This window comes from Streptomyces sp. CA-106110, assembly GCF_050936285.1.
Lineage (GTDB): Bacteria > Actinomycetota > Actinomycetes > Streptomycetales > Streptomycetaceae > Streptomyces.
In genome coordinates this window covers 112,086-167,609 of record NZ_JBNJNB010000001.1, presented here as the reverse complement: position 1 = coordinate 167,609, position 55,524 = coordinate 112,086, and the positions used below count along the sequence as shown (strand labels likewise).

Annotated in this window: 51 protein-coding genes and 13 pseudogenes (2 of these 64 running past the window's edge); 30 read left to right on the top strand and 34 right to left on the bottom strand. The window is 68.3% G+C overall.

The window, feature by feature from the left end; all coding sequences use genetic code 11:
- The 3 genes and pseudogenes from ACQEXA_RS00885 to ACQEXA_RS00875 all read right to left on the bottom strand — a co-directional run.
- On the bottom strand, positions 1-628 hold the 5' portion of the coding sequence (locus tag ACQEXA_RS00885; RefSeq protein ID WP_433128148.1) for an IS630 family transposase. The gene continues 410 nt to the left of window position 1, outside the view; 628 of the gene's 1,038 nt are visible here — the first part of the coding sequence; the start codon lies at positions 626-628; the stop codon falls past the left edge of the window.
- A gap of 461 nt (positions 629-1,089) precedes the next feature.
- Positions 1,090-1,559 (bottom strand): annotated as a pseudogene (locus tag ACQEXA_RS00880) (helix-turn-helix transcriptional regulator).
- Between the two features lie 102 nt (positions 1,560-1,661).
- Positions 1,662-2,054 (bottom strand): helix-turn-helix transcriptional regulator, encoded by a 393-nt coding sequence (locus ACQEXA_RS00875; RefSeq protein WP_432938378.1) that lies wholly within the window; start codon positions 2,052-2,054, stop codon positions 1,662-1,664.
- A gap of 204 nt (positions 2,055-2,258) precedes the next feature.
- Between ACQEXA_RS00875 and ACQEXA_RS00870 the strand changes: the two genes are divergently transcribed.
- The 3 genes and pseudogenes from ACQEXA_RS00870 to ACQEXA_RS00860 all read left to right on the top strand — a co-directional run.
- Positions 2,259-3,479, top strand: a complete 1,221-nt coding sequence (locus tag ACQEXA_RS00870) for an RNA-guided endonuclease InsQ/TnpB family protein (RefSeq protein WP_433128146.1) — start codon at positions 2,259-2,261, stop codon at positions 3,477-3,479.
- 106 nt (positions 3,480-3,585) lie between these two features.
- A complete protein-coding gene (locus ACQEXA_RS00865; protein ID WP_432938383.1) occupies positions 3,586-4,074 on the top strand; it encodes a hypothetical protein in 489 nt (162 codons plus the stop codon).
- Between the two features lie 100 nt (positions 4,075-4,174).
- Positions 4,175-4,317: pseudogene (locus ACQEXA_RS00860) on the top strand (IS982 family transposase); the annotation flags it as partial.
- Between the two features lie 62 nt (positions 4,318-4,379).
- Here the strand turns inward: ACQEXA_RS00860 and ACQEXA_RS00855 are convergent.
- Positions 4,380-4,700: pseudogene (locus tag ACQEXA_RS00855) on the bottom strand (IS110 family transposase); the annotation flags it as partial.
- Here ACQEXA_RS00855 and ACQEXA_RS00850 point away from each other — a divergent pair.
- From ACQEXA_RS00850 to ACQEXA_RS00840, 3 genes and pseudogenes are all read left to right on the top strand, one after another.
- Positions 4,659-5,008: pseudogene (locus tag ACQEXA_RS00850) on the top strand (ornithine decarboxylase); the annotation flags it as partial. The pseudogenes ACQEXA_RS00855 and ACQEXA_RS00850 overlap by 42 nt on opposite strands.
- A gap of 111 nt (positions 5,009-5,119) precedes the next feature.
- Complete coding sequence (locus ACQEXA_RS00845; protein ID WP_432938388.1) at positions 5,120-5,428, top strand: hypothetical protein; 309 nt, start codon at positions 5,120-5,122, stop codon at positions 5,426-5,428.
- Positions 5,429-5,477: 49 nt separating this feature from the next.
- Positions 5,478-6,719, top strand: a complete 1,242-nt coding sequence (locus ACQEXA_RS00840; protein ID WP_432938391.1) for a PP2C family protein-serine/threonine phosphatase — start codon at positions 5,478-5,480, stop codon at positions 6,717-6,719.
- A 532-nt stretch (positions 6,720-7,251) separates the two neighbouring features.
- Here ACQEXA_RS00840 and gvpJ read toward each other — a convergent pair.
- Both gvpJ and ACQEXA_RS00830 read right to left on the bottom strand, forming a co-directional pair.
- Positions 7,252-7,662, bottom strand: coding sequence for a gas vesicle protein GvpJ (gene gvpJ, locus ACQEXA_RS00835; RefSeq protein ID WP_432938393.1), 411 nt, complete (start codon positions 7,660-7,662; stop codon positions 7,252-7,254).
- Positions 7,663-8,233: 571 nt separating this feature from the next.
- Positions 8,234-8,497 (bottom strand): hypothetical protein, encoded by a 264-nt coding sequence (locus ACQEXA_RS00830; RefSeq protein WP_433128144.1) that lies wholly within the window; start codon positions 8,495-8,497, stop codon positions 8,234-8,236.
- A 262-nt stretch (positions 8,498-8,759) separates the two neighbouring features.
- Here ACQEXA_RS00830 and ACQEXA_RS00825 point away from each other — a divergent pair, with 262 nt between their 5' ends.
- Positions 8,760-9,146 carry a DUF6221 family protein gene (locus ACQEXA_RS00825; RefSeq protein ID WP_433128142.1) on the top strand — a complete coding sequence of 129 codons (387 nt, stop codon included), beginning with the start codon at positions 8,760-8,762 and terminating at the stop codon, positions 9,144-9,146.
- A 737-nt stretch (positions 9,147-9,883) separates the two neighbouring features.
- On the opposite strand, the gene ACQEXA_RS00820 is transcribed toward ACQEXA_RS00825, so the two are convergent.
- The 4 genes and pseudogenes from ACQEXA_RS00820 to ACQEXA_RS00805 form a co-directional block, all read right to left on the bottom strand.
- Entirely contained in the window at positions 9,884-10,711 is an 828-nt protein-coding gene (locus ACQEXA_RS00820) for an AI-2E family transporter (protein ID WP_433128140.1), read from the bottom strand.
- Between the two features lie 9 nt (positions 10,712-10,720).
- Positions 10,721-10,915 (bottom strand): hypothetical protein, encoded by a 195-nt coding sequence (locus ACQEXA_RS00815; RefSeq protein WP_433128138.1) that lies wholly within the window; start codon positions 10,913-10,915, stop codon positions 10,721-10,723.
- Between the two features lie 293 nt (positions 10,916-11,208).
- A pseudogene (locus tag ACQEXA_RS00810) lies at positions 11,209-11,448 on the bottom strand (GvpL/GvpF family gas vesicle protein); the annotation flags it as partial.
- 3 nt (positions 11,449-11,451) lie between these two features.
- Positions 11,452-11,619, bottom strand: a pseudogene (locus ACQEXA_RS00805) (transposase family protein); the annotation flags it as partial.
- Between the two features lie 124 nt (positions 11,620-11,743).
- Between ACQEXA_RS00805 and ACQEXA_RS00800 the strand changes: the two are divergent.
- Positions 11,744-13,450 carry an ISAzo13 family transposase gene (locus tag ACQEXA_RS00800; protein WP_433128136.1) on the top strand — a complete coding sequence of 569 codons (1,707 nt, stop codon included), beginning with the start codon at positions 11,744-11,746 and terminating at the stop codon, positions 13,448-13,450.
- A 186-nt stretch (positions 13,451-13,636) separates the two neighbouring features.
- Entirely contained in the window at positions 13,637-13,954 is a 318-nt protein-coding gene (locus ACQEXA_RS00795; RefSeq protein ID WP_433128134.1) for a DUF6328 family protein, read from the top strand.
- Here ACQEXA_RS00795 and ACQEXA_RS00790 read toward each other — a convergent pair.
- Positions 13,912-15,155, bottom strand: a protein-coding gene (locus ACQEXA_RS00790) for an IS3 family transposase (RefSeq protein ID WP_432920220.1) whose coding sequence is annotated in 2 segments (ribosomal slippage) — positions 13,912-14,816 and positions 14,816-15,155 — 1,245 coding nt in all. Because the reading frame shifts where the segments join, the coding sequence is not laid out codon by codon here. The two genes, ACQEXA_RS00795 and ACQEXA_RS00790, sit on opposite strands and share 43 nt — an antisense overlap.
- On the opposite strand from ACQEXA_RS00790, the gene ACQEXA_RS00785 reads away from it, so the two are divergent.
- Positions 15,099-15,473 carry a DUF6328 family protein gene (locus ACQEXA_RS00785; RefSeq protein ID WP_433128133.1) on the top strand — a complete coding sequence of 125 codons (375 nt, stop codon included), beginning with the start codon at positions 15,099-15,101 and terminating at the stop codon, positions 15,471-15,473. The genes ACQEXA_RS00790 and ACQEXA_RS00785 overlap by 57 nt on opposite strands.
- A gap of 104 nt (positions 15,474-15,577) precedes the next feature.
- On the opposite strand, the gene ACQEXA_RS00780 is transcribed toward ACQEXA_RS00785, so the two are convergent.
- Positions 15,578-15,856, bottom strand: a complete 279-nt coding sequence (locus tag ACQEXA_RS00780; RefSeq protein WP_432938400.1) for a hypothetical protein — start codon at positions 15,854-15,856, stop codon at positions 15,578-15,580.
- A gap of 683 nt (positions 15,857-16,539) precedes the next feature.
- On the bottom strand, positions 16,540-17,760 hold the full coding sequence (locus tag ACQEXA_RS00775) for an RNA-guided endonuclease InsQ/TnpB family protein (protein ID WP_433128131.1): 1,221 nt from the start codon (positions 17,758-17,760) through the stop codon (positions 16,540-16,542).
- Positions 17,761-17,800: 40 nt separating this feature from the next.
- Between ACQEXA_RS00775 and ACQEXA_RS00770 the strand changes: the two genes are divergently transcribed.
- The 5 genes and pseudogenes from ACQEXA_RS00770 (at position 17,801) to istB (ending at position 21,037) form a co-directional block, all read left to right on the top strand.
- Entirely contained in the window at positions 17,801-18,124 is a 324-nt protein-coding gene (locus ACQEXA_RS00770; protein WP_432938404.1) for a hypothetical protein, read from the top strand.
- 48 nt (positions 18,125-18,172) lie between these two features.
- Complete coding sequence (locus tag ACQEXA_RS00765; RefSeq protein WP_433128129.1) at positions 18,173-18,382, top strand: hypothetical protein; 210 nt, start codon at positions 18,173-18,175, stop codon at positions 18,380-18,382.
- Positions 18,383-18,415: 33 nt separating this feature from the next.
- On the top strand, positions 18,416-19,864 hold the full coding sequence (gene tnpC / locus ACQEXA_RS00760) for an IS66 family transposase (protein WP_432920114.1): 1,449 nt from the start codon (positions 18,416-18,418) through the stop codon (positions 19,862-19,864).
- Positions 19,865-19,944: 80 nt separating this feature from the next.
- On the top strand, positions 19,945-20,175 hold the full coding sequence (locus tag ACQEXA_RS00755; protein ID WP_433128127.1) for a hypothetical protein: 231 nt from the start codon (positions 19,945-19,947) through the stop codon (positions 20,173-20,175).
- Positions 20,176-20,237: 62 nt separating this feature from the next.
- Positions 20,238-21,037 (top strand): annotated as a pseudogene (istB, locus tag ACQEXA_RS00750) (IS21-like element helper ATPase IstB).
- A 42-nt stretch (positions 21,038-21,079) separates the two neighbouring features.
- Here the strand turns inward: istB and ACQEXA_RS00745 are convergent.
- Both ACQEXA_RS00745 and ACQEXA_RS00740 read right to left on the bottom strand, forming a co-directional pair.
- Positions 21,080-21,901, bottom strand: a complete 822-nt coding sequence (locus ACQEXA_RS00745; protein ID WP_433128125.1) for an SMI1/KNR4 family protein — start codon at positions 21,899-21,901, stop codon at positions 21,080-21,082.
- Between the two features lie 379 nt (positions 21,902-22,280).
- Positions 22,281-23,549, bottom strand: a complete 1,269-nt coding sequence (locus ACQEXA_RS00740; RefSeq protein WP_433128123.1) for an ISL3 family transposase — start codon at positions 23,547-23,549, stop codon at positions 22,281-22,283.
- Positions 23,550-23,985: 436 nt separating this feature from the next.
- Between ACQEXA_RS00740 and ACQEXA_RS00735 the strand changes: the two genes are divergently transcribed.
- Positions 23,986-24,285 (top strand): hypothetical protein, encoded by a 300-nt coding sequence (locus ACQEXA_RS00735; RefSeq protein WP_432938410.1) that lies wholly within the window; start codon positions 23,986-23,988, stop codon positions 24,283-24,285.
- Between the two features lie 132 nt (positions 24,286-24,417).
- Here the strand turns inward: ACQEXA_RS00735 and ACQEXA_RS00730 are convergent, their stop codons facing one another.
- Together ACQEXA_RS00730 and ACQEXA_RS00725 are read right to left on the bottom strand one after the other, a co-directional pair.
- Positions 24,418-26,874 (bottom strand): MFS transporter, encoded by a 2,457-nt coding sequence (locus ACQEXA_RS00730; protein ID WP_432938413.1) that lies wholly within the window; start codon positions 26,872-26,874, stop codon positions 24,418-24,420.
- Between the two features lie 28 nt (positions 26,875-26,902).
- Positions 26,903-27,031: a hypothetical protein gene (locus ACQEXA_RS00725; RefSeq protein WP_433128122.1), complete on the bottom strand. Its 129-nt coding sequence runs from the start codon at positions 27,029-27,031 to the stop codon at positions 26,903-26,905.
- A gap of 433 nt (positions 27,032-27,464) precedes the next feature.
- On the opposite strand from ACQEXA_RS00725, the pseudogene ACQEXA_RS00720 reads away from it, so the two are divergent.
- A pseudogene (locus ACQEXA_RS00720) lies at positions 27,465-27,834 on the top strand (Scr1 family TA system antitoxin-like transcriptional regulator); the annotation flags it as partial.
- Between the two features lie 233 nt (positions 27,835-28,067).
- Here the strand turns inward: ACQEXA_RS00720 and ACQEXA_RS00715 are convergent.
- The gene (locus ACQEXA_RS00715) at positions 28,068-28,613 is read right to left on the bottom strand and encodes a hypothetical protein (protein ID WP_432938418.1); all 546 of its coding nucleotides are present in this window, start codon (positions 28,611-28,613) and stop codon (positions 28,068-28,070) included.
- A 100-nt stretch (positions 28,614-28,713) separates the two neighbouring features.
- Here ACQEXA_RS00715 and ACQEXA_RS00710 point away from each other — a divergent pair.
- The 3 genes and pseudogenes from ACQEXA_RS00710 to ACQEXA_RS00700 form a co-directional block, all read left to right on the top strand.
- Positions 28,714-28,809, top strand: a pseudogene (locus tag ACQEXA_RS00710) (transcriptional regulator); the annotation flags it as partial.
- 655 nt (positions 28,810-29,464) lie between these two features.
- Positions 29,465-30,673 (top strand): globin domain-containing protein, encoded by a 1,209-nt coding sequence (locus tag ACQEXA_RS00705; RefSeq protein ID WP_432938421.1) that lies wholly within the window; start codon positions 29,465-29,467, stop codon positions 30,671-30,673.
- Positions 30,674-31,037: 364 nt separating this feature from the next.
- On the top strand, positions 31,038-31,253 hold the full coding sequence (locus ACQEXA_RS00700) for a hypothetical protein (protein WP_433128120.1): 216 nt from the start codon (positions 31,038-31,040) through the stop codon (positions 31,251-31,253).
- Between the two features lie 391 nt (positions 31,254-31,644).
- On the opposite strand, the gene ACQEXA_RS00695 is transcribed toward ACQEXA_RS00700, so the two are convergent.
- The 3 genes and pseudogenes from ACQEXA_RS00695 to ACQEXA_RS00685 form a co-directional block, all read right to left on the bottom strand.
- Positions 31,645-32,499: a hypothetical protein gene (locus ACQEXA_RS00695; protein ID WP_433128118.1), complete on the bottom strand. Its 855-nt coding sequence runs from the start codon at positions 32,497-32,499 to the stop codon at positions 31,645-31,647.
- A 249-nt stretch (positions 32,500-32,748) separates the two neighbouring features.
- Positions 32,749-33,024, bottom strand: a pseudogene (locus tag ACQEXA_RS00690) (integrase core domain-containing protein); the annotation flags it as partial.
- A complete protein-coding gene (locus tag ACQEXA_RS00685) occupies positions 32,993-33,133 on the bottom strand; it encodes a hypothetical protein (protein ID WP_432940093.1) in 141 nt (46 codons plus the stop codon). The gene ACQEXA_RS00685 and the pseudogene ACQEXA_RS00690, both read right to left, overlap by 32 nt.
- A 268-nt stretch (positions 33,134-33,401) precedes the next feature.
- On the opposite strand from ACQEXA_RS00685, the gene ACQEXA_RS00680 reads away from it, so the two are divergent.
- The gene (locus tag ACQEXA_RS00680) at positions 33,402-34,775 is read left to right on the top strand and encodes an FAD-dependent oxidoreductase (RefSeq protein ID WP_433128116.1); all 1,374 of its coding nucleotides are present in this window, start codon (positions 33,402-33,404) and stop codon (positions 34,773-34,775) included.
- A 4-nt stretch (positions 34,776-34,779) separates the two neighbouring features.
- Complete coding sequence (locus ACQEXA_RS00675) at positions 34,780-35,112, top strand: recombinase family protein (RefSeq protein WP_432938429.1); 333 nt, start codon at positions 34,780-34,782, stop codon at positions 35,110-35,112.
- A 354-nt stretch (positions 35,113-35,466) separates the two neighbouring features.
- Here ACQEXA_RS00675 and ACQEXA_RS00670 read toward each other — a convergent pair whose 3' ends face one another.
- From ACQEXA_RS00670 to ACQEXA_RS00660, 3 genes are all read right to left on the bottom strand, one after another.
- A complete protein-coding gene (locus ACQEXA_RS00670) occupies positions 35,467-36,093 on the bottom strand; it encodes an alpha/beta hydrolase (RefSeq protein ID WP_433128114.1) in 627 nt (208 codons plus the stop codon).
- 72 nt (positions 36,094-36,165) lie between these two features.
- Positions 36,166-36,663 carry a VOC family protein gene (locus ACQEXA_RS00665; RefSeq protein ID WP_432938432.1) on the bottom strand — a complete coding sequence of 166 codons (498 nt, stop codon included), beginning with the start codon at positions 36,661-36,663 and terminating at the stop codon, positions 36,166-36,168.
- A 162-nt stretch (positions 36,664-36,825) separates the two neighbouring features.
- Positions 36,826-37,209 (bottom strand): hypothetical protein, encoded by a 384-nt coding sequence (locus tag ACQEXA_RS00660; protein WP_433128112.1) that lies wholly within the window; start codon positions 37,207-37,209, stop codon positions 36,826-36,828.
- Positions 37,210-37,484: 275 nt separating this feature from the next.
- Here ACQEXA_RS00660 and ACQEXA_RS00655 point away from each other — a divergent pair, with 275 nt between their 5' ends.
- A complete protein-coding gene (locus tag ACQEXA_RS00655) occupies positions 37,485-38,051 on the top strand; it encodes a Uma2 family endonuclease (protein WP_432938437.1) in 567 nt (188 codons plus the stop codon).
- A 658-nt stretch (positions 38,052-38,709) separates the two neighbouring features.
- On the opposite strand, the gene ACQEXA_RS00650 is transcribed toward ACQEXA_RS00655, so the two are convergent.
- A complete protein-coding gene (locus ACQEXA_RS00650) occupies positions 38,710-39,261 on the bottom strand; it encodes a hypothetical protein (RefSeq protein WP_433128110.1) in 552 nt (183 codons plus the stop codon).
- A gap of 549 nt (positions 39,262-39,810) precedes the next feature.
- Here ACQEXA_RS00650 and ACQEXA_RS00645 point away from each other — a divergent pair.
- Positions 39,811-40,371, top strand: coding sequence for an SUKH-4 family immunity protein (locus ACQEXA_RS00645; RefSeq protein ID WP_432938442.1), 561 nt, complete (start codon positions 39,811-39,813; stop codon positions 40,369-40,371).
- A gap of 199 nt (positions 40,372-40,570) precedes the next feature.
- Here the strand turns inward: ACQEXA_RS00645 and ACQEXA_RS00640 are convergent, their stop codons facing one another.
- Complete coding sequence (locus tag ACQEXA_RS00640) at positions 40,571-41,179, bottom strand: hypothetical protein (protein WP_433128108.1); 609 nt, start codon at positions 41,177-41,179, stop codon at positions 40,571-40,573.
- Between the two features lie 842 nt (positions 41,180-42,021).
- On the opposite strand from ACQEXA_RS00640, the gene ACQEXA_RS00635 reads away from it, so the two are divergent.
- Both ACQEXA_RS00635 and ACQEXA_RS00630 read left to right on the top strand, forming a co-directional pair.
- Positions 42,022-43,446 (top strand): IS701 family transposase, encoded by a 1,425-nt coding sequence (locus ACQEXA_RS00635; protein WP_433134398.1) that lies wholly within the window; start codon positions 42,022-42,024, stop codon positions 43,444-43,446.
- 252 nt (positions 43,447-43,698) lie between these two features.
- A complete protein-coding gene (locus ACQEXA_RS00630) occupies positions 43,699-44,043 on the top strand; it encodes a hypothetical protein (RefSeq protein WP_433128106.1) in 345 nt (114 codons plus the stop codon).
- 277 nt (positions 44,044-44,320) lie between these two features.
- Here ACQEXA_RS00630 and ACQEXA_RS00625 read toward each other — a convergent pair.
- A pseudogene (locus tag ACQEXA_RS00625) lies at positions 44,321-44,536 on the bottom strand (DUF6879 family protein); the annotation flags it as partial.
- 79 nt (positions 44,537-44,615) lie between these two features.
- Positions 44,616-44,696 (bottom strand): annotated as a pseudogene (locus ACQEXA_RS00620) (DUF6879 family protein); the annotation flags it as partial.
- Between the two features lie 268 nt (positions 44,697-44,964).
- On the opposite strand from ACQEXA_RS00620, the gene ACQEXA_RS00615 reads away from it, so the two are divergent.
- Positions 44,965-45,999 (top strand): IS110 family transposase, encoded by a 1,035-nt coding sequence (locus ACQEXA_RS00615; protein ID WP_432920626.1) that lies wholly within the window; start codon positions 44,965-44,967, stop codon positions 45,997-45,999.
- Between the two features lie 669 nt (positions 46,000-46,668).
- Here the strand turns inward: ACQEXA_RS00615 and ACQEXA_RS00610 are convergent.
- Entirely contained in the window at positions 46,669-49,098 is a 2,430-nt protein-coding gene (locus ACQEXA_RS00610) for a glycosyl hydrolase (RefSeq protein WP_433128104.1), read from the bottom strand.
- A gap of 93 nt (positions 49,099-49,191) precedes the next feature.
- On the opposite strand from ACQEXA_RS00610, the gene tnpC (ACQEXA_RS00605) reads away from it, so the two are divergent.
- Positions 49,192-50,718 (top strand): IS66 family transposase, encoded by a 1,527-nt coding sequence (gene tnpC, locus ACQEXA_RS00605; protein ID WP_432926078.1) that lies wholly within the window; start codon positions 49,192-49,194, stop codon positions 50,716-50,718.
- 51 nt (positions 50,719-50,769) lie between these two features.
- Here tnpC (ACQEXA_RS00605) and ACQEXA_RS00600 read toward each other — a convergent pair whose 3' ends face one another.
- The 3 genes and pseudogenes from ACQEXA_RS00600 to ACQEXA_RS00590 form a co-directional block, all read right to left on the bottom strand.
- The gene (locus ACQEXA_RS00600; protein ID WP_433128102.1) at positions 50,770-51,114 is read right to left on the bottom strand and encodes a hypothetical protein; all 345 of its coding nucleotides are present in this window, start codon (positions 51,112-51,114) and stop codon (positions 50,770-50,772) included.
- Between the two features lie 62 nt (positions 51,115-51,176).
- A pseudogene (locus ACQEXA_RS00595) lies at positions 51,177-52,210 on the bottom strand (IS630 family transposase).
- A 205-nt stretch (positions 52,211-52,415) separates the two neighbouring features.
- Entirely contained in the window at positions 52,416-52,742 is a 327-nt protein-coding gene (locus ACQEXA_RS00590; protein WP_432920489.1) for a PH domain-containing protein, read from the bottom strand.
- An 88-nt stretch (positions 52,743-52,830) separates the two neighbouring features.
- Between ACQEXA_RS00590 and ACQEXA_RS00585 the strand changes: the two genes are divergently transcribed.
- Positions 52,831-53,997, top strand: a complete 1,167-nt coding sequence (locus ACQEXA_RS00585; protein WP_433128100.1) for an IS630 family transposase — start codon at positions 52,831-52,833, stop codon at positions 53,995-53,997.
- Here the strand turns inward: ACQEXA_RS00585 and ACQEXA_RS00580 are convergent, their stop codons facing one another.
- Positions 53,998-54,534, bottom strand: coding sequence for a hypothetical protein (locus tag ACQEXA_RS00580; protein WP_433128098.1), 537 nt, complete (start codon positions 54,532-54,534; stop codon positions 53,998-54,000).
- 559 nt (positions 54,535-55,093) lie between these two features.
- Positions 55,094-55,249 carry a hypothetical protein gene (locus ACQEXA_RS00575; protein WP_432938467.1) on the bottom strand — a complete coding sequence of 52 codons (156 nt, stop codon included), beginning with the start codon at positions 55,247-55,249 and terminating at the stop codon, positions 55,094-55,096.
- A 197-nt stretch (positions 55,250-55,446) separates the two neighbouring features.
- Between ACQEXA_RS00575 and ACQEXA_RS00570 the strand changes: the two genes are divergently transcribed.
- Positions 55,447-55,524: the start of an IS1380 family transposase gene (locus tag ACQEXA_RS00570; protein WP_433128096.1), read on the top strand. Its footprint extends 1,329 nt past the window's final position; only the first 78 of its 1,407 coding nucleotides appear in the window; it begins with the start codon at positions 55,447-55,449; the stop codon falls past the right edge of the window.

The window sequence follows — 55,524 nt, the reverse complement described above, 5'->3', positions numbered from 1 at the left end:
CCACCTCCAGGGCACCGAAGACGGTGGTCTGCCGGTTCTTTCCCGGGGTGGCCACTTGCTGCCGCGTCCCGCGCGGGATCCAGCTCGCCCGGATGTGCGGCAGCAGGTGCAGGTGGGTCTCGTCCTCGGCCAGGACCACCGACCCACGGGGCAGGGCCCGCAGTTGCCGGCGCAGGGCGGCCAGGACGCGCCGCCGGTTCGGGTCGCCCTTGGCCGTCAGGCGGGGCCGCCGCCAGGCCGCCTGCTCGCGCGTGCGCCGGTAAACGGTGCGCGGGCTGATCTTCGGCCGGCCCAGGCGGTGGTGGATCCGGCGGACGGTCCACGGCCCGGGGCGGGTCAGCAGGCGGCGGATGCGCTCGCTCAACCTCGGCCCGCCGAGCCGGGGGCGTCCTGGGCGGGGGCGGTCGGCCAGGCCCGGGGCGCCGTCGGCGTGGTAGCGGTGGATCCAGCGGCGCACCGTGGCCGGGTGGTAGCCGAGCAGCTCGCCGATCTCTCCTGCGGTCAGGCCGGCGGCGGACAGCAGCACCATCACGACGCGGGCGGCCTCCCGCCAGCGGTGGTGCAGCAGGTGGTACAGGTGCTGGTCCGCCACGCCGGGAGGGTTGGCGAACACGGATGCCGGACGCATACTGGCCTTGACCTCGCCGGTTTTGTCATAGTTTGTTCAACCTCGATACAACACCCGGCGAGGTCCCCGTGTCATCGAGGCCATCGCGCCCGGCCGACGCCGCCGCCCCGGATTCCGCGCAGAACTTCAGGTCATCCGCTTAGACGAGTGATTCCCAATGCTGACGGTGCGTCGGGGCGTGGCTGAGTGCTCCACTTGGCAGATGAGCGCCTGAGTTGGCGAGACTGAGCGAGAGGCGGCGGGCAAGGGCAGCGTGCCTGAGCCGCAGCACCGAATACCGCTCTCGGTCTGCCTGAGCAGGTACCGCCCTTCCGACGCTGGCCACGCGCTCCGGCGGCGACGCGAAAGAAGGCGTGACGTACTGAACCCGCGCAGGGCGGTGCGCCTCGTCTGGGTGCAGGCAGGGTGCCGGCGTTTCCCGACGCCGGCCGTCCGGACGGCACGCACGGGCGAAATCACCTTCAGTCGTAGAGCGTCGCCATGGTCCGTGTCGATGCGGCGATGCGGTCTCGAAGCTCCGACGGTGCGAGCACATCCACCTCCGGGCCCAGCCGCAGCAGCTCTGCCTCCGTGTGGGCGAGGCTCTCGATGGGGATGACAGCCCGGCGCCAGCCGCCGGGCTCCAGCTTTCCCTGGTTCACGCCATCGACCACCGCCTGCGCCGCGACGTCCTGAAGGCGGGTGATGCCGACCGGTGAGATGCGTATCTCCGCTTCGCCTTGCCATAGCCGCTCCTGCACCGCGCCGTATGGGCCTTCCAGTGACGAGCCAGGTCGAAACGGACCGGTGGGTCGAACACCTCTTCCAGCGGCTCCAGGTCAAGGATCTGCCCGATCCGGTAGGTGCGGAGGTCATCGCCGGCACGGGCGACGGTGTACCAGCGTCCGGCCTTGAGCACTATCCCGTAGGGCTCCAGACGCCGCTCAACCACCTGCGGGGTATGCCACCGGCGGTAGCGCACGCGGATAGTCCCTCACACCCACACTGCGGCCGCCACCGCCGGAAGATGCGGTACCTCGTCCGCCTGCCGGTATCAGCCCGGGGCGTCGAGGTGGAAGCACTCACGGATCCGCCGGACCTGACCCTGCAGCGCGACCGGCAGGGCCGCCTCGAGCTTGCGCTCGGCCGCTGCCAGGGCCGAGCCCATCCCCAGCTCGGCCGCCGGCCCGGGGAGACCGGCCAGGAAGAGGGTCTGTGCCTCGGCCGCGGTCAGCTCGGTCAGCCGCGTGCGGTAGCCGTCGAGCAGGGCGTAGCCGCCCGCATGCCCCGCCTCGCCGTAGACCGGCACGCCCGCCGCGCTCAGCGCCTGCGCATCCCGGTACACCGTACGCACCGACACCCTGAGTGCCGCCGCCAACTCATCGGCGGTCATCCGGCCGCGGTTTTGCAGCCGGAGCAGAAGCGAGAGGAGTCGACCGGCGCGCATGGTCGCAAATCTTCGGCCGGTTCACCGGGTTCCTCCGAGGATGCCCCGGCCTTCAGGCCGGGGAGGAATCGGACTCCTGCGGAGCAGGACGGGAAATAGGGGTTTCGCCTCCAGGGCGAAAGACCGTCCACCCGCGACGAGGTGAGCGAGCCCGTGGCGATCAAGAGGTCTCAACTGTCAGTCCTCCCGGGTAGGTTCGGATGCATGACGACAGACGCGACCACGGAGGGGGCCGGGCATGCCCGGTACTCCTTCCGTGTGCGCCTGTCGGCTACCGCGCGGTGCGCACTTGAAGCGGAGTGGGACCGCTGCCGGTGGCTCTGGAATGAATGCGTCGCCAAGTCCAAGCAGGTCCACCAGCGAGCCAAGGAGTCCGGCGAGAAGCTGACGTGTGGTCCGGCGCAGTTGGACAGGATGCTGACCGAGGCGCGTCGGGTGATGCCGTGGCTGGCCGAGGGTGCCTCGGTGCCGCAGCAGCAGGTGATTCGGGACTTCGCCAAGTCGCGGGCGAAGGCGTTGAAGGACGTCAAGGACGGGCTTGCGCAGCACCGCCGGGCCGGGATGCCCCGCTTCAAGCGGAAGCGGGAGGCCAGGCCGAGCCTGAACTACACGCGGCGCGGTTTCCGTCTGAAGGACGGTCGTCTGCACCTTGCGGGCCAGATCGTGCTGAGCGTGGTGTGGTCGCGGGCTCTTCCGGCCGACCCGTCGAGTGTGCGCGTGTACCAGGACACGCTCGGGCACTGGTATGTGTCCTTCGTCGCCCCCGCGCGGAGCGAACCGCTCGCTCCCACGGGGCGGGTGCTCGGGGTGGACTGGGGTGTGCAGGAGACCGCTACCACCACGGATGACGCCTACGATCTCCCGCATGCCGAGCACGGCAAGCGGGCCGCGCAGGGGCTCGCCCGCTACCAGCGGATGATGGCCCGGCGCCGGCGTCCGAAGGGCCGGCCCGCATCCACCGGCTACCGGAAGGCGCAGGCACAGGCAGCGAAGCTGCACAGGAAGATCGCGCGGCAGCGGGAGGACACCGGCCGCAAGTGGGCCAAGTCCGTGATGCGCGGTCATGACGGGGTGGCGGTGGAGGACTTCCGCCCGAAGTTCCTCGCGAAAACCACGATGGCCCGCAAGGCAGCCGATGCCGCCATCGCCGCCACCAAACGCGCTCTGGTCGAGATGGGGCGCAAGCACGCACGGGACGTCCGCCTCGTGCACCCGGCGCACACCACGATGGACTGCGCGCAGTGCGGAGCGAGAACCAAGCACGCACTCCCTCTCTCGATGAGAACCTATGCCTGCACCGCGTGCGGAGCCGTCTCGCCCAGGGACAAGAACTCCGCCCGCGTGATGCTGGTCCGGGCAGGTTGGAACCCGGACGGTGCCGAGGGCGTAAGACCACCTGAGCCGCCGGCTCAGGTGGCGGCCTGAGCCGTGAATCCCCACGCAGCCCTGGAGGGTGGAGAATCCCCTCCCTTCAGGGAGGGGAGCCTTCAATGACACGGGATGTCAGGGGACCGGTCCTAGCGTCTGCGGCATGACGAACAAGGACTTCGCGTTCTTCACCGGCACCTACGACGTCGCCAACCGCTGGCGCAAGGACTTCCTCGACCCGACGGAGGGTGACGATCGTTGGGAGGAGTTCCCCGGCATCACCCGTGCCTCCTGCCACTTCGACGGCGCCGCCAGTTTCGACGAGATCGAGTTCCCGACCAAGGGCTTCTCCGGGTTGACCCTGCGGCTGTTCAACCCAGCGACCGCACAGTGGTCGCTGTACTGGGCCAGCAAGCGCACAGGCACCCTCTTCCCACCCGTCACCGGCAGCTTCAGCGCGGACGGCACTGGCGTCTTCCACGGCGACGACGAACACGACGGCCGCAAGGTCCAGGCGCGCTTCATCTGGTCCGGCATCACCACCGACCGCGCCCACTGGGAGCAGGCGTTCTCCCTCGACAACGGGCGGACCTGGATCACCAACTGGCACATGGACTTCGCCCGGCGCACGGCCACCGACCGCGTCGCGTAACGACGGTTGCCACGTCTTTGGGGCCTCCTCACCGGTGGTCACAGCCTGGGCAGTCGGCCCGACACAGCGGGAGCGCAGACAGGGCATCCAAGATCGTTATGTGACAAGCGACCTGGACACCCTGCTGACCGCACTGTACGTGAAGATTGACGACGAGATCGGAGATACCCGATGGCTGGGCCGCGTGCCGCGGTGACGGACTCCGAACTAGCCTGTCTCGCCGTGGCCCAGGCGATGCCGGGTCTCAAGGCCCGGATCATTTCGACGGCCCCGTCACCGGTCTTCGGTATGGCCGTGGCAGTGCTGGCCTGCACTGCTCGTGCGGCGGTCTCGGCGTCCACCGCATCGGACTTCCCGCGGCGCCGGCGTGTCTGACGGTCGGGGCGGTTGACCTCGACGACGCGGTGGCCCCGCTGCCGCATCCACCTGGACAGGCCGGCGCCGTAACAACCGGTGCCCTCCAGGCCTATCTGTTCGATGGTGCCCAGGCTTGCAGCCCAGGACTCCAGGGAGTCAGAACCCTGTGGTGTTGAGGGAACCGCGAGCGTGCTCAGTCGGCGGCCGAACTGGTCGAGAGCGGCGGCACCACGCGTCTGCTCACCGCCCTGCGCGATCTGGCCGGCCACGCCGACCGTCTGAGTGGAGCTCCCCGCGTCGCCGTTCCCTCACCCGCCGATCTACGGATGGACCAGGTCCAGCTACCCCGTGACGCCTATTTCGCCCGGCATGCAACGGTTCCCGCCACCGAGGCCCCCGGCAGGGTCGCCGGCGAGATGATCACCCCTACCCGCCCGGCATCCCCGTCGTTGTGCCCGGCGAGCGCCTGACCGAGCCCGTACTGGAATACCTGACCACCGGAGTCGCGGCCGGCATGTTCTTGCCGGACGCGGCCGACCAGCGCCTGAGCACCGTCCGCGTCGCCGTGGAAAGCTGATCCGGCCGCATCGCTATGCCTGGAGCTGTGCTTCCATGCCGGGTGTCACCAGGGCGTGCTGATCCGGCAGCGCGAGGACGGCCACCCAGAGTGTCATACGGGTGGGCAAGCGTGACGAAACCCTTCTGCGTGGCCCCCGCCGAGGCGGGGTATGCGCATTTGGCGCCTGCGCGCGCGGCTGGTGTCATGGCCAAGCACCGCGTGATCGTCTTCCCGCCGTCCAATACGGGCGGTCGGCGCGTGCAGGTCGACGGCGACATGCCCGTGAGGGCGTACAGCTTGCAAGATCTCAGCGTGTTCCTCGAACGTGCCGGCATTGAAGACTGGACCGAGGTGAACCAGATGGCCGAGGACCTCGTCGAGGCGGCCTCGGACCTGATCGAGTGGTGTGGCGGCGGGGCAGAGGCGTGGGGGTCCTGACGAGAGGCTGCTGGGGGAGGGGCCGTCGGATGGGAAGGGGCGAGCGTCTGTGACTACACCGCACATCGACTACAAGGACTTGTTCGCTTCCACACCCACTCCGTACCTGGTGCTCGGACCCGACCTCGTGATTCTCGATGTCAACGAGGCGTACCTGCATGCGACCCGACACGTTCGGGATCACCTGGTCGGCCGATATCTCTTCGACGCCTTCCCCGACAACCCGGCAGACCCGGACGCCGACGGGGTTCGGAACCTGAGCGCCTCCATGCACCGGGTCCTGCGCTCGAAGGAGCCGGACACCATGGCGATGCAGAAGTACGACATTCCCGTGCCCGACCGCCCGGGGGCGTTCGAGGAGCGGTGGTGGTCCCCCATCAACACCCCCATGCTCGGGCCGGATGGAGAGGTGGCCTTGATCATCCACCGTGTGGAGGACGTGACCGCGTTCGTGCTCGCCCATGCTGAGCAGCCACAGCCAAGGCAAACGGTCAGCGAGTGGCAGGCCATGGAGACCGAACTGTATGCGCGGGCGCGGGAGCTCCAGCTGGTGAACGAGCAACTGCGGCAGGCTCACGCCAGGGAACGGCAGGTCGCCGTCACCCTCCAGGAGGCCATGCTGCAGTCGCCGGACCTGGACAACCACCGAAACGTCGCGGTGCGTTACCTGCCCGCGGCCCAAGGACTCAACGTGTGCGGCGACTGGTACGACGTGGTGGACCTGCCCGACGGCGGCTTCTCCGTCGCCGTAGGGGACGTCGTCGGCCACGGCCTGGAAGCCGCCGCCGTCATGGGCATGCTCCGCAGTGCCCTGTCCGCCGCCGTGCGCGCCCTGCGCGATCCCGCCAAAGCAATAGAGGTCCTGGGCCTCTATGCCCGCTCGGTCGAAGGGGCACTGGCCACCACCGTGGTCAAGGCCGTTGTTGACACCCGCCGCCGGCACATCAGCTACAGCAGCGCGGGCCACCCGCCACCGGTCCTCGTCCGTCCGGACGGCACCTGCGTGCTGCTCGACCAGGCCACCGATCCGCCGCTGGGAGCCCGCCCGCGCCATACTCCGCGTCCCAAGGCCGCCGTTCCCTATGCCCCCGGGGGCACCCTCGTTCTCTACACCGACGGGCTGATCGAGCGCCGGGGGGAGGACATCGACGCAGGCCTGCACCGGCTCACCGATGTCCTGGCCGTCAACTGCCGTCTCAGCGCCGAGCACTTGGCTGACACTCTGTTGTCCCGCCTCGGCGTCAGTAGCGGCGGACACGACGACATCGCATTGATCGTCGTCCGCCTGTAGGCCCTCTCGTAGCGCCAGTACGGGCACGTCTTGGGCGTGCTGTGCCGTATCAGTCTGCGCCGAGAGGCCGCCCGGAGAGCGGCCAAGCTGGAGCGCTACCCGGCCGCGGAGATCGTCGAAGCCATCGGCATCCAGGTCCATGATCTGCCGGGCTTGCTGTTGACCGCCGAGGCTGGTGGAGGACAGAGGCTGTCCGGTTGGCGGTTCGGAGCGGCCGCAGTTACCTCGCCAAGCAGGCCTTGCGTGTCACAGTGAGCGTCGTTGCTGGGAACGGATATCTTTCGAATCTCGCAGGCCCGCCTCGGCCGTACCCCTCATCGGGCGCGGCGGGCCACGTGCCGCAGACGGGGCCCTCTCCGCCTGCGCGCCGGCGCGGGACGAGTGAGGCTGGTGGCATGGCCGAACGTCGCGTGATCGTGTGCCCGCCCGATTCCCGAAGGATGCGCACTGGACGTGGCGGCTCGTCGATGCCGGCGGTGTGCTCAGACAGCGGGGGCGTGTGAGCTATGGCTGATGCCGTAGACGTAGGTGCTCATTGTTCCTCATCCCGACGGTGGCGCGGCCGTGCGGTTTCCCTCTCGTGGCCCTCGTCGCGCGCCTGCTGGAAGGCATCGGAGTCGGTCTGCGCAGTGCCGGACAGGGCCCCCTTCGTCTTGGCTTGACTACCGGAACCGGTGAGCTGGCCGCCGGCGACCTCTGGCAGTCCGACCGGCTTGCGTGGGCCTGCCTCCAGGTCCAGGCGGTTGCAAGCCTCGGCGAACCGCAGGTAGGTGTCCACGCTCGCCACCACGACCCGCACATCGATCTTCAGGATTTCGATTCCGACCAGGGATACCCGCGCGAACGCGTCGATCATCAACCCTCGGTCGAGAACTAGGTCCAGTACGTCGTACAGGCCACTGGACCCTCCTCCGCCCCCGCCTTGCGCTGCCACCACACTCACCCTGACCACCTCCCTCGCCTATCCCGCGGCCCAACGCCCCAGCCCGGCGGCCGCATCCAGATGAGATCCACGGACGCGACTGCCACCGGCCAACCCCGCCGAGTAACCCCGCCCATTTGGATCAAACATATGTGCGGTACGCGCAACGCTGGCCGACGGGTCGGCGGTCGCCGCGTTCGTCCGTGACCACGTCGACCGCCAGCCATCGAGTTGGAGCCGCGCCGCCTCTATACCGCCCGTGAGATCGAAGACCTGACAGGGATCCAAGGCCGCCACCATCCGCGCCGCCCGCACCCGGGGCCGGAAGGTCCCTGCACGTCGAAGACGCGGTTGGCGCGCATCGCTGGTACAGCGCCACTGTCGCCCAGGCCCTCGAGGGCCACCGCGCTTGCCGCAAGGCCGACGACAGCTGACCGCCATTGGCCTGCCAGAACGGGTGACCTGTGCATCGCCCGAAGGGCTTGCCACGCACCGGAGCACGTCCCTTGGCTCGCGGCCGGTGCCATAGTGAACCCGGCGCCGCCTAGCGCGAAGGGCGGGGCCATCTGGCCCGCCTCGCACCTTGTGTCCCTCACACCAGCGAGGCGGGCCCACCCGGGCACGCCCAACCATCTGGACAAACCTGGCGTGGCCAAACTTCCGGGCCGCCGCCGTGCCACTCGATGACATCCGATTCGGCCACGTCCAGCTCGTCCCAGCCCACCAGGCCGGCGTATCGCAGAAACACCGCCAAATCGTGCAGCGAGTACGCCGTGCCCAAGATCTTGTAATCGACGCATACCCGGCGGCCGCCAGGTCCACAGGGCGCCTCCACGATCACGCGACGCACGGCCATGGCCATAGCTTCCCCCAGGCAATGCCCGACCGCATTCCGAGGGGTGTGATCTTGGAGGTCCCAACAGCTTCCGGCCCTTCGACCAGTAACGGTTCGCCTCGCCCGGCCCTCTTGAAGGCCTGGGCACCCTGCCACGTGTTGTGCGCCCGAGCCGGCCTTCGAGCAGGGCCAGACCTGCTCGAGCCGGTGGCACCGTTGGCGCGGCGCCACCGTCGCCCAGGCCGTCGAGCGCCCACGCGCCTACCGGCGCAGAGTGAGCGTCATGGATGACTTGATTCAGTGGTTGCGCGTCCAACTCGATGAGGACGAACGGATTGCCCGCGCAGCCACCCGGGGCCCTTGGTCCCTCAACGACGAGTCGATCATTGCAGCGGACGGTACGGAGATCGTCGCGGGCGACCGGTCGGGTGGCAAGGCGTCGGTGTTCGAGTCGATGGCGGATGCCCTGCAAATCGTGGAGCATGATCCGGTGCGGGTGCTGCGCGAGGTCGACGCCAAGCAGCGGCTGCTGTACGAGTTCGAGGTGCGCGGGAACCACGTCCGACGGACGGAATTGCCACCCACAGGTGGCATTTGGGACGACCTGCTGCGCATGCTCGCCCTGCCCTACGTGGACCGGCCCGGCTACCGCGACGAGTGGCGCCCGTGACGAGCGCGCGCATGACGGCCCATCTGGGGTTGCCGTTCGACGACCAGGCCGAGATCGTCGCCGACGTCCCGCCCGCGGTGCGCGCCTTCATCGTTCGTTGAGCAGTGCGTGGAAGCTCCCCGGCCCGGGTCCGGTGATCGCCGCAGCAGTGTCGCTGATCGCGCACGTGGGACGAGGCTGCTGGTGTCCTTCAACGGACGGGCGGTGATGGTCGGCATTGCGGTGACCACTGTGATCATCGCAGTGGTGTGCGTCGTAGTGCCTGGCGCGTCCAGGTGAGCGTGTATGAGCTGTTCGGGGAAGTGGTGGTGCCATGCTGGCGCGCCGCCGCGGGCCGACAACCGGACGGAACGCAGGATGATCACACAGGCGGGCGGGGCGGCGGGCCCGATTCTCCGGCGTCGCCTGCGCAGCCCGTGGATCCGGAAGAGCCCGCGGAAGCGCCCGCGCGGCTGCACCATGCGCCCAGCGGTGCAGCCACACCATGCCCGTGGGTGGTGCGCGCAGACGCGGAGGCTACTCGTCGGGCTCGGAGACGCTGATGTCCGCCAAGTCGGAGCCGGTGACGTATTCGACCGCCAGACGCTCACGAGCGTGGCTATGTTTTCCTCGGCACCGCCCGAGCAGCAGCTCTCGCCATCTGGCCGCGAACGTGACCGACCGGTCAAGTCCTGGTCAGCGCGTGGCGTTGGTCGAGTTCGGCGGTGACCACCTTCGGGGGAGGCGGTGGTTGATGATCACGAGGCGTCGGTGCGGGTGAAGACGTACTCATCGAGGATGATGCCGATTGCGACTGCTACGGGAATGGCCACCAGGGCGCCGATGATGCCCAGCAGCGCGCCGCCGACCAGGACACCGACGATGGTGACGATGGGGTGGACGTCGACCGCGTACTTCATTGCCCTGGGCATGATCAGGTAATCCTCGGCGAGGCGGAAGGCCGTGTAGAAGCCGGCCGTGAGTCCGGCGATGAGCAAGGACACGGACAGTGCGACCAGACTGACGATGACGCCCGCGAGGGTGGAACCGACGATGGGGACAAGGTCCATCAGGGCGACGAAGACGCCCAGCGCTGCCGGGTAGGGCACGCTGACGGCCCAGCACCAGGCGAATGTGGCGAGTCCGGCGATGGCGGAGGTGGCGATGTTACCCAGGAGGAACCGGCCGGTCCGGTTGAGGATTTCTTCGGTGATCTCCTGAGCACGGCCGCGCTTGCTGGCCGCAACGAAACGGAGACAGAAACGCTTGATCGCGGGAAGTCCCGCCATCAGGTAGAGCGTCACGATGATGACGATAACCAGGGAGGTGAGTGCGTTCAACACGGTCTTTCCGGCACCGAGCAGTCCGCCCACGACACCGGACGCGCCTTGGGAGCTGAGCGCTTGCTTGACCCTGGAGACGATGTGGTAGCGGTCCTCCAGCCTTCCCAGCGCGGAGTGGTGGTCGTGAAGCTGCTGCAGCCAGGTGGGGACCGCTTTGATCAGCGCGGTCACCTCGTGTGCGACCGGCGGCTCGATGAGCGCTGCAAACCCAGCAAGGAAGAGCAACAACGCGGCGACCACCACCGCTATTGCCTAGCCGCGCCGCAGGCGGTGCCGGATCAGCCAGGCCACCACCGGCTCCAGACCGATCGCGACGAACAGCGCCAGAAGGATCAATGTCAGAAGCTGGCTGACCTGAAGCACGGCGTGCAGGGTCAGCCAGGCCGCCGTGCCCCCCAGGCCGAGCCAGAAGCCGACGCGGAACCATCGGCCGTCCCGACCGGGCATCCTGCCCCTGCCGGTATGCAAGCCGCCCGCCCCCGCGGACACGCCGGATGCCGGTCCTTGCGGGCCGCTCGCAGGGCTGTCGCCAGGAGCCGGCCGCTTTGAACTCATGCGCGCACCTCCAGCGCGGGCAAGTCATTCGTGATGCAGGCGGTGAGCCAGGCTGGCGTGTTGCCGCGCAGGCCCGCAGGAGTTGCACAATCGCCGGATCAATCACCTCACCGGCAACGGTCTCACGGCGATCGGGTCATGACCTGAGGTAGGCCCGCTGCGCGCGGCCGAGCGAGGGGCGCCTCTCATTCGTTCGGCTGGGCTGCCGCGTTCCTGAACGCTTCCGCGGTACCGCCTTCGATCTGCTGGGATGAGGCGGTCTCCACGAAGCTGAACGGCGGCAGCGGGCCGTTGACACGGAGTTCGAGGTGCGGGTGCTTCTGGCGGAATTCGTCGACCGCGGCCAGGAAGTGCTCCGCTGATCGGCGCTCCACCAGGAAGGAGAGGTTGGCCGGCAAGCCGGTGCTGTGCGGTCCGGCGCTGACTGCCCGGGCTCCGGCTCCCGCAGCCCGCCTCCTCGGCCTTCCCCGTGCTTCGTGACGGCGACCTTCGACACCGGCCTGCCACGGCTGGGCCAACTCCTCGATCAGGCAAGCCAGATGACGCCGGGAGATCCCCGTGAACAGCCGATGCGCCAGAACCGCCCGATTGACCATGATCGCCACCAGCGGATCATGCCACCCACCAGCGGCAACGCTCCAACCGCTATCACGCACCAACTCGTTAGGGCGCGCAGAGAATCAAGGTGTTGCTTCCGTGGATCTGGCTCGTTGATGTGATATGGCCATATCGCAGGAGACTCGTGATCAACTCTTTGTGAGATTAGCGGTGTTGGTTCCGCACCTGGACGAGCGTCAGCGCCGTCTGCTGATGGGAACCGAGGCCCGGATCCTGGGACACGGCGGGATCTGGGCGGTCGCGCAGGCGGCCGGGGTCAGCGAGACCACCGTCCGCAAGGGCGTCGACGAGCTGGAGGCGGGTGCGGAGCCTTCGGGACGGGTCCGCCGCCCCGGCGGCGGGCGTAAGAGGGCGGCCGAGGTGGACGAGGGGTTGCGTCCTGCGCTGTTGGCGCTGGTCGAGCCGGATATGCGTGGGGATCCGATGTCGCCGCTGCGCTGGACGACGAAGTCGACGCGCAAACTCGCCGGTGAACTCACTCGGCAGGGCCATCGCGTTTCGGCGGACACCGTCGGTGACCTGCTGCGCGAGGAGGGCTTCAGTCTGCAGGCCAACGCCAAGACGATCGAGGGCAGCCAGCATCCCGACCGCGACGCGCAGTTCCGCTACATCAACGAACAGGCCCGCGATCACCGAGACGCCGGGGATCCGGTGATCAGCGTGGACACGAAGAAGAAAGAGCTGGTCGGCGAGTACAAGAACGCTGGGCGTGAGTGGCAGCCTCAGGGCGAGCCGGTGCAGGTCAAGACGCACGACTTCCTCGACCGGCAGGGGCCGGGCAAGGCGATCCCCTACGGGATCTACGACATCACGGCGAACACCGGCTGGGTCAACGTCGGGTGCGACCACGACACCGCGGCCTTCGCGGTCGCTTCGATTGGCCGCTGGTGGCATGCCCGTGGCCGGCACGACTACCCGCATGCCGCACGGCTGCTGATCACCGCGGACGCCGGCGGCTCCAATGGCTACCGCACCCGCGCATGGAAGACCGAACTCGCAGCCCTCGCGGCCGAGACCGGCCTGCAGATCACGGTCTGCCACATGCCGCCCGGCACATCGAAATGGAACAGAGTGGAGCACCGGCTGTTCTCCCACATCTCCATGAACTGGCGCGGCAGACCGCTGACCAGCCACGACGTCATCGTGAATACCATCGCAGCCACCACCACCGGCACCGGGCTCCGGGTCGAGGCCGCACTCGACACCAACACCTACGACACCGGCATCAAAGTCACCGACGCCGAGATCGACGCCCTGGCGATGAGCAGGCACCGCTTCCACGGAGACTGGAACTACACGCTCCACCCCGCCGATGCCCCGCCCACTCCCGGCCCGAGGACGGATCCCGCGACCGTCGCCCGGCCGGCTGCAGCACCGGCTCGCATCGACGGCTCCATGCTCTGGGACCCTGAGCTGACCGGCATGACCTTCGTCGAACTGGACACCCTGCTCAACGATCTGATCCCTGCCCTGGCCGAACAGCGCGAGCGGCTCCGCCACGAGCGACGGGGCGGCGAACGACACCGAACACGCGGCGCAGGGGCCAAGGACAAGCTCTCCGACGCCGACCGGATCCTGGCCACCGTGCTCTACCAGCGCAAGATCGGCACCCATGACTTGCTTGCCCAGCTCTTCGGCGTCACCAGAAGCACCCTCACCCGCGCTGTCCAGGAAGTGCGACCCCTCCTGGCCGAGGCCGGCCACACGATCCCGCCGTCGACAGCCAGATTCCGCACCCCAACGGACCTGGCTACCCACCTCGACAGGTACGGCAACCAGCCACCAACGAAGATCAAACCAGCATGTTGATTCTCTGCGCGCCCTTAGTGCTGCACACGACCGCGCCATTCGATCAGGTCGACGGTCGAGCTCAGCGCCTCGAGTCAACCGGGCCCCCTGGTGGTGGCGGGGATGTGTCACGTCCGCAGGTAGGCAGGTAATTCGTGTGGCTGCTTCTGGTCGCATGTCGCGATGGTCGCGCGGACAGTGAGGGTCATGCCGACCGAGCCAAGGCCGATGCCACAGCCGCCGCGCTACGAAACACCCGAGCAGCGGGCCGACCGCAATCTGGTCGAGCTGCTCCAGGAACTGCGCGTCGCCCAGACCGGTGTGCAGATTCTCTTCGCCTTCCTGCTCGGCGTAGCCTTCACCAGCCGTTTTCCGCAACTCAGCGCCTTCCAGCGTGGCATCTATGCCGCCACACTCCTGCTAACCGTCATTACCGCCGCAGTTGGGGGTTCCCCCCGAGAAGTAGACACCGGTTTGTATGCTTATGCGGCAAGTGTGAGTGTAGCTGAGTGTCGGGCCTCGTAGGCGACGGGGCTGAGCTGGCCGTTCTTCTTGTGTCTGCGGCGGGTGTTGTAGCGCGTGAGCCAGCGGAACACGGACAGCCGGCAGGCGCGGGCGCCGTCCCAGCGGCGGGCGCCTTGCAGTGTTTCGCGTTTCAGGGATGCGTGGAAGCTCTCGCAGGCGGCGTTGTCCGCGCTGGTGCCGACGGCGCCCATGGACTGGGTGATGCCCAACTCCTTGCACAGGTCGGCGAATTCCTTCGACGTGTACTGGGCTCCGTGATCGCTGTGGAAGATCGCCCCGTCCAGGCTGCCGCGGGTCGTGGCGGCCATCCGCAGCGCGTCGGCGACCAGTTCGGTGCGCATGTGGTCGGCGATGGAGTAGCCGACCACCCGGCGGCTGAAGCAATCCAGCACGGTGGCGAGATAGAGGAACTCGCCGTCGCCGACGGGCAGATAGGTTATGTCGCCCATGTACTTCGCACCCGGCTCGGCGGCGGTGAAGTCCCGGCCGAACAGGTCCGGCACCACCTGGTTCGCCGGCTCGGGCACGGTGGTGCGGACTTTCTTGCGCAGGTGCACCCCGACGATGTTGAACTTGCGCATGACGCGGGCCACCTTCTTCTCGTTGATCTCCATGCCGTGCGTGTCCCGCAGCTCGGCGGTGACGCGCGGGGAGCCGTAGGTGCCGTCGGAGTCGTCGTGCACGGCCTTGATCTTCGTCGCCAGGGCCGCCTCGGTCCGCTCCCGCGCGGCGCGGGCCTCGCGACCCGCCCGCCACTTGTAGAAGCTGGAGCGGTGCACGTCGAGCACCTGGCACAGCCGCTTGACCGGGTAGGTCTCGCAGTGGTCCTCGATGAACTGGCAGCGGCCTACCAGGTCATCTCCGAGGCGAAAAACTTCGTCGCCTTGCGCAGAATGTCCCGCTCGGTGGCGAGCGTGGCGTTCTCCTTGCGGGCGGCCTTCAGCTCGGCCTCCAGGGCCTGGATGCGGGCTGCGAGCTCCTCGCGGGTGGCCTCGACGGCCGGGGTGGTGCTGGTCACGTTCTTCCTGGTCAAGCCGGTGGTGCTGCCGCCGCGGGCGCGGTCGGCGCGGATCCAGTTCCGCAGGGTCTCCGCGTTGAGTCCCAGGTCACGCGCGGCTTGCGCGATCGTGAGATCAGCATCCGAGTGGAACAGGGCCACGGCGTCGGCCTTGAACTCGGGCGAATAGACCTTCATCACCATAATCGGTCACCCTCTCCCGACCCCCACCGGGGTCGAGGTCAGGGTGTCCACCACTCAGGGGGAGGCTCCGTTCTCGCTACGCCGGTGGCCCTGCATCGCGGGCTGTTTCACCGCGGCGCTAAGCCCCGCATCGTGGCACTGTCTGCCCGGTATGCGGAAGCCGGCCTGATGTTCCTCGCACTGGCGATCAACGGTGCTGTTCTCCTGCTCATGGACGTCGTCTTCGGCCATATCGCAGCTATCGCCATCACGGCCGCGACCACTGCGATGTTCGCGTGCCTGTGGTTCGTGCTGCCGTGGTCTCTACGACGATCCTGAGGGGCGACCGCTCAGCGGCCTCGTGAGGCTGGGAGAGCCAGTGGCCCCTCAGCTGCGACGGCTGAGCGGACAGGACTATGACAGCCAGGCGCACTGACAGCGTCTCAACGCTCCCATATGTCCGGCCCACCACCCCGCCACTCGATGAGGTCCGCGTAGGACTCGACGATGTCCTCGACCAGCGGGTTGACCTCGGTCCAGCCTTCAATGCCGGCACGGCAGAGGAACACACTGAGATCTTGCAGGCTGTACGCCGTCCCGAGGATCACGCCGTCGATGCGCACGCGTCGACCGCCGGTCTCGGACGGCGGGTAAACGATCACGCGGTGCTTCGCCATAGCTCCAGCCTCGCTCTCGGGCGTCGCATGCGCATGCTCCTCCATCAGCGCGATGCAAGGCGGCTTCCGTCATGCTTGCCCACCCGCATGGCAACGCCGAGTGGCCGCCATGCTGCTGCCAGGTCAGGCTGGGCGTGGCGCCGCGCGGCCTGGTGTCCTCCCCCCAGTTCAGGCTGCCGGAAGTCCGTGGAGAGCGCCTCCCACCTCGACGGCACCGGGTGGGAGGCGCGCTCATCTGATCGAGATGCACCGGAACGCCGAGCATGATCGCGCACCACATGAACAGTGCTTCCGTTCCGTTCATTCGGATCGCCTGCTTCCGGAATGCCAGCGGAAACGGGAGATTCTGCGGTTCCGGGTACCCTCCACCGGCTTTCCGTCACCTCACGAACTGGTGCTCCGCTCGATTGCCCGCCAGTGGGGGCACACGAGCTGGGCGCCTTGCCCGTAGCGGCAGGTCAGTCCCTGGCAGCGGGCGCACGGGCCGACCTGTGCGGGTGTGCAGCCCAACATGATCGCTGCGGACACTCGGTCCGTGGCGGAGTCGATGCGTCTGGGCACCTCGTCCATGCGTCGAATGTACGTCGCTAACGGACGGATCCACCCGGTCGCCACCTACTGGCGTGCGGTGTCCCTGGCCGCGACGTAGACAGGCTCCATGATTGAAGGCTCCCCTCCCTGAAGGGAGGGGATTCTCCACCTTCCAGGGTTGAGCGGGGATGTACGGCTCAGGCTGCCACCGGAGCCAGCGGCTCAGGTGGTCTTACGCCCTCGGCACCGTCCGGGTTCCAACCTGCCCGGACCAGCATCACGCGGGCGGAGTTCTTGTCCCTGGGGGACACGGCTCCGCACACGGTGCAGGCATACGTTCTCATCGAGAGAGGGAGTGCGTGCTTGGTTCTCGCCCCGCACGTTGCGCAGTCCATCGTGGTGTGCGCCGGGTGCACCAGCCGGACGTCCCGTGCGTGCTTGCGGCCCATCTCGATCAGGGCACGCTTCGTCGCCGCGATGGCCGCGTCGGCCGCCTTGCGGGCCATGGTGGTCTTCGCGAGGAACTTCGGGCGGAAGTCCTCCACCGCCACTCCGTCATGATCGCGCATGACGGCCTTGGCCCACTTGCGGCCGGTGTCCTCACGCTGCCGCGCGATCTTCCTGTGCAGCTTCGCTGCCTGTGCCTGCGCCTTCCGGTAGCCGGTGGATGCGGGCTGGCTCTTCGGTCGCCGGCGCCGGGCCATCATCCGCTGGTACTTCGCGAGCCGCTGAGCGGACCGCTTGCCGTGTTCGGCATGCGGAAGGTCGTAGGCGTCGTCGGTGGTGGTCGCGGTCTCCTTCACACCCCAGTCCACGCCCAGGACGTGGCCGGTCTCCACAAGCGGCTCGACCTGGGCCGGGGCGACGAAGGAGGCGTACCAATGTCCGAGCGTGTCCTGGTACACGCGCACGCTCGACGGGTCGGCCGGAAGGTCCCGCGACCACACCACGCTCAGCACGATCTGGCCCGCAAGGTGCAGGCGGCCCTCCTTGAGGCGGAAACCGCGCCGGGTGTAGTTCAGCGACGGTCGGCTGTCACGCTTGCGCTTGAAGCGGGGCATCCCCGCCCGGCGGTGCTGCGCAAGCCCGTCCTTGATGTCCTTCAGCGCCTTCGCCCTCGACTTGGCGAAGTCCCGGATCACCTGCTGCTGCGGCACCGAGGCACCCTCGGCCAGCCACGGTGTCACCCCGCGGGCGTCGGTCAGCATCCTGTCCAGCTGCGCCGGACCACACGTCAACTTCTTGCCGCCCGCTCTGCTCTGCGCGTGGGCCTGCCGGGACTTGGCCACGCATTCGTTCCAGATCCAGCGGCAGCGATCCCACTCGGCTTCGAGTGCGCGCCGGGCTGTCTTCGACAGGCGTACACGGAAGGTGTACCGGGCATGCCCGGTGTCCTTCGTGGTCGCTTCTGTCGTCATGCATCCGAACCTACCTGGGAGGACTGACAGTTGAGAGTTCTTGACCGTTGTGGGCGGCATCACGGCCGTGCGGGGTGGACGCCGGATCGCCCTGACGGCGATCCGGCTGTCCCTGCCCTGCTCCGCAGGAGTCCGATTCCTCCCCGGCCTGAAGGCCGGGGCATCCTCGGAGAAAGCCGGTGAAGACACCGAGAAGGCCCACCACCCCGGCGAGATCGTTCCCGTCTCCGGGATCCACGAGTGCGACTGCGGGCAGGGCCACGAGTACAGCACCGATGTGAAGGGCCACCGGTTCCCGCCTCTGCACCAAGAGTGCAGCGGTAGTGGCTGGAGACTCAAGGCGCCGGCGCATCCTGGCGCTTGAGCGTCGCGGCGACGTAACGGGATAGTGCTGCGGCCGCCCGTAGAGCCGATGCTCGCCCAAGCACGCGACACGCTGCCCGGCCCGAGAGCGTTGCCCGGAAGCCTCGCCTACGAGCCGAAGTTCGACGGGTACCGCGCGCTCATCTTCACTCCCGCCTCGAAGCCCGGCAAAGTCCACGTGCAGCTGCGTCGGGGCAGTCTCGTCGGGGCCCGCTTCCCCGAGCGTAACTGGTTTGGTGGTCCTGGCGCACTGAGTTGATCTTGGCGTCCAACTCGTTGATCATTGGATCTCGTGTCCGACACCCCGCCGCTGCCGAGCTACGCGGAACTGATTGCACTCGTTGGCGAGTTGAGGGCCGAGCTGACGGCCGCCCGGGCCGAGATCGCTGAGCTGCGCGCGGAGAACGGTGAGCTGAAGCGGCGTCTGGGGATGAACTCGAAGAACTCCTCCAAGCCGCCGTCCAGCGACGGGCTGGCGAGGCCGACGTCGCTACGTAAGCCCTCGGGCCGAGGCCCGGGCAAGCCCCGCGGCGGCGCCGGGGGCGCGCTGATGCAGGTCGACGAGCCCGACGCGATCGAGGTCCATTCCCCGACCGCCTGCCTGGGCTGCGCGGGTGACCTGACCGGGGCCGAGGTAGTCTCCATCGAGCGGCGGCAGGTCTTCGACCTGCCCGAGATCCGCCTGCGGGTGACCGAGCACCGCATCGAACACCGCCGCTGCGCCTGCGGGCAGGTCAACGCTGCCGCCACCCCTTCCGACGCCCCCGCCGCCCCGGCCCAGTACGGGCCGCGGCTGAAGAGCCTGGCGGTCTACCTGCTCACTCGCCAGCACCTGCCCTATGAGCGGTGCGCCGAACTGCTGGCCGACTGCCTGGACGCGGATGTGGCCACCGCGACTCTGCTCGGGTGGGCCGGGCAGGCCGCCGAGGCAGTCGCCCCGCACACCGAGGCCGTGCGGCAGCAACTCATCGAGTGCGAGGTGGTCGGCTTCGACGAGACCGGCACCCGGATCGCGGGGCGCACCTGCTGGGTACACACCGCCTGCACCCGCTCGCTGACGCTCTACCAGGTCCACACGAAGCGCGGCGTGAAGGCGTTCGAAGCCATGGGCGTCCTACCGCACTTCACCGGCATCGCGGTCCACGACGGCTGGAAGCCCTACAAGACGTACACCGACGCGGTCCACGCCCTATGCAATGCCCACCACCTGCGCGAACTGGCCTCCGTCGTGGACAACGCGCCTGCCGGCCACCCCGAGGACTGGGCCGAAGAGCTGGCCGCGCTGCTGGTGGACACCTGGGACGAGATCAAGAACATCCAGACCGCGCACCCTCACGCCACCGGCTTCACCGTCGACGCCCTCGAACGCCTCACCGCCCGCTACGAGGAGATCATCGCCGCCGGACGGACCCTGCACCCGCCCCGCGCCCCCGGCGAACCACGCCGCAAACGGGACAAGGCCGCGAACCTGCTCGACCGCCTCGACACCGAAAGCCACCAGGTGCTCCGGTTCGCCTTCGACTGGCGGGTGCCCTTCGACAACAACACCAGCGAGCAGGCCATCCGGATGGCCAAGATCCAGCAGAAGATCTCCGGCGGCTGGCGCACGGCACCCGGAGCCGAGCGCTTCTTCGCCGTGCGCGGCTACCTATCTACCGCCGCCAAGCAGGGCCGCAACCTGCTCGACACCATCACCCGACTCTTCGACGGCCGAGGCGCCTGGATCCCCACCCCAGCCTGACCACCAAACCAGTCACCCCCGAGCTTGCCACCCCGGGTGCGCGACTTCCCGGCGGCCTGGTCCTGGATGGCGAGCTGGTCGTGTGGACGGGCGATCAGCTGTCGTTCGAGGCGCTCCAGCGTCGGACGGCGGCTAGCGCCGCCAAGGTCAAGAGCATTTCCCAGGCGCTGCCAGCGCACTTTGTTGCGTTCGACGCCCTCCAGGTCGCCGGCGAGGAGCTGCTGCGTGTCCTGTACGCCGGGCGGCGTGTGCGACTGGAGGAGCTGTTCACGGGTTCGAACTTGGCACGCCATGGACGCTGTGCCCGATGAGCACCGTGGCGACGACCGCGCAGGAGTGGCTCGCCCCACCGCGTGAAAGAGGAGAACGCGCCGTGTCCCCTCCCCGCCAGCGACGATTCACGAGCAGGCCGCCAACGTCGCCGAGGACCAGGCATGCCGCATGCTCCGACTGCCCACCACCCGCTTCCAGTTCCCCGACCTCGCAGAGACCGCCAGCCGCGAGCTGATGTCCTACCTCGGCTTCCTCGCCGAGTCCTCGCCGAGCTCCTCCCGGCCGAGTGCGACGACCGGGCCCGCCGCCGCTCTGAGCGCCGCATCAGCGCCGCCGGCTTTCCCCGCGACAAGTCGCTCCGCAAGTTCGACTTCGAGGCCAACCCGAACATCGACTCAGCGATGATCCCCCTTGCCAAGTGCGAATGGATCAAGAAGGGCCTGCCGCCCTGTCTGATCAGCGACTCGGGCACGGCAAGTCCCACCTGCTGATCGCCTTTGGCACCGAGGCAGCGGTGGCCGGCTACCGAGTCACGTACGTCCTCGCGACCAAGCTGGTCAACGAACTCGTGGAAGCCGCCGACGAGAAGCAGCTGACCAAGACATCGCCCGCTACTGCCGAGTCAATCTCCTCTGCATCGACGAACTCGGCTACATGGAACTCGACCGCCGCGGCGCCGAACTCCTCTTCCAGGTTCTGACCGAACGCGAGGAGAAGAACAGCGTCGCCGTCGCCTCGAACGAGTGGTTCTCCGGCTGGACCATGACGTTCACCGACCCCCGTCTCTGCGCGGCCATCGTCGACCGGCTCACGTTCGGCGGCAACATCATCGAGACCGCAACCGACTTCTACCGCCTCGCCGCCACCCGAGCCCGAGCCGAACAACAGACTTCGGGCTGACTCCAACGTGGGCAGCCCGGTCAGCAGGAGTCTGGGACATGGTCAGCGATAGTCGTTGAGCCAGTCGCCCGGGAGCAGGTCACGAACGCGGTTGAGGTCTTCTGCCGTCCGGCCGCGGGCCAGGATGGCCGCGCCGTCGTCATCGCGCAGAAGGACGTCTTGGCCCAGGAACCACCGTGTCTCCTCGCCGACGGGGTATGCCGGGAACGGCAGCGGGACGGAGTTCGTCTCCAGCAGTTCAAGGCTGTCGTCATCCGGGTCGAGGAAGTCGCAGAGCTCTTCATCGGCCTGCAGGGACTCCGACAAGATGATCTCGACGAAGCAAAGGGAAAGACGCTCCAGCCAGTCCTCCCACCGCTCGGCGCTCTTGTCGGCAAGGTCAAGCCGGATGAGCACTGCAGGATCGTCATCCTGGAGGCTGTTGAGAAGGACACCCCAGGAGGCGGCTCCCTGGTTCTCGTGACGGAAGACCAGGGCCTCCTTGGCGTCATCGACATACAGCTCCGCAGGGCCGAGCAGCACATCGTGGTTGCTGGTGAGATCCCGCCGGCGTCCGAACAGCAGATACGCCTCGCGCAACGCCGTCGGTAGTCGAAGACCCAGCCTCTCCTCGGCAGCATCGAGATCGGCTTCCGTCCATCCGTCATCGCGTCCCAGTGCGGCGCCGGCCCAGTGGGCGGCGAAGCCCTGGATGAAGGTCCATGCACCACTGCGGTCTTCGACGCCTCTGGCGAGCGACGCGGCAAGATCGAACCCTTGTGTCATGCCAGCACGATATCCGTGCCGCTCACCAGCCTCTTCGCACCCCAACACGCCGACCAGGTGTTCCTGGAATCCGGCAATATTCTGGGTCCCCTTGATCAACCTCTGTTGCCCGAACTCGGCATCAATCGTTCTTGTAGGTCGGCAAGCTCGCCACCTGGCTTCGGGTTGAGACAGCACGACGCTGCACGCTCGTGGCACGAGCGCGTGGCGTCGGTGTGCCAGTGACTGGACCGAGACGGAAACGCCGAAGGGCCAGCGCAAGGGGGGTGCGCTGACCCTTCGATGGCGGCTGCCTCGGCTACTTCCCGAGTCCTACTTGCGAAGGAACAACGGGGGAGACCCCCAGGACGGCTCCGCTCAACACAGGGCACCACGGTGAGGCGCCTGGCAGGTCACCTGCCCTGCCACCGGCCCAGCGCCTGATACGCCGCTTGGCCGGGTCAGTCGAGATTGCCGGCTCTCCGGGCATGGATGTGGGTCAGCCGGTCCGGGTTCGGGGTCGTTCGTGGGGTAGGACAAGGGTGATGGGTCCGCAGGTGAGCATGACGAGGGCGAGGGCGGCTGTGGCGGTGTGGAAGCCGTAGGCGCGGCGGATCAGTAGCCTGACGTGGTTGTTGAGGCCTTCGGCCCGACCATTGTTGATCTTCAGGCGGATGGAGGCCAGGATCCCGTCGCGGAACTTGCGGATGGTCTTGGCTGCCTTGATGAACGCGGGCAGTTGGGAGCGTTGGGCCTGCGAGATCCAGCGGTCGATCAACTCGCCTGCCTCGCCGGCGTCCAGGTCCCCGGCGAAGATCGCGCGGAAGGATTCCTTGAGCCGGTAGGCTCGCCAGACTCCGCCGCCCTTCCGTTTGAGCTTGCGCAGGGTCGTGGCCTGCTCGTCGGTGAGGTTCTCCGGGTTCTTCAGCAGGCTCCAGCGGGCGCCCTTGAACTTCTTTGCCGCAGCCTGATCGCCGAGTTGGCGCAGCTCGTTCCATGCCTCGCGGCGCACGGCGTCCAGGGCGTCACCGACGAGCTTGACCGCGTGGAACGGGTCGATGCAGATCACGGCCTGCGGGGCGTGGCCTTCTTCGCCAACGCTCTTGGCGAAGGCCGGCCCCATGTCCATGCTGACCGCGGCCAGTTCTGCAGCGCGCTCGGGGCCGAGTTCATCGAAGAACTCGTCCAGGGTCTCGCTGTCCTTGCCCTCGGATCCCCAGACGATCTTCTTGCCGGTGTGGTCGGTGACCAGGGTCAGGTAGTTGTGGTGCTTCTTCCAGCTGACCTCGTCCACCCCGATGGTGACCAGCTGGTCGAGTCTGTCCTCGTCGAGGCCGTCGGCGACGACGCGGGCGCAGATGCGGCCCACGGTGTGCCAGTCGATGCGCTGCAGGCGGGTGATGGTGGTCTTGTCGGTGCGGGTGGCCAGGTAGGCGATGACATCCTCGAAGTCGCGGGTGAAGCCGCAGTGGTGCCGGGCGAAGGGCACGGCTTCGATCTTGACGCCGTGCTCGGGGCAGCGCAGGCGGCGCAGGCCGGCCCGGACGACCAGGCCCCAGCGGCCCAGGTCCAGGTGCCTCCAGCAGGAGGACACCGGCCTGGTGTCGTAACGCGTGCGGGTGGTGAAACCGCAGCCGGTCTCCGGGCAGGCCAGACACCGGCGGGTCAGCGCCACGTCCACGATCACCCGGTCCTCGCCGAACGACACGTCGGTGACGCTCACGCCAGGAAGCTCCAGGAGGCGGTTGAATGCGGTGGTGACGCGCACGGTGCGTGGACTCCTGTAGCTTCGGTACGGCCTTCGACAGCCTCCGAATCTACGGTCCGCCCCGTGCGCGTCCTACGTTTCACCACCCCAGGCGGAACGATCCAACCCGATCAATACATTGACCCCGAGATCCCACCCACCAGCCCACACTCATGCCCGGAGAGCCAGATTGCCTTCCTCGCAGACACGTACGGCCTCGCACCCCCTTGATCAGGGTGCCCGGATTCTGCGCGTGTTCCGGCGCTGCCGTGGACGCTGTGTGCACGCTGGGCCTCGCCATCCCGAACTTTGACGGGCTCGGCACGTCAGTGCGGCGTAACGTCGTTTTTGTAGGCTGCGGACAGTCCTGTGTCCCGTGCCGTGCGTGAGGTCAGCCTGCGAGCAGACCAGCTGACCCCACGATGTGGAGCGGTACTTGCAGCGTGGAGTTCCTGAGGTGTGGGAAGACCCGGACATCGCCCGCATGACGGCAAAGAACGTCGCCGAGCACGTTCTCGCGGCCTTGGCCGGCCTGGCGGGGACGGCATCGGGCCAGGCCGGATCGACACGCCGACTGCCGACGCGGACCGCGCGGGTCGGCTTGCTCGCCGCGGGAGGCGTCGTTTCCGGCGCTCGCCCGAAGGACCTGACTACCGCTCATGTCCGCGACGGTGAGGATCGCGTGCTGGAGCGCCCAGCCGTCCTGGGTCCGCGCGCGGACTTGAAGGCCGCGCTCGAAGGTCATTCCTGCTCCTGATCGTGCGATCTGGGTTTTGGCCGGGCGGCCTGGTTGCGCCGGCCGCCGGCGGTCGGCGGGAATCGGCTTTTGCTGGGAGTCGGCCCTGTCGTTTCTGCGTTGAGGCGTGTGTGCCGCCTCGCCTGCGGTCTCTTACTCGTGTGGGTGGCCCAGCTCCACGTCGCAACCGCTTGGCCCGGGGCCGTTCAGGGACAGCGAGGTGGCCACAGGCGGGTATCCGCTGGCGGTCAGGGTGTAGTCGCCGCTGTCCAGGTCGGTGAAGGCGTACGAGCCGTCGTCGCCGGTGATCGCCGTGCCTGCGACATTGCCTGCGGCGTCCACCAGCGTGACCCGCGCGTCGGGCAGCGGCCGACGTCCGGCCCCCGCCCTCACCGTGCCTCGCAGTACGGCGCCGCGGCTGAGGTCGACGTCGAGGCGGGTGATGCCCTGGTCACCGACCTCGATGGGCAGCGCGGCCGGGCGGTAGGCGGCGGCGTTGACTGCCACGGTGAGGGTGCCCGAGGCGAGCTCGTTGAAGGTGAAGGTGCCCGACTCTCCTGTGGTGGCCGTGGCCAGGACCTCGCCGCGGACGTCGGTGACGACGACCATGGCGTCGGTCACCGGCCTGCCGTCGGCCGCGTCGCATACCACTCCTGTCAGGCCGCTGGTAGCCGACAGGATGACGTCGTGGCTGAGCGGTGCGTCTCCCAGGACGACGGTGGCCGCTTGTGGTTGACGTCCGTCGGCCGCCGTGATCAGTACATAACTTCCGCCGGCCGGAGCGGTCAGTGCGTATCTGCCGTCCGGGCCGACATGCGTGCGGCCCAACTGCCTGCCCTGCAACGAGATCAGGGTCAGCGTGGCCGCACCGACCGAGGCGCCCGCGACGTCGCGCACAAATCCGTGAACGACCGTGCCGGTGATGCCGTCCAGGGCAGCCTTGCGGCCGGACGGGCCCGGGCCGGCGTACGCGGTGACGGGCCGCCCGAGTGCCGCGGTGCCCGCACCTACGAGCTGGGGCTCAGGGTCCGGTTCCCGGACGGTGACCTGGGTGTTTTCTGCCACGACGGGCGAGGCGGCCGGCTGTCCCGGCCGGTTGCGGATGAGGATGACGGCTGCCGCGCCGCCTGCCGTTATCGCCGCACCCGGGATCAGGACAGCCAGGTGCAGTGCCCCGGAGAACGCACCGCCGACGGCTGCGTTGATCGTTTCCCGCAGGGCGGCGGAGGCGTGGGATGCGGGCGCCCCGCTGCTGACGGCGGCGGTCAGCTTCTCGGCGACGGGCCTGGGCAGGCCCCGGCCGGTCAACTGGTCGGGCAGTCGGGACGTCAGCCCGCTGGTGAGGATCGTCCCGGTGATGGTCGCCCCCAGCGTGCCGCCGACCTGGCGGAACAGGTTGACGGTCCCACTGGCCATGCCGCCGTCGGTGTGCGGCACGCTGATCACCGACACCGCGGTGACCGGCGGGAGGATCAGTCCCGCTCCGGCCCCGAACATCGCCATCAGGATCCCGACGGTCACCAAGGACGTCGACGGGTCCTGGTTGATCATCAGCAGATTGCCGGCCGCGGCGAGCAGCGCACCGATCCCCAGCGTCGCCTTGAACCCGATCACACGCGAGAGTGGAGCGGCCACGGAACTCAGGATCACGTAGGCCAGCATCAGCGGCAGCAGCAGGAGACCCGACCTGAGGATCGACTCGTACCGGACCCGCTCGAGGTAGAGCACCTGGGCGAACGCCGTGGCCACGAATCCGTACTGCACGATCAGCGCGACCACGTTGGCCGTGGCGAACGACGGAATGCGGAACAGGCGCAGCTTCAGCATGGGCGTGCGCGTGCGCGCCTCGACAAGGATGAGCGCCACCAGCGCCAGCGCGGCGACGACGAACGCCCAGAGGGCCCGGGCCGAGTCGAAGCCCGAGTGGCCGCCGTCGATGACGCCGTAGTTGAGAGCGCCGATGGCTGCGATCGCGAGCACCAGGCCCGGCGGATCGAGATGGCGGCCGGGGTGCCGGCTTTCGGCGACGAAGCGGGGGGTGAGGAGCAGCACGATGGCCGCCAGGACCACATTGACCAGGAACACCGCGTGCCAGGAGTAACGCTCCAGGATCACTCCGGCGGCGACCGGCCCGAATCCCAGACCGATGCCGGAGACCGCGGCCCAGATGCCGACCGCCCTGGTCCGTTCGTGCGCATCGGTGAACAGGTGGGTGACGATCGACAGGCTGTTGGGCAGGACCGCCGCCCCGCCCAGGCCCATGATCGCCTCCCCGATCAGGACACCGGTCGAACCCGGCGACAGGGAGACGGTCAGGCTTCCCGCGCCCAGCAGCAACGCGCCGAGAGCGAAGATCCGACGGCGTCCCACGATGTCGCCGACCGTCCCGGCGGACAGGACGAAGCTGGCGACCACCACGGAGTAGATGCTGGCCATCCAGACCAGGGTCGAGCCGGGCACGTGCAGGTCCTGCTGGATCGGCGCCAGGGTCGCCGTCGTCTGTGTGATGTTCACGAACATCACCATTTGCCCGAGACAGGCGACGAGGAGTCCGATCCACCGCGCGCGGACCCGCGGGGGCGTCGGCGTGTTGGCGGCGTGGCTGGCCATGCACGACCCTTCCAGGTTAGTTTGCGTTTCAAACTCTTACGCTGGCTAACCTAACAAGCTGAGTTTCAAAAGCAAATCCAGAAGAGGCCCGGGGATACCGTGACCGGGGCGCGCACCCCGTCCATCCCGGGTGCGGCTGCGGCGGCGCGAGACGCACGTCACCGACCGGCGACGCGGCATAGGGGATTCCCCTGGCCAGAGCGCCGCCGCGATGGCGGTCTGTCCGCGCGCTCGTGGCGCACGGTCAGCCGCGTCCTGGGCATCTCGGAGCGCACCGTGGTGCGCCGTGCGGCACCGCTGTTCCACGGCGGAACGCTGCGTGCCACTGCCTGCCCGGCCTGCTGCAGACCGAAGACTCACCAGTTGGATGAGCGAAGCGTGGTGAACCTGTGGCAGGGCGCTACGCGCACGCTCGGGCGCCCAGGCGACGTGGGGCACCCTCCTCGGTCGGGTCTTGCGGCCCGGTCGACCAGCGTTCGCAGGGACGTGCCACGCGGGCCGGCGGCTCCTGGCGTTCAGGACCAGGGCACGAAGGTGATGGACTCCCAAGGCTGAGTAACGCTCAGGCTCGCTAGGCCAGTCAGAGACGCTACGCACGGGGCCTGATGACCTCGATCACCCGCTTGCGGGACATCCCCGACGGACGTCGCCGACGTGGTCGCCGCCCGGCTGGAACGATCCCGCATCATTCACGAGCCCGGGCACCGGTTCACGATGGTCATCGAGGAGCCGGTGCTCCACTACCGGTTGGGTGACCCTGATGCGATGGCCGCCCAGCCGGGCTACCTGCTCACGGCCGGGGCGCTGCCACAGGTGTCACTGGGCATCATCCCCAGCACGGTCCAAGAACGCCCCATGTGGCCGCAGGAACTGTTCCACGTGTACGACGAGGCCCTCGTGTCGGTCGAACTGCTCGCAGCGCGGGTCCAAGTCACCCAGCCCTCGGAGATCGCCCTCTACGGGTCACCGACGAAATGCGCCGACCTCCGGGTTCCGTGCTCGGCGCTGCCTCGGTACCCGCGGCCGACAGAGGCCATTCCCGACCCTGCGGACTTCCACGCCTAGCCCCTGGCTACCTGTTCGCGCCAGTAATCGACGTGGCCCGCTGGCCGCCAGGGCGGGACACTTCGTCCGCGCTCGCGGTTCGGCCGCCGAGCTGCACCGGTTTGCTCACCGGCAAGGCTGCGGGCCGATCAGATGGGAATGTCTAATTCCGCCTTTGCGGCATCCATGAAGGGCCCCCGCTTCTCGTTGATGAACTCCCACACGTCCTTGCCGTTCGGAGGTCCCCCGTAGGTGGCTTTCATCAGGCGGTCCGCGAACTTGTAGGCGGCGTCGTTGAGGCGGCGGCTCGAAACGAGGTCGAGGCACTTCAGCCTGAACCACATGTCGTGCGTGAGAGTCGGGGAGCCTTCGACGAAGCGGTTGTCGTTTTGGAAGCGGTGCTCGGCCGCTCGTTCGACCCGCTGGCAGCTCTCCAGGAAGTCGTGAAGGGCCTGTTTGCGTTCGGCGCGCAACGCTGCCGCGGCGGTGGCGGCGGCCTGGGCTTTCGTCTCCCGCGATGTCAGGTACTGAGCGGCGAAAGACGCCGCTGAACCGACGCCGACGCCGGCAAGGGACAGAAGCGTAGTCAGAACTTCCGATGCCATGCTCCCCCGCTTCAACTGCCGGATCGTCGGTGGTGGCGTCGACAATGGCGCGCCCACTGCACCGACAGCAATCCGCAAAGTGACGTACATCGACCGGACGAGTCGTGAGTGAGAACACGACGACTGTGAGACGGCGCCCGAAAGGGGCCCGGTATCCCGTCACCCGGACGCGCCCATTTCGTCGGTGCCCCTCTACGTGAAGGCGTTCGAGCAGCTGCGCGGCATGGCTGTACACGGGGCAGACGCCCGCGCCCTGATCGTGAAGGCCATCGATGCGCTGTGCTGACCCTGAGCATGACAGAACGCCCCCTGCACGACCGTGGTGGTCGTGCAGGGGGCGTCGGAACCCGACGCCCTGCACGCGACCCAGGTCGCCGCCCTCGACGACCGCTACGCACGCCTGACCGCCCCCGACGTCTGGCACCCCGACCACGACACCCGCCCCACCACTCGACGTCGTCCACGCCGTCCCTCACCGCGCTGCGCGGGGCACTCCGATTCCGCCGCCTGCAACATCCGACGGTGTTGTTGGTGTGGGTCTTCTGTGTGACGTCCGCGAGGGTGGTGCGTCGCCCCCCCGGGTCCCCGGGTGGCCGTCACCAGGTGCCCGGTCACCACCCGCCCGGGCCGGGGACGCCCCCCGTCCCCGGCCCTGGCTGGGGTGGGGGTGGCGTGGGTGTGTGCTTGTCGGTGGCGGGGGATGGTTCGGTGGCGTTGCCGCGGCGTGTGATGGGTTCCACAGGCCGGCACCGCCTTCTTAATATGCATCTCAAATGCAACTTTGGTTAGGGTGTGGTCAGCGTTCCGGTCGAGTTCGCCGGTCCGCTCCGGTGATCCGTTCGTGCGGCGCGCCACTCGACCCTTCCGGCTCTGTGCCGGGTTGTTTGTGGTGCCCGCGTTGCGCTCGGTCAAGGGCGCAGGTGTCAGATTGAGGAGTCCGCATGCTGTCCACTCAGGCGCTGCCCGTGGTCCGTGCCACCGCCCCGGTGGTGGGGGCCAACATCTCGGCCATCTCCGAACTGTTTTATCGGCGGCTTTTCGAGGCGCATCCGGAGTTGCTGAGGGATCTGTTCAACCGGGGGAATCAGGCCAACGGCAGCCAGCGTGACGCGTTGGCGGGGGCGGTTGCCGCGTTCGCCTCGGTGCTGGTGGAGCGGCCGGATGAGCGGCCCGACGCGATCCTGGGGCGGATCGCGAACAAGCATGCGTCGCTGGGTATCACGTCCGAGATGTACACGATCGTCGCCCGGCATCTGCTGGGAGCGATCCCCGATGTCCTGGGGGAGGCTGTCACTCCGGAGGTGGCGGCTGCGTGGGACGAGGTGTACTGGCTGATGGCCAATGCTCTGATCGCGATGGAGGCGCGCCTGTACGCGCAGGCGTCGGTGGCGGACGGCGACGTGTGGCGTCGGATGGAGATCGTGGAGCGCGAGGAGGTGTCCGAGGACGCGGCCTCCTTCGTCCTGCGACGGACCGACGACACTCCCGCGCCGTCCTTCCGGCCCGGGCAGTACGTCAGCGTTCAGGTGGAACTCCCCGATGGCGCACGGCAGATCAGGCAGTACAGCCTCTCCGCTGCTCCCAGCCAGAAGGACTGGCGGATCACCGTCAAGCGGGAGCGGTCCCTGGACGGCATCCGGCCCGAGGGCGAGGTGTCGACCTGGCTGCACACCCACGCACAGGCCGGTGACGTCCTGGACGTCTCTCTGCCCTTCGGGGACCTGATCTTCCCCGACGCCGACACACCGTTGCTGCTGGCCTCCGCGGGCATCGGCGTGACGCCGATGCTCTCCATGCTGGACCACCTGGCGAATACGGGCTCGCAGCGCCGGGTCATCGTCGTGCACGCCGACCGTACGCCGGACACGCATGCCCACCGCTACGAGCACGTCGATCTGGTCAACCGCCTGGCGGGCGGATCGATGCACCTGTGGTACGAGTCGGGTGCCGACGCACATCCGGCACTCCAGGCCGCAGACGGACGGGCCGATCTCAGCGATTTCTCGGTGCCTGAGGGTACGACGGCCTACCTGTGCGGCCCGCTGCCCTTCATGCAGTCGGTGCGCGGTCACCTGATCGGCAATGGTCTGCCCGCGGCATCGGTGCACTACGAGGTGTTCGGGCCCGACCTGTGGCTCAGCAGGCAGTAGCCCGAACCGCATTGCCCGGGCACATCCCCGGCCCACGAAGCCAGGGGTGAGGCGGGCCATGTCCGCGCCGATCTCCGCCAGGATCATGGTCGGCGGTGGTTGCTGTTCTGCTGCTGTACGGCAACCACCGCCGCCTGCCCTGCCAGTGGCCTCGGCCCGGCTGTCACAGGGCAGTCGATCTGCACGCAGTGGCCGGGTGACGATTTGGTCGTCGGTCACCGTGATGAGCAGTGGTCCGCCGGGCACGGGCAAGCCGTGACCGTCGGGGTAGCCGTACTGTGTGTGCAGGTCGCCCGCGTCCGTGAGCGTGAAGCCGACCGTGTACACGCCCGGAGCGAGGCCCTGATGCAGGGGTACCTGTAGCGTGAGCGGGCCGCTCGTCACGGAACTGAGCCCGCCTGACCTGCCGTCGACCGAGACGCCGTTCGCGTCATACAGGGTGAGGCTGAAACCGGTGACGCCGACGAACGACGTCACATCGAGGGTGAGCACGGCGTTGCGCGGCAACGTACTTGCGGGCACGGACGTGGTGTCCAGCGAGGCCGAGTTCACCACGGGGGCTGCCGTGTCCGGGATCTGAGTGGCCACCAGGTCCAGCTCGGATCCGTGGAAGGCCGTGCCGTATGCCGCCGAGTTGCCGGCGCCGTCAGTGATGCCGATTCCCGTGACGGTGCACTGCTTGGTGTAGATCGGTGGCACGGTGGCCCGCACCGAGACAGTGCCGTCGGGTGCGATCACGGGGTTCGCCGTGATCGATCCGCCGCAGTTGTTCAGCAGCACCGTCACGGAGGCGATGCCGTCACGGAAGCCGGTCGGTTTCATCGTGATCGCCAGCGGCGCCGGTCCGGTCCAGTTGTTGTACTGCGCGGGGCTGATGGCGAAGTGGGACGCCTGCAGCGTGCTGTTCTGCGTGACGTGTACCGGGTCCTGTGACAGCCCCTTGGCCATGCTGACGTTCCCCGAAGCGTCAGTCAGCGTGACGCGGAAGATGGACCATGCCCCGGCGGGGCGCCGGCAGGAATGGTGACGTCGACCGTGCAGAAGACGTCATGGCTGTCGAACGCGAAATCGTCCCCGCACGCCAGCGTGCCGTCGGTGTCCTGCACCAGCCGTATCGATCCGCTCGCCGTCCTGCCCTGCGGGCCGCTGAGGACAAGTTGCCCCCGGAAGAAGCCGGACTCGGCGTCGGTGATGTGCAGCTGGTACCGCGCGCTGACGGAGGCATCGGCGTTGTAGAGGTACTCCGGCTGGTCCAGCGCCAGTGCGAGGCCGTCGTACGTCGGTCCGGTCGAGTCGAGGAGATGCGTAGCAGTGAACGTCGGGTGGAACTTGGTCAAGTTCTGCCGTTCCACACTGAGCGTGCCGCCTTGGTCGTCCTTCGCCGTGACCTTCACCACGGCCCAGCGCGCGGTGGATTGGGCTGCGTACTGCGGTACGGGGAAGGCGTAACTGTAGTCCGCGGACGCTATCGTGCCTGCGACCGGATTCGCCTGGTAGGGCCATTGCGGCTGGAACGAGAAGGTCAGGGCTTGCGGCGCCCCGATAAGGCGTCCATCAGTGCTGACCTGCTGAACGGTGATGGCACCGAACATGTTGGTGGCCGCCGCCTTCCCGTCCGTGACTGTCCAGTCGATCGTGACCGTGGCGTCGCCGGACGTGGCATCCACGGCGCTCTGCTCGACGGCGAGCGCCTTCAGTTTGAGTCCGGCCTGCTGCTCGTTGCCCTCGGCCGGCGCGGGTCCGGCCGCCAGCGTGCCGATCAGCAGCCCTCCCACAGCTGCTGCGAACAGCCTGAACCCCCAGGGTCTCTTCCCCACCTGCACCATGAAAGTCCCTCCCCTTGAACTGCCATGACATCGAGCCGAGCGATGCCAACAGCGCTTACTCGCAGCACAGTTCGCCTCTCTCCAGTTCATCGAGCTCCTGGCGAGTCGTCAACGGCGTTGAAACGGCGGGTGAGTCGGAACAGGCGCAGCCGCGATTTCTGCATGTGATCAACCCGTGGGCCGCCCACACCGAAAGCTCTGCCAAACGGCCCTACCGTGTGCCGTTCGGATATTCGTCGCTGCTGGTCGGGCCACGTATCTGTACTCGCTGATCAGGCCGCCGAGAACGCGGCTGCGTAGGAGTCGCGTGGTGCTCGGGTCGGTGACCGGTGCGGGCTGCCGTTCGGCGAGTGGTGGCAGTTGTCCTCGGGCCTGATGCGGGCGATGCCCGTTGGAGTGCCGGACGTACTCGTCGAGCACCCGCCGGGCATGGGTCTCGTTCCAGATCAGCACATGGTCGAGAGCCTCGCGCCGCAGGGTCGCGATGACTCGTTCACAGTGCGCGTTCATCCGTGGGGATCGCGGGCCCACGGGTAGGTCGGGTCCAGGACGCGGGAGCCGGGATGGAGCCCTTGTCGCCCACGATGGTCTGCCCGAGGCGGGTGGCCGGCAGGTCGTGGTCGCCTGTGAGCATGTCGGCCGGCACCTGACGCCCGTCGATTTTTTCGGGTTGGTCGGTGCCCAGGTGATCGGCGGGTCGGATGGGGTGCGCATCAGGTGCAGTCGCGGGCCTCAGAGGAACCGCCGGGGCGAGGGAAGGTAGCCGGAGATGGACAGGCGGCTCGGCCTGACACCGGCCGCCGCCGTGCCCCGCCCCCGTACCGCGACGGACGACGCCGGTTTCGAACGGAAGATCGTCAAGCAGTAGGCTCGCTGCGCAACACAACGCGAAGGGGAGCGCAGTGGCGCGGGTTGCGGTGATCGGCGGGGGTATCAGCGGGCTGGGGACGGCGCTCATGCTCGGTCGGCGGGGCGACACGGTGACGTTGTTCGAGCAGGACGCGCGGCAGGCTGGAGAGGACCTGAACCGGGACTTCTTCGACTGGAACAGGCCCCGAGTCCCGCAGGCCACCCATCCCCACTCGTTCCTCGCGCCCGTCCGCACCGTGTTGCGCACCGAAACCCCTGATGTCTACGCGGACCTGCTGGCACGCGGAGCCCGGGAGTACCACGACTTCGACTGGTTCGGTGAGCATCCGCCGCACCGGGCCGGCGATGAGGACCTGGTGACCTTGCGCACCCGCCGCATCGTGCTGGAGGCCGCCCTGACCGCGGCCGTGCAGCGGGAACCCACCGTCGAGGTGCGGCAAGCCTGCCGGGTGCACGCCCTCACCGTCGAGGAGGGCCGCCCTGCCCGGGTCACCGGCGTGCAGGCGGGCGCGGGGATGCACCAGGCGGACCTCGTCGTCGACGCGGCCGGTCGCCGCTCGCCGGTCCCCTCCTGGCTGAGGGCGGCCGGCTGCCGCCCACCCGTGGTCGGCAGCCACCGCACCAAGATCGCCTACCTGTGCCGCTGGTACCGCCTGCGCGCCGACGGACCGCGTGACCCCGGACGGGTGAAGACCGGCTCGGCCGCACCGTTCGCGCTCGCCGGCGTTTTCCCTTCCGACAACGACACCTTCGCGGTCAGCCTGGTGCTCTCCACGGGTGATCCGACCCGCGGCGCGCTCACCGACCCTGCCGTGTTCGAAGCCGTCGCCCGCCGCTTCCCCGCCACCGCCGCCTGGCTAGACCTGGCCCCCGAACCACAGACAGCCGTCCTGGCGATGGCCGGCCTGGACAACCGCTGGACTTCCCTCGTCGACGATGACGGACCTGTCGTCACCGGCCTGGTCAACGCCGGGGACAGCCTCGTCCACACCAACCCCACCCTGGGCCATGGCGTGGTCCTCGGCCTGCGCGCCGCCCAGCACCTCGCCACCCATGCCGACCGGATCGCCGCAGACCCCATCGGCTACCACACCTGGACGGCACAAGTCCTCCGCCCGTGGTTCGACGCGCAGGTGACAGCCGACCGCGGCAACGAGCAACGCTTCACCGAGGGTTCACCGTCCTCGGATCGGAGGGCTGCTGCCCTGGCCGCTTGCGCTTTTGACGATCCCGTCGTCATGCGAGCCCGAGCCCGGGTACGCCATCTCCTGCAACCGGCCGACGACGCCTACGGCACCGACGAAGTGGACCGAGCCGTCACCGACTGGCTGGCCGCCCACCCGGACTTCTCGCCAACGCACGATGGCCCGACCCGCGATCAGTGGGATGCACTCATCCCAGGCTGAGTGCTTGCCCGGCACCTCACCTTCCACGCTCAGTGCCGGCAAACCAACGCTGCCGGCATTGAGCGTCGTGATGACGAACCCGCAGGTGAGCACCGTCGACAACGCGCGTCGACAATCAACATCGGTGAACGGTCCGACGGATGGATTCCGATTCCGACACATGGTCATCGGCCACCCGCGGGTCTCGACCGCCGACAACCCGGATCGTCAGATCGACGCACTACTGCGCCACGGAGTCGACCGCGACCACATCCATGTCGACAAGGCAAGCGGCGCGAAGGCGTCCCGGCCACAGCTCGATCTCATCTCCAACTGCAGTGTGAGGGCGACGCGCTGAAGGTCACCCGGCTCGAGAGGCTCTCCCGGACCTCCACAGGCGGCGTGAGGACCGCGCCGCCTTCGACGCCAAGGCAGCCCGCCGCCTGCTCCAGGGCCACAGCGATCACGAAGGCTTGAGCCACTTCGGCGGACATCCGGGATCAGGGCCGCGGCTCGCCCGCGCCGCCCGGTCACGCCGGAGTTCAAGGCCGAGATCGTCTGGGCCGTGTATCGAAAGTGGATCTTGAGCTGTGGATGATCTCAGGTCATGGGGCGGGGAGATCTCACGGACGAGCAGTGGGCGGCGCTGGAGCCGTTGGTGCCGAAGGGCACGAAGGTGCGCGCCACCCGGGCCGGGTGGCGTGGGTGGGGTTCAGTTGGCCGGGCGTAGGAACTTTCGTATGGCCGGGAGGTGTGCGAGTTCCACCTGGTGTCCTCCGTGGTGGGTCAGCAGGTCGACGCCCGCGCCTCTGGCACGGAGTTGAGTGGCCAGGAGTTGGGTTTGTTCGGGGCGTGCCATCGGGTCCTGCAGCCCGCCCGAGATCAGTACCCGCCGGCCGGTGAGGTCGGCCGCGGGCGGCTTGGCCAGTGGGGGCACGGAGGCGATGAGGACGGCGCCGGCGAGTAGTTCGGGGTGCAGGAGCAGGAGTGCTGCGGCCATGTTGGCGCCGTTGGAGAAGCCGACGGCGACCAGGGATCCCGGCTGCAGGCCGTAGGCGCTGCCGGCCGTGTGGATGAAGTCGGCGAGTTCGTCGGCTCGTTCCCGCAGGTCGTCCTCGTCGAACACGCCCTCCCGCAGCCGCCGGAAGAACCGAGGCATGGTGCCTTCCAGGACGGTGCCCCGCGGGGAGAGCAGCGCCGATCCCGGCGCGAGGTCTTCACCCAGGGGCACCAGGCCGTGTTCGTCGTCGCCCGTTCCGTGCAGGAGGAGCAGGGGCGGTAGGGAGCTTCCGGGCCGCCATACGTGGGGCCGGTTCATCGCTGGCGTGGTGTCGGGCATGGCAGTCCTTCGGGCGGGGGAAATGTGCGCAACGGGCCGGACGCCCGGGGGTGGGGCGTCCGGCGTGCGGGGTCAGAGCACCTGGTGGCCGTACATCTCGCCGAGGGGGTCGGCGATGAGTTCGAGGCGGGCTCCGTCGGGGTCGCGGAAGTAAACCGAGACCTCGCTGTGGATGACGTGGTCGATGCCGTTCTGCTTCAGCTTGTCGACCAGGTGCTGCCAGCGTTCGGGGTCGACGGAGATGGCGACGTGGTGGAGGCCTCCGAGGACCTCGGCGTAGGGACCGAGATCCAGTCCGGGGAAGTCGAAGAAGGCCAGCAGGTTGCCGTTGCCGATGTCGAAGAAGAAGTGGGAGGAGCCGGGGTAGTCCCGGTTCTCGATGAGCTCGGTGAGCGGGAACTCCAGGATGTCCTGGTAGAACCGCACGGTGGTCAGCACGTCGCTGCTCAGCAGGGCGGTGTGGTGCAGGCCGCGTGCGGAGGAGGCGGGGCGCCGGTCGGCGGGATGCAGATGCTGTGCACGGATCCGGTTGCGGTCCGCCTCGAGCGCGGCGGGGTCGGTGGTGGTCATGAGGTGGCTCCTTGTCTGGGGTTGTGCAGTGAGGTGCTGGGTCTGGGAGGTGCTGGTCGCCGTCAGTGGACGTGCCGGGCCTTGGGGGAGGGGCACCCGGTCGGCTGCCCGGTGGGCCGTGCCGGGGCCGGGCGCGGTGGTGTGCTCCTCGCCCCGAAAGGCTCAGGCGGCTGTGGTGGGGGGAGGCCGCAGGACGTCGTCCGGGGCGGCATGGCCGCCCTCGCCCGCGAGCGGACGCGCCGGTTGCCTTGCGGGGTCGAGGTGGCGGGAGGCCCATGGGGCGAGGATTTCGGCGGCGTACGCGGCGTCGTCCTGGCGGGTGGGCATGCGATCTGCGCCCTCGAGCGAGACGAAGGATGTGGGGCGGGGTGCCCGCTGGTGGATGGCGCCGGCGATGCGCACGGTCGCCGCGCTGTCCTTGGAGCAGGTGAGGCAGGGGGCGAACAGCGCAGAGGCGTGCACGTGGCCGGGCGGCTGCTCGAGTCTGCCCGAAAGGCTCTGCTCGTGGGCTTGGGGGAACGCCACGACGGTCGTACGTCTGGCCATGGATCCTCCTCCCTTATGGCCCTTGTTGCGCCTGCTGCACCGCACAGCGCAGGTGCAGGCAAGGGCGCTGCCGGGTCAGCAGCTGCCGCATTGGTTGAATGCTAAACCATTTTGGTGACGGGTGGGGGCACGGTCCGGTCACGAGAAGGGTGCGGACGCATGGGCGGCACACCGCCCTGCCGAAGCCTCGAGGCTTCGAGGCCCGCGGCTTGTGGGGAGCCAGTAGTCTGGGCTGACAGCGTCGGCTTCGTCGATCGACCCAGGGGAGGTGTGCCGTGACCGCCGAGATGATCGCTCCCGAATGGATGCACACGCAGATCACTGCTGAGCAGTACGACTCCTGGTCCGAAGAGCAGTGTGCGGGTATCGAGATCGTGGACGGGATGGTCGTCGTGAGCCCGAGTGCGTCCAAACGGCACAACCGCCTCGCGCGGATCCTGGCCAACTCCTTGGACACGGCGGCGGGCCCGGAGTGGAACGCGGACACGGACTTCGACATCCGGTTGCAGGACGTCCCGCTCACCAACCGCCGCCCGGACGTGACCGTTTACCGGGCGGACAGCATCGACGTCACACCGACCCGCCCCGAGCACGTGCTGCTCGTGGTCGAGGTCGTCTCGCCCGGCTCCGAGACCACCGACCGGATCGTCAAGCTCGAGCAGTACGCTCGAGCGGGCATCGCCTTCTACTGGCGAGTCGAACAGTCCCCCAGCACGGTTCCGCTGGTGTACACCTACCTCCTCGACCCGGCAAGCGGCTCCTACCGCCAGGGCGAGGTATTCACCGGAACGGTCAAGGCCAGCGCGCCCTTCCCCGTGGAAGTCGATCTCGGGGCGCTGTGACCCATCGCGGGCAACGCGGATGTCGGTGAATCCGCCTCGGGGGCTGCTCGACGAAGAACAGGACGAACAGGCGCCTCAGGAAGACCGTGTCCACGTGGAGACATCCACGGCGAGGATGCCTGCGGCCTGGGCCTTCAGGAATTTGACCCAGGAGCGGTCGGCGCGCCGGGTCGACACCGGCGCGCCGCACGATCTCCCACACCGTGGAGGCGGCGACCTTCCAGCCCAGGTTGAGCAGTTCGCCATGGATCCTGCGATACCCCCACCCGTCGTTCTCGCGGGCCAGGCGTAGCACCAGAGCGCGCAGTGCCTCCGGGCTTGGCCGGGCGGCCCGGACGGCGGGACGGATAGGTCCATTTCTTCGCGACCAGTCGGGCGTGCCGGCGCAGCACGGTAGGCGGGGTGATGAGCGGCTTCAGCGATGAACGGTGATGCTTGCCCAGGCGCCGGAGCAGGGCTGCGCGCACGGCACGGTACCCGCCGGTGAAAACGGGCTTGGGGCTGCTGTGTTGCAGGACGGCCGGCTGGTGCCGGAGCACCGGTATCTCGACATGGCGGCGGAGGAGCGGGCCGGCAGGCGCAGCCGGATCGGTAGACCGGACGGAACGTCACGCTTTCCGGGCGTGCGTCGGCGGGCTCACGAGTACCTTCGATGTGGTCACATTTTGTCGGGACGCCCGTCGGCGCGGCCTAGATTCGTTTGGGCTGGTCTGATCGCTTCCGGATTCCAGTGGTACATCCGCCGGAAGGTGACCCAGGTTCCCCATTCCGGTTCGTACAGCGACGTCGTCACCCAGGCTGCCGCCCGGCCGCCGGGTCCGTGGAAGAGGCTGCGCAGTTTGCCGGGACGCCAGAGGCCGCCGACTCGCACCTCGACGTCCCTGTGCGGCCAGTACGAGGTGGGAGGGCCGGTGAAGCAGCCGAGCATCTCGTCGGTGGCGATCGCACGGGCATCGCCCTTGCGTGGCACGGCCTCCGCTGTCGCGAGAACGGTTCCCGAGGTGTACTCCAGGCTCATGCGGTCGGGATCCCAGGCGACCCACACCATGCGGATCGTCGGCGCCGGCCAGTCGACGACCGTGAGGATCGCCCGGGTTGCGTCGGGCAGGTTGCGGTATTGGATGACCTGCGTCCTTTGGCGTCGGCCTGCCCGGCTGAGCGTGAGGTAGAGGCCGGTGCGGTTGAACTCCACCTCCTCCCCGGCGGGCACCTGGGCCGGAATCGGGAGCGGGACCTCTTCCGCATCACATCAATCGCTCATGTGTTCGAAAATAGCGGCGTGTGGCGCTCCTGACGACCCGGCCGTCCCAGGGTTCACCCGAAGGTGGCGCCGGCGGGGTTTGGACCTGGAGTCAGGAACCGGTTCTCGGCGCGCGGCGCACGGTCGATTCCCAGAGGGTGCGCGATCTGCTGCGCCTGCGGGTGGCACTCGCCCGGGCCGGCGGGCTGATGTCCCGTGAGGCGGCGCGGCCGGTGCGGGGGATCGCTGCCCGCATCCCTGCGGGGAACTGGCCGCATGGCCGGGATGAGCCTGGACATGGGGGCCGCACCCGAGGTTCGGGTGCGGCCCTGACGCGTTCCGATGTCTCAACCTTTCCCCGCCTCTTTCAGGAAGGGATAAAGCCGTCGCGATGCGCCCCGCGATGCGCAGGCGCTCGGGGGCTGCCTAAGGGCTGTCCCGCAACTTCGACTGCAGGCTGTAGCCGGGATGGAGCCCGATAGGGTCTTGGCGCCGCAACCGACCGAAGAGGGGCGTCCGATGGTGACGTATGACGAGCTGACGGGGTGGGCCGGCGGCGGGCAGGTCATGCGGGCGGAGTCGGAGGTTGTAGCAGGGTGGCGCATTCCCGAGCGTATGAAGGTGCTGCTCGTCGAGGTAGGTGTCCCGGTCGCTCCCCGTCTGATCGAGCGAGTCGTGATTCAGCGCGAAGATCATCCGGTTCTGCAGACGTCTCGCGGCCCGCTCTACCGCCTCACGGAGCACGTCGACCTTGCTGTGCCGGCCGAGCGGTCGTCGTTCGGCGTTGAGCCGGAGACCGGAGCGGTCTACTACGTCACGCCGGATGGTGCGGCTTGCTTCGCCAACTCCACTGTCGATCTGTGGCTTCAGGCTCTCCACTGCTACGGCAGCCACGTCACGACCTCGGAACTTTTGAGCGAGCCGGATGGCCCCGAGGAGGACTTCTTGGGCGACGAGGAAGAGCGGGCTTTGGCCGAGTTGGGCCACCTTGCCCGAGGGCTTAAAGAGATCGACCCGGCCGCCTTCGAGGGTTACATGGGTCTCCTCTGGCCGGCGCATCTCGACCGGTGGCTGTACTGACCGCTGGTTGACCCTGATGTCGCGGGCCGTTGCGGGACGGCCCTTGGCTTGGGTTTTGACCTCAGCTTTCTAGGGCGGGTCCCTGTCTGGGGGGGCCATGCGCAAAGACTGGTTCGATGTCCTGGCGCGGGTTTTGGAACACCGACGGCCACGCAGTCCGTCTCGCCGGTGTTCCATGACGCCCTGATGTCGGCGGCCCTCAGATGACGGGTTCAGCCTCAGCGCTTGCGGGGTGCGGGGTGAGGGCGAGGACGCCGGTGCCGCGCACCCGCGTTTGTGCGGTCAGCGTGAGGGGGCTGGCGCCCAGGGCAGCTGCGATCTCGGGAGCGAGATGGAACGCGGCCGATTTCCATTGGCTCGCGGCCTCGTCGTCTCCGGGCGCCTCGTCCCAGGCTGGCGACAGCCCCAACTGCTCCCGTCGGGCCCTTTCCAGTGGCAGTGGTTCACCCAGCGTGAAGAGAGTGTCTTCGGCTTCCCCGGTTGCGCAGTACCGCCGCAGCACGGCACCCCCCTCAGCGATGAGCCAGGCCGAACCGTCGCCCTGCGCGCCGTAGTAGTACGCCTGCGCCCTGCCGTATCGCGCGCTCAGTTCGGTGCACAGACGCAGGACTTCGTCGCTGCGCTCACCGTCGCACGGATCGCACCACCAGCCGATGACCAGCGTCCACCCGTCGACTTCGGGGCTCACGTATACCCGAGCCAGGCCGTCGGGATTTCCGTCCGCCTCCCCGTGGCCGTCCTCGTCGATGATCGTCTCGGCTTCGGCGAACGTCACGGCGGTGGGTCGAGTGAGCCCCAGCATCGTCATGACCCCCGCTTGGTCACCCGTCGGTACCGCGATCCAGGACAGCCAGCACGTCGCCAGAGGTCTTGCCTGATCACCCGTCGAGATGTGCGCGGACACACGATGCCACGCCGGGCCGCACGCCCGGATCCGAGGTTAAAACCCAAGTCAGCGGGCGGACTGCGCAATGCCGTGACCTGCCGTGGTGGGGGCCGTGGTCGGGGTGCCGGCCCGCATGAGCGGGGGCTGACGTCCCCTGAACTGCGCGTGCCCGGCCGTCGTCAATGCCGGTCGGGATGGTTTCTGGCCCGGCCTGCGAGCGGCCGCGCAGCGAGACGTGCGCGGCCTTGCGGTTGTGCGCTGGGCGTGTGTGCAAGGACGCCAGGGCCTGTGCGCGCGCAGACGGTGGCTGCGGCATTTTCGGCCGTACGGATTGCGCGGCGCGGTGGCCTGCCGTGGTCGGGTGCGTGGTGGGGTCGGGGTCGTGGTGGTCGGGGCGGTGAGGGGCGTGGTCGGGTCTGCGTGATGGGCGCCGGTTCGCCTGTGGCGGGGTGTGTCTGAGTGGCGGTGGCGGCGCCACCGGGCGGCCCGCTGCCGGCGGCCGGTCCGCCCAACAGATCGCGGGTGGTGTTGAGGGCCGCCGGTGGATCCGACGGATCCCGTGCTGTGCGGGTCTGGCCGAACGCGGTCGGAGCGCCGGCCGGGTCGAGGATCTTGTGCCGGCGGGCCACAGGGCGGGCGGTGGGGCGCAGTCGTATCCGGCGTCGGGTACGGCCGGGACATCCTAGCGGTGATTTGTTGACCTGGGGCGGAACGTGCGGTAGGCCGGTAGGCGGGGGCGATGTTGTTCGGAGGTGGTCGCGATGGTGACCGCGAGGCGTCCGTGCCCGCCGGCGCCGGGGCCGCTGGAGGGCTACGCGGCCCGGTTCGACGACCTGTTCTCGTCGCTGGCGCAGCGGCGCGGGTTTAGGGAGTACCTGACCGGGCTGCTGGCCCCGCGGGACCGGAACAAGACGCTGACCTGCCTGGCCGGGGCGGAGCCGGTCGTGGGGGCCCAGCACCCGGCGGTGCAGCGGCTGCAGTTCTTCCTGTCCGAGTCGACCTGGGACCCTGAGCGGGTCAACGCCCGGCGGCTGGAGCTGCTGCTGCAGGGCGAGGCGACCGCCCCGCACGCCGGCGGGGTGCTGGTCATCGACGACTCCGGGGACCGCAAGGACGGCACTGCCACCGCGCACGTGGGCCGGCAGTGGCTGGGCCGGTACGGCAAGACCGACAACGCCGTGGTCACGGTGACCACGCTGTGGGCCGACGAGCGCCTCTACTACCCGCTGCACGCCGTGCCCTACACCCCGGCCCACCACTTCCCGCGGGGGAAGAGCGACCCGGCCTTCCGTACCAAGTGGAAGATTGCCGCCCAACTTGCCTGTCAGGCCAGGTTCTTGGGGATCGCGTTCCGGGCGGCGGTGGCCGACGGCGCCTACGGGGACCTGGACGACTTCCGGTGCGAGCTGCACGCCGCCAAGGTGCCGTTCGTGATGGCCGTCAAGCGCCGCCGCGGGGTGTGGGCCTACGGCGACCAGGCCCGCACCCCGGTGGACGCCGCCCGCGAACTGGCCTGGCACGGCCCCGAGGAGCCCGGCGCCTGGACGCCGGTGGTGCGCACCTTCCGCGACGGGCACACCGCCACCTGGTGGGCCGCCGACGCCACCTTGGGCTTTTGGGGTCCGGACGGCCTGACGCGGCTGGTGGTGGCCACCGCCGATCCGTCCACCCTGCCGGAGAAGGCCACCTGGTACCTGGCCACCGACCTGCCCCGCCCCGGCTCGCCCCGCGCGGCCGAGTCCCCCTATCCGCCCGCGGACCTGGCCGAGGTCGTGCGGATCTACGGGATTCGGAACTGGATCGAGCAGGGCTACAAGCAGGTCAAGGACGAGCTGGGGTGGGCCGACTTCCAGGTGCGCACCGATGTCGCGATCCGCCGCCACCAGACCCTGGTCAATTGCGCGTTCGCCTTCTGCTGGGAAGCAGGACGCACCAGTGCGGGACCTGAGAGTACGTCAACACTGGTGCCGGAAGCCGACGCTGGAGAGAGGGGGCCCGGCACTGCCGGCCCCGCCCCCACCGCCGTGCTGGCCGAAGGCGATTCGCGCCGTCCGCGGCTGGCTGACCCCGTCGATCGTGCTGCAACGCTGGTGGCGGGCCTGGTCCAACGCGCCCCCTCCACCCGAACTCCAAGCCCTGATCGACGCGGTCACCACCGGACAGACCCTGAACCTCTCCCCCCGAACTAACAAACCACCGCTAGTCGCCTTCGCGTCGTGGGCGTGCCGCGATGAGCCCTCGGTGATGGAGGGGGAGAGTCGCTGCCCGGTCGGGTTGGGGTGGTCGGGGTTATTCCGTGTCTGCGGTGTGGGGGTCCATGACATAGCCCACCCTGCAAAAAGTTGAAATCCTAACTACCCGCTCGTAGTGTCTCTGATGTCGAACCAAAGGCGATCAGCCTTGCTGGATTACGTAAGCAAGGTAAATGAAGGGTGATGACCATGATTAGCAAGCTTGTGAAGCGTGCCGCTGTTGCGGCTGCCACCCTCGGTGTCGCAGGCGGGGCCCTGCTCGCGGCCGGAGGCAGCGCATCCGCAGCGACCCTTCCCGCCGGCGCCCCCCACATCGCGTCCTACACCCATGGTGACCACGAGAACTCTTACGGTAACAACGACCGTTACGGCCACTACGGTTCCTACGACCGCTACGGCCACTGGGACCACGGTCACGACGGCTGGTACCGCTATGACGGCTGGTACCGCTATGACGGTCACCGCTTCTACCGCCTGCACCACGGCACCTGGACCGAGTGGACGTATGCCGGCTTCCACCACTACGCCCGCTGAGACCGCGCCCCCGCGACCGCATCCGCGGGCAACGCGGCACGATGACGCGCGCGGGCGCCCTCGATGGGACAGCAGGGCGTCCGCGCGTACCACGCCGGGTGCTCACCCGGTGAATCACGCCCGCCGGCCGAACTCCGCGGTGGGCACGGCGTGATGCCGGGCGGCGTCCCGCGCCCGGCAAGCGGCCGGCACCCCGGCGGGGTCCTCGGTGACGTACACGCCGAGGGTGGCGAACGTCCTCGTCGAACACGAACCGGGCAAGGACCCGCGCGTCGAACAGCCAGAAGTCGTCCTTAGACAGCCGCAGCCGCAGCCGCAGCCGCAGCCGTTCGGCCTCGGCCCGAGTGAGGTTGCGGATGTCCCCACTCGCGCCGGCGTTGCCGGGCGCGCGGGCAAGGAGGAACTCCTGCCCCTGGGTGGCAGGTTCGTCCACCAGGCGCACGCGCTCGAACCTCTTTCCCGCAGCGCTCTGCGCGCGGACGTTCGCTCTCACGCCAGGCGTTGTCCGGGCCGCGCGTGATGTCCTCGCCGGCGAGGAACCGCTGCCACGTGGAGCTGTCGCGGTCGCAGGCGTGACCGCGGCGGGTCTCCAGCCGCCATGCAGTGTGCTGGAAGTCGCGCAGGAGGTCGGAGATCGACGCGAACGGCTGCACCTCGGGGAATCCGCTGCGGGGTATGTAGCGGGGCAGCAGGCTGCGCGGCACACGGACGAACGCCTCCCAAGCGTCTCTGGTCGGCTTGGGCTGCGGGGCGCGGGATGTCGCTCGGGGCGGGCCCTTGGGCCGGCGGCAGCCGAATGCCTGACCGCAGGCCCGCGTCCTGCATTGGCTACCTGACGCTATGAGGGCCGGGCCCCCTTCCGCGCCAGCCCGGTGGATGCTGTTTCCGGGTGTCCATACGAGCTCGGGAAGGAGGCCCGGGATGTCTGTCTACGTCGGAATCGACGTGCATCGCAAGAGGTCGCAGATCGCCATCGCCGACCAAGGCGGTGGGATCAACGTGAACAGGAACGTGCCCAACGGGCGGGTGCCGGTGCTGGGGGTGATCGGGGATCTCCCCACGGGCACACCGGTGGCGTTCGAGGCCGCCTTCGGCTGGGGCTGGCTGGTCGAGCTGCTCCAGGAGCACGGCTTCGAGCCGCACCTGGTGCATCCGCTGCAGTGCAAAGCCATCGCCTCGGCCCGGTTGAAGAACGACAAGGTCGATGCGGCCACCCTGGCCCAGCTGCTGCGCGCCGATCTGTTGCCAGAGGCCTGGATCGGCCCGCCGTCGGTCCGGCAGCAGCGGGCCGTGCTCCGACATCGGGCCCAACTGGTCCGGTTGCGGACCCTGTTGCGTAACCGGATCCATGCCGTGTTGGCCGATCACGGCTGTGACCGGGGAACCAGCCGCAGCTGCTGGAGCGGTCCCGGCCGCCGCTGGCTGGAGCAGCTCCCGCTGCCCGCGTCCTCCCGCACAGTGATCACCGACCTGCTGGAGCTGATCGATGCCGTCCAGGTTCCCATCGACCGGCTTGACGCTCGGCTGACGGCCGAAGCCAAGAATGACCCGCGGGTGAAGGTCCTGACCACTCTGCCGGGAGTAGGACCACTCACCGCTCTGGTCCTGCTGGCTGAGATCGGCGACATCCGCCGCTTCCCCTCGGCCCGCAAGCTCGCTTCCTGGGCTGGGCTCACTCCCACCGTCCGCGGCTCGGACCGCACCGTCCGCTACGGCCACATCTCCAAACAGGGCGACCCCTGGGTGCGCTGGATCCTGAGCGAAGCGGCCCAGACCGCCAAACGATCCCCGCAGTTCGCCGCCTGCTACGAGCAGATCGCCCATCGCCGCGGCAAGAAGATCGCCACGATCGCGATCGCCCGCAAACTCCTCACCCGCACCTGGCACCTGCTCGTCGAGTACGAAGCCGACCAGCACGCCACCCGTCCCGTCGGGGAGGCAGCGCTGAGCCAATGACAGTCACACTTCCCCTTCCGAGAGGTTGCCGACACCGGGTGCGCTCGCGTCAGCGCATGAGCCGGCCCCGCCGTGCTCGACTACCTGAATGAGCAGCCCGGCCCCCGGACTAGGGTCATGGCGCCGGCCCGGCGACGGTGCACGGAGCCGAATGGGTGCGTGTGAGACTCCTCCGCCCGACCTACCCCCGGGGATCATCGACAGCCCTCGACCGAGGAGACACGGGCTCCTCCACCCACCTCCGGCACCAGCCCCGAGCATGCCGGGCCAGGTTCCAGTCTGCTCTTGACAAGCCCGGCCCTCATGGGTGCGCTGACGCAACGCCGACGTCCGCCACCCCGACCCCCGACGTCCTTGCCGTCCAGCGCCGCGAACGCGCCCCGCATCCGCGGCGAGAAGGGCATCCGCTGGGGCGGTCGCTCCCTGGCCGCCGCGGGCTGAGGAACCCGGCGAATCTCATCCGGTCGGGAACGGTTCGCTTCGTATTCCTGGATGCGCTGAGCGAGGTTCTCCGAGGCCTGACGGTGCGGTGAGGCGGAGGCCATCCCGAACGTGGCGAGGACATCGCACTCGGCGGCGCGGGGGATGGTCCCGCCGGTGGTGAGTGGCGGGACCATCTCCGCAGTGGGGGGGTGTTCAGTGCGGTGGGGAGGTCACCGCTCGGCCTTGCTAGTGGTGGGTCGGCTTGTCGACGACGGCGACGGTGTAGGTCTGCAGGGTGATGTTTCCTTGCAGGCCGTACGATGCGACGGCGCCTGCGGTGGTGTTGGCGGCCGGTAGGTTGGGGTAGCCCAGGGCTCGCATCTGGTTGCGCAGTGAGCTGGCGACCTCGATCTTGAGGGTGTTGGTGCCGGGCTTGAGGGCGGAGCTCACGTCGATGTGGCCGGCGATGAAGTCGTAGCCGGGGATCTTCTGCCCGTTGACCCAGACTTGGGCCAGGGCGCCGCCTGTGGAGCCGAGGTTCAGGTAGGCGCCGTTGGACTCATTCCACGTGCTGGGCAACTGGAACGTGGTGCTGTAGGTGCCGACACCCGATACCGACGCCGGTTCCTGGGCGGTGAAGGTCATGTCCTTCCAGGGGACGAGCGAGGTGGTGCCGACGTTGATATCGGTCTTGTTCGTGGTGTAGTAGACCTCCTTGGTGGTGTAGCCCTTGCGTGCCTCGGTCAGGGTTTCCTTGTGCCCGGGTGTCCAGCTGTTGAGGACCAGGTTCCAGCGCGAGTTGGTCAGGTTGACGTCGTCCGGTACGGAGATTTTCTTCGTGACGGTGGAGCCGTTGGCCAGCTTGGCGGTGTAGGTGCCCGAGTCGGTGGCGAGGATGGCCGTGCCGCCGGTGGTCACGAGACCTTGCGCCGCGTTGGTGCTGCGCAGGGGCGCGGCAGTCTTGTTCTTCAGGTCGATGGCGATCACTGTGGTCTCACCGGGTGCGAGAGTCACGTCGAACGAGGTCCGCCCGCCGGAGATCTTGTACGTGGCCAGCGGCTCGACGTGGCTCGACCACGTATCGATGCGGTACGGCTTACCAACCGCATTGACACTGATAGACGTGGTGGCGGTCTTGGCTTCGATCGGTGCGTTCTTGTAGTCGCCTCGCTTCTCCATGTAGTTGTAGGCGAACAGGTAGACCGTGTCCTTGGTCTTGCGCATGGTGGTCAGGATGGTCTGGTTCGGTGCGGCATATTCGGCCCTCGGTCGCACCTCGAGTTTCTGCAGTGCGTCGTAGACTCCGGTCTTGCCGTAGTAGTACGTCTGCTCGTAGTCCGCGGCTCCCGGGTCGGGGTTGCTTGCACTCTGGGGAACGTTCGCGTTGACCAGTTTGACGTTCGGGAGCTTCTCCATGCGGGCCATGACCTTGGCCAGTTCGGCGTCGGTGCCCTCGTTTCCGAGGGTGTGGACGGCCGCCTTGGCATTGAGGTAGTTCGTGGTCGAGCCAAGCGTCTCGACCAGGCCGTTGACGATGACCACGGGCAGGCCCTGTCGGGCGAGCTTGCAGATTGCCTGGGCGCTCTTCAGCCGGATGGAGTCCTGGTAGATGACGACCGCCTGGTATCCCACATTCTCGGGAATCAGGCCGTCGGTCTTGCTGTAGCGGACGCTCTGGCCTTCGAGGATCTCAGGCGCGAAGTAGTCGTAGGTGTACCCGTTGTCCTGCAGTTCCAGATCCTTGAAGTACGCCGCCTTGCCGTGCCGCATGTTGTCGATGCTGGGCTGCCCGTTGTTGTAGGCGTAGTCGGTGCGCAGCACGGCCAGGTCGATCTGCGGCTTGCCCTGCTGCAGCACGGCCTGGGTGCGAGCGATCATCGGCATGTAGTCGGTGTACTGCGTGGACTCCGGCTGACGCGGCCCCCACCGCTCTGAGAATCGGGCGTACATTCCTTCGTGGCCCGGCCAGTACGTACCGTTCCAGGGGTCCGAACTGTTGCTGGAGTCGGCGCCCGAGATGCTGGAGTAGCCGTGGAACACCGTGTGGCTGATGCCGGAAGCGAACTGGGTGTTCATGATCTGCATGAACCGGTCCTGCGGCCACGTGTAGTTCTCGCCGCCGATCGCCCCGGTCTCGCTGGAGTAGCGCAACCCGTGAGTGTGAGCCGCGCCCGCAAGTGACCGGTGAGCGTCCAGTTGGTTTCCGTACTCGAGTGATTCGGTCTCGACGTAGTCCACCCCTTGGGCCGGCGTGGTGATCTCGTAGTTCACGCCGTAGGAGATCTCGGCCCGCAGCTTCATGTTCATCTCGTTGTGCAGGTAGGCCCGCAGCGGCTTGAGGACATTGTCGGTGTACATGTCCGTGATCGTCTCGAAGAAATCGTTGCGGACCCTTTTCACCTTCACACTGTCGGCCCCAACGATCGGGAATGCGGTATCGCGCGCCCGAGAGCCAAGCCTGATGACGTATGGCAGATACGGCTCGAGGCTGTAGCCGCGGCGCTTCTGGAACTCGCTCATGAGCGTGGAGCCCCAGAATTCGCCGCCGTTGGAGTTGCTGGTCGAGATTTCCAGCGAGTCCATGTACATCTCACCGCGGCCGTTTTCGATGATGGCCTTCTTCAACTCAGGATCACTGAAGACGTGATTCCTGTAGTAGTCGATGAAGTCCTGCATGCCGTCAGGATCGTAAGCATTCACGTGGTCTGTCCGCTGGTGGCGAGTTGACGATGTGACAGGCCGTCGTGGTCTCTGGCACGCTGCGGGATCGTGTCTGTTGCTGCCGAGTCCGCCGCGTCGCGTGAGGACCTCCTCGCGCTGATTGCGCTGCTGCGCGAGCAGAACGTGGCGCTGGCCGAGCGGTGTGCACTGCTCGAAGAGCGGAACACTGTGCTGGAGACGCGGGCCGCACTGCTGGAGGACCAGAACGCGCAGCTCGCTGCCGCCAACGAGCGCCTGACGAAGCGGGTCGTGGAGTTGGAACGGCGGTTGAACCGCAACTCGGGCAACTCCAACTTCCCGCCCTCGCAGGACGTGTTCGGTCTGCCGAAGGACGACAAGCCCGAGGCGCAGCCGAAGGGCCAGGCCCGGCGGGGCAGGCGCAAGGGCGCGCCCGGTGCGGGGTTGGGCATGGTCGAGAATCCGGACCAGGTCGAGAACCATCGCCCGCGTGCCTGCGCGGACTGCGGCAGCCACTTGCGCGGCGCGCCCTCAGTCGGCTTCGCTCGCCGTCAGGTCAGTGACATCCCCCTGGTCACGGTGAAGGTCACCGAGTACCGGCTGCACAAGGTCCGCTGCGGCTGCGGGCACACCACCACAGCCGAGGCACCCGACCACCTGGCGGGCTCGCCCGCGTCCTACGGCCCGAACCTGCGCGCACTGGCGGTCTACCTGGTCGTCTTTCACCACGTCCCCGTCGAGCGGACCGCCCGGCTGATAGCCGACCTGACCGGCGCCGCGGTGTCCACCGGCTGGGTCAGCGGTATGGTCGCCGAGGCCGCCGAACTGACCGGCGACTCGCTGAACCTCATCAAAACCCTGCTGATGCTCGGCCACATCTTGCACGCGGACGAGACCACCACCCGGATCGGCGCCAAGCGCCGCTGGCTGCATGTGGCCTGTACCGAGCAACTGACCCACCTGGCCCTGGCGCCGCGCTCGCGTGAGGGCGCCAACTCCCTGGGCATCCTGCCGGGTTTCCGCGGCACGCTGGTCCACGACTCGCTCTCGCTCTACGCCGGCTACCCGGACGCGGACCACCAGTTGTGCGGCGCGCACCTGATCCGCGAGCTGACCGCCGCCGAGCAAGACCATCCCAAGCAGAAGTGGCACCAGCAGATCCACTGGGCCCTGGCGGGCCTGAACCGCCAGGCCCGGCGCGTCAGGGACGGCGAGAGAGCCGAGATCGGCCCCACCTCGCTGCTGTTCTACCAGCAGCACTACCACCGAGGCGTCACCGCCGGACTCGCGCTCCACCCCAGAGCCCCCGGCCGCAAGCAGTCCCCGGCCCGCAACCTGCTGGAACGGCTCCGCGACCAGGCGAACAACGTGCTCCGCTTCGCCGACCACCCCCGACACGTGCCCTTCACCAACAACACCGGCGAGAGAGCACTGCGACCGGTCAAGACCCAGGTCAAGATCTCCGGTTGCCACCAGTCCGAACACGGTGCCGCGGCCTGGCTCGCCGTGCGCTCATACCTCGACTCCGCCCGCAAGCACGGCCTGAACCCCTTCGACGCCATCCGCCGCGCCTTCACCGGCAACCTCTGGATGCCACCCATCGCCCTGGCCACCTGACCAGCAGATATCACACAGCGTCAAATGTCGACAGGCATTCCTTGTGAATGCTTACTCAGGATCGATGTAGTTGATCGTGACGTTCGTCGTCGCCGAGGGTGTCGGTGCCTGGCCGGTCGCCTGCATCCAGAACGCGTAGATGTCCCACGTTCCGGTGCCCGCCGGCGGCGTCCAGTCCAGGGAGTAATTCGCCTTACCGGTGGGGTCCTTCATCGTGCTCGGCGTCACCGGGGCGCCGTTGAGGGTGACCTTGCTGGTCAGCACGACCGACTTGTCGGTGTAGCTCATCGTGCCGGAGATGCTGCCGTCGGCGGTGACGGAGCCGGTGTTGACGTCCGCGCGCTGTATCGCGACCACGGAGATGAGATCCTGGCGTACGGGCCCGGCCACCGTCATCACGGACCGCTTCAGTGTGCCGCTGAACGCGGTGCCGCCGGTCGTGGTCTGGATGGCGTAGCCTAAGCGGCTTGCCTGAAGTTCTGCGCGTAACTCTTCGGCAGCCAGGGCGAGGCCCAGGGTGCGGCGGTGGTCAGCATCTGGGTGGGTGAGCGTTGTCGGAAGAAGGCGTGGACCTGGCGCAGGCGGCCCGGCCAGGTGACGGCGGTGTTGGCAATGTGGGCCTTCAGCGCGGCCCAGATGCGCTCGACCGGGTTGTCGTGCGGGCTGTAGCGGGCGCCGAACAGCAGGCGCAGGCGGGGCTGGTCGGCCAGGTAGGCGGTCACCGCCTTCGCGTGATGAATGCTGTCGTTGTCGCAGACCACCGCGACGACCGGGGCGGCGGGGTAGGCGGCCAGCAGTAGCTGGAGGAAGGCGACGAAGGCGGCGGCATTGCGGCGGCCCAGGGTGTAGACCCAGGCGCCGGTGGCCACTTCCAGGGCCCCGAAGACGGTGGCCTGCCGGTTCTTGCCTGGGGTGGCCACCTGCTGCCGCGTCCCGCGCAGGATCCAGCTCGCCCGCACGTGCGGCAGTAGGTGCAGGTGGGTCTCGTCCTCGGCCCAGACCACCGACCCGTGGGGCAGGGCGGCGAGTTGGCGGCGCAGGGCGGCGAGGGTGCGCCTGCGCTCGGGGTCACCCCTGGCCACCAGGCGGGGCCGCCGCCAGGCCGCCTGTTCGCGAGTGTGCCGGTACACGGTGCGCAGGCTCATCTTCGGCCGCCCAGGCGGCGCCAGATCCGGCGGATGGTCCACGGCCCGGGGCGGGTCAGCAGGCGGCGGATGCGCTCGCCCAGCCTCGGCCCGCCGAGCCGGGGCCGCCCCGCGCGGGGGCGATCGGCCAGGCCCGCCAGGCCGGCGGTGTTGTAGCGATGGATCCAGCGGCGCACCGTGGCCGGGTGGTAGCCGAGCAGCTCGCCGATCTCTCCTGCGGTCATGCCGGCCGCGGACAGCAGCACGATCACCGCGCGGGAGGCCTCTCGCCACCGGTGATGCAGCAGGTGATACAGGTGCTGGTACGCCGGACCGGGGCGGTTGGCGAACACGGATGCCGGACGCATACTGGCCTTGACCTCGCCGGTTTTGTCGTAGTTTGGTCAACCTCGATACAACACCCGGCGAGGTCTTCTCGTCATCGAGGCCATCGCGCCAGGCCGCCGCTGCCGCTCCAGATTCCGCGCAGAACTTCAGGTCATCCGCTTAGTGGTCCGTGCCGGAAGTCCTTCGGGGGTTGACGCGGGAGCCGACGTTGTGTGTATCGCCTGGTCAGGTGCCGAGTGCGGCGAGGTGGAGGTGGCAGGCGCAGTCGAGGGCGTCTTGGGGGGTGCCGGCGAAGCCGCCGGTGGGCAGGAGGGAGTCCTCGTAGCGGTCGCTGCTGGCGTAGTAGAGGGCGAAGCCCCACCTGCTGGCGGTTCCGCCGTAGCGCAGGCGCATCAGCGTGACCCGTTCGCCGTCCGCCAGTTCCGCCTCCACGTAGGCAAAGGCTCCGCGGTGACGGACGTGCAGCCGCCTGATCTGCGGCCAGGTGGTGCGGGCATGCTCGCCAAGGCGCTGCTCGAGCGAGAGCCGGGTGGACTCCGAGGGTGTGGGCATGGCAGCCATCCTGCCCGAGGGGCCGCAGGGCGGGGCACGGCAGGATACGGGCTGTCGTGATCCACTTCTCCCGATCGGCCGTCGTTGCATGCCCGTTGCCCTGGCCCGCCCGATAACCCTGACCGCCGCCGAGCGAAAGCGGCTGAAGAAGATGGCCTACGGCCACAAGACCGAGTACCGGCTGCGGATGCGCACGCACATCGTCCTGCACGCGGCACGCGGACGCTCCAACGCGCGTATCGCCCGAGAGACGGGCCTGCACCTGGACACGGTGCGCCTCTGGCGGAGCCGGTTCGCCGAACACGGCCTGCCTGGGCTGTCCGACCGTGAACGCAGCGGCCGTCCGCCGGTGTTCACCGCGCTGCAAGTCGCCGAGGTCAAGGCCCTGGCCTGCCATCTGCCCGCCGAGACCGCCACGCCGTTATCGCGCTGGTCATGTCCGGAACTGGCCCGCGAGGTGGTCGCCCGGGCCATCGCCGGATCGGTCTCCGCCTCCACCGTGCGGCGCTGGCTCAAGGACGACGTGCTCAAGCCCTGGCAGCACAGGTCGTGGATCTTCATCCGCGACCCGGACTTCCGCACCAAGGCCAGCCGCATCATGGACCTGTACGCCCGCGCCTGGGACGGCGTTTCACTGCGCGAGGACGAGTACGTGATCTCTGCGGACGAGAAGACCTCCATCCAGGCCCGCTGCCGCTGCCACCCCACCCTGGCCCCCGGCCAGGCCCGGGCGATGCGCGTCAACCACACCTACGAACGCGGCGGCGCCTTGGCCTACCTGGCCGCCTACGACGTTCACCGGGCGAAGGTGTTCGGCCGCTGCGAACCCACCACCGGCATCAACCCGTTCATGAATCTGGTCACCCAGGTCATGAGCCAAGAGCCGTACGCCAGCGCCGAACGCGTCTTCTGGATCGTCGACAACGGCTCCTCCCACCGCGGACAGAAGGCCATCGACCGTCTGACCCGCGCCTTCCCCAACGCTGTCATGGTCCATACCCCAGTCCACGCCTCCTGGACGAACCAGGTGGAGATCTTCTTCTCGATCGTCCAGCGCAAGGTCGTCTCGCCCAACGACTTCACGGACCTCAATCAGGTCCGGGATCGGCTCCGATCTTTCGAAGACCGCTACAACGCCACGGCACAGCCGTTCCAGTGGAAGTTCACCACCTCCGACCTGGACAATCTGCTGGCCAGACTCGACCGGCATACCGCCGATCACCAGGAAGAATCCTCCGTCGCCAAGGCAGCGTGATCAACCCCCGAAGGACTTACGAACTCGACCACTTAGCGCCTTGCCTGCCCCGTCGTCATCGAACTTCAGGTTCTCGATGGGTAGGTTCGCGTTCGCCCAGTGCGTGCCGCTGGTCATGGAGAAGCCCATGCCGTACTTGTTGGCCTGCTGAATGATGAGCTTCGTGTCGTTCTTCCACTCATCAGACCCCCAGCTGTAGATCTGCTGAGGGGTCTTGCCCGTGGTGTTCTTGACGAAGACCGTGTCACTGAGGTTGTTGTCCACGTTGGGCTCGGGCATGCAGACGATCTCCACCGAGCCGATGCCCATGTCGTGGAGGGTCTTCATGTCGGCCTTGATGGTCGCGTCCGTGTGCAGCCCCTCGGCCAGCCACCACCGCGTGCCCGGCCGGTACTTGCTCTCCGGATCGTCCAGAAGCGCATGCTGCGCTCTGATGAACTTGTCGGTGATAGCTCTCGACGATGCATCGGTCGCCGAGGCCGCGGTCGACGATGCCGCGGCGGAGCCGGCACCGACCCCCGAGAGCGCCAGCGCCATGCCCACACCGCCGCTGATCTTCAGGAGATCTCTACGGCCAAGACCGAGCTTGTTGTCTTCCATCATTCCTCCTGGGGACAGGCGGTAACGGTCCTTGTTCCGGCGAATGGATCGCCGAGCACTGCGAAGCCCTACAGCCGGCCGACGGCGACCACGTGCGCATCGCACGTAAGCCCGCAGGGCAACACAGGTTGAAGCGTGTGAGGGGGATCGAGGTCATTTGTCTTTCGGGCTGGTTGGCCTCAGGCGTGGAGCGCATGGCAGTGCGTTCCAGCGAACGGCTGGCTGGACCAGGACGGGGCCGACCAGTCTGTCGAGGTCAGGTCGGCTACGTTCCTCCAGGCGATGCAGCCGGTGACGTTGTTCGGTGCGAAATCCTGCTCCTGGTCGGGCAGGTTGCTCAGATTCGCCTTTGATGTTGGTCGGTGGTGCGGTCACCAAGTCGCGTTCGGCGATGGTGAGTGCGCTTGCGCAGACGAGGCGGAACCATCGGACCTGTTGGGCCGGGAACGTGGCGATGGCCGGGTGGGTCGGCCCGCTGCCGAAGGGGTTCTACCGGTCAGTGCGGCACCGCAGTGAAGTTGGTGCGGGATGCCTCGAGCGACAGCGCCGTGGCAGTGTCGCTGACCACTCCGAAGGCGGCGGAGCGCGCGGTGTACGGCTGGCCGAAGTCCAGCAGCAGGTAGCCGGGTTGGTCGGCGTCCTGGGGAGGCACGGTGACCGCCGTGGAGATGGTCGTGTCCGTGATCGTGGCATGCCGACGTCCTGGCCGTTGGCGGTGACGCTCTTAGCCTCAATCCACCGAGCAATAGCCAGTCCAGGGCTCGGACATGAAGACGCGGATGCCCTCTGAACTGGGATGATGGGACTTCCTACGGTTCCACATCCACAGAGCAAGAGAACACCCGCGAGATGCAATCTTCCCATGCCGCTGCGGCGGTGTCCGCCGCGTTCGATGACACGAATCTGGTCGCGTACGCCGGGCTGGTC

Bases quoted from the DNA above. Each gene is read 5' to 3' on its own strand.
- ACQEXA_RS00590 (WP_432920489.1), bottom strand. From the start codon at position 52,742: ATGCCCACACCCTCGGAGTCCACCCGGCTCTCGCTCGAGCAGCGCCTT.
- ACQEXA_RS00610 (WP_433128104.1), bottom strand. From the start codon at position 49,098: ATGCAGGACTTCATCGACTACTACAGGAATCACGTCTTCAGTGATCCT.
- ACQEXA_RS00715 (WP_432938418.1), bottom strand. From the start codon at position 28,613: ATGTACGTCACTTTGCGGATTGCTGTCGGTGCAGTGGGCGCGCCATTG.
- ACQEXA_RS00685 (WP_432940093.1), bottom strand. From the start codon at position 33,133: ATGCTCACAGGCGACCACGACCTGCCGGCCACCCGCCTCGGGCAGACC.
- ACQEXA_RS00830 (WP_433128144.1), bottom strand. From the start codon at position 8,497: ATGGCCGTGCGTCGCGTGATCGTGGAGGCGCCCTGTGGACCTGGCGGC.
- ACQEXA_RS00670 (WP_433128114.1), bottom strand. From the start codon at position 36,093: ATGCCCGACACCACGCCAGCGATGAACCGGCCCCACGTATGGCGGCCC.
- ACQEXA_RS00795 (WP_433128134.1), top strand. From the start codon at position 13,637: ATGCCGACCGAGCCAAGGCCGATGCCACAGCCGCCGCGCTACGAAACA.
- ACQEXA_RS00825 (WP_433128142.1), top strand. From the start codon at position 8,760: ATGGATGACTTGATTCAGTGGTTGCGCGTCCAACTCGATGAGGACGAA.
- ACQEXA_RS00645 (WP_432938442.1), top strand. From the start codon at position 39,811: ATGGTGACGTATGACGAGCTGACGGGGTGGGCCGGCGGCGGGCAGGTC.
- ACQEXA_RS00630 (WP_433128106.1), top strand. From the start codon at position 43,699: ATGATTAGCAAGCTTGTGAAGCGTGCCGCTGTTGCGGCTGCCACCCTC.
- ACQEXA_RS00870 (WP_433128146.1), top strand. From the start codon at position 2,259: ATGACGACAGACGCGACCACGGAGGGGGCCGGGCATGCCCGGTACTCC.
- ACQEXA_RS00665 (WP_432938432.1), bottom strand. From the start codon at position 36,663: ATGACCACCACCGACCCCGCCGCGCTCGAGGCGGACCGCAACCGGATC.
- ACQEXA_RS00585 (WP_433128100.1), top strand. From the start codon at position 52,831: ATGCCCGTTGCCCTGGCCCGCCCGATAACCCTGACCGCCGCCGAGCGA.
- ACQEXA_RS00775 (WP_433128131.1), bottom strand. From the start codon at position 17,760: ATGACGACAGAAGCGACCACGAAGGACACCGGGCATGCCCGGTACACC.
- ACQEXA_RS00660 (WP_433128112.1), bottom strand. From the start codon at position 37,209: ATGGCCAGACGTACGACCGTCGTGGCGTTCCCCCAAGCCCACGAGCAG.
- ACQEXA_RS00800 (WP_433128136.1), top strand. From the start codon at position 11,744: ATGGCCATATCGCAGGAGACTCGTGATCAACTCTTTGTGAGATTAGCG.
- ACQEXA_RS00865 (WP_432938383.1), top strand. From the start codon at position 3,586: ATGACGAACAAGGACTTCGCGTTCTTCACCGGCACCTACGACGTCGCC.
- ACQEXA_RS00815 (WP_433128138.1), bottom strand. From the start codon at position 10,915: ATGCCCGGTCGGGACGGCCGATGGTTCCGCGTCGGCTTCTGGCTCGGC.
- ACQEXA_RS00765 (WP_433128129.1), top strand. From the start codon at position 18,173: ATGCTCGCCCAAGCACGCGACACGCTGCCCGGCCCGAGAGCGTTGCCC.
- ACQEXA_RS00730 (WP_432938413.1), bottom strand. From the start codon at position 26,874: ATGGCCAGCCACGCCGCCAACACGCCGACGCCCCCGCGGGTCCGCGCG.
- ACQEXA_RS00580 (WP_433128098.1), bottom strand. From the start codon at position 54,534: ATGGCGCTGGCGCTCTCGGGGGTCGGTGCCGGCTCCGCCGCGGCATCG.
- ACQEXA_RS00600 (WP_433128102.1), bottom strand. From the start codon at position 51,114: ATGACGGTGGCCGGGCCCGTACGCCAGGATCTCATCTCCGTGGTCGCG.
- ACQEXA_RS00875 (WP_432938378.1), bottom strand. From the start codon at position 2,054: ATGCGCGCCGGTCGACTCCTCTCGCTTCTGCTCCGGCTGCAAAACCGC.
- ACQEXA_RS00695 (WP_433128118.1), bottom strand. From the start codon at position 32,499: ATGGTGCAGGTGGGGAAGAGACCCTGGGGGTTCAGGCTGTTCGCAGCA.
- ACQEXA_RS00780 (WP_432938400.1), bottom strand. From the start codon at position 15,856: ATGGAGGAGCATGCGCATGCGACGCCCGAGAGCGAGGCTGGAGCTATG.
- ACQEXA_RS00615 (WP_432920626.1), top strand. From the start codon at position 44,965: ATGTCTGTCTACGTCGGAATCGACGTGCATCGCAAGAGGTCGCAGATC.
- ACQEXA_RS00705 (WP_432938421.1), top strand. From the start codon at position 29,465: ATGCTGTCCACTCAGGCGCTGCCCGTGGTCCGTGCCACCGCCCCGGTG.
- ACQEXA_RS00640 (WP_433128108.1), bottom strand. From the start codon at position 41,179: ATGACGATGCTGGGGCTCACTCGACCCACCGCCGTGACGTTCGCCGAA.